Source organism: Pseudomonas sp. S1(2024), assembly GCF_046557535.1.
In genome coordinates this window covers 1-56,515 of sequence record NZ_JBKGFP010000072.1, presented here as the reverse complement: position 1 = coordinate 56,515, position 56,515 = coordinate 1, and the positions used below count along the sequence as shown (strand labels likewise).

The following is a 56,515-nucleotide window of genomic DNA, read 5'->3' as shown; positions in this document are numbered from 1 at the left end:
CCACCTTGGCCATGTGCCCCGCCCCGATCGTGAGGCCAACCGCGCCATCCGCCAATGGCTTGCGCAGCAAGGCCATGACCTGGACCCGGACCAGCTCGACGTCGTTACCCTCCACTACTGTTCGGATGGCGCAGGTGGCCAGCTGGCCGCAATCAGCCAGCGCACCAGCCTGACCCAGGCACTGCTGGGCAACTGGCAGGGCGAGTCGGCCAGTGACGTGTTCGGCAAGCTGCTGCAAGCACCATGGGCCGGTGCGTTACCCGCAGGTCCGATACGGTTGGTGGACACCCTCCCGGCCCCCGCCTTCAATCACTACGGGGCACCCTTCGAGGTATTCAACGGACTGTTCCGGCGCACTACCGCGCAACGCTACGACGCTTCCACCCATTTGCCGGTAAGCGCCGAAGCCTTCCAGCAGTTCATCAACAACCTGGATTTCCAGCAGCCTTTCAAGGCGGCGCTCGATGCCTACTGGCGTGACCATCTGCACAGCCACAGGCTGGCGCTGAAGCTCAACTTCATCGCAGCCTGCAACAGACAGGTCAGCGAGGGCAGCCTCAGCGAACCTGCACGGCAACTGGTCTGGCAAGCGGCCGGGCTGATGCCACGGCGCAACAGGCTGCGACGCAGCACGTTGAGCATCTACGGCTATGCAGCGACCGACCTGCTGTACCTGAACGACCCCGCCACCGACCTGACGGTGCTGTACGTACCTGGCAACAGCTCACCGTTGCTGACGTTCAGCAGCGAACGAGAATTGAAGGCCTGGGTCGGTGAACAATGCAAAGACCCGACCAGGCGCCAGGCCCTGAAACAGCACTTTCGCCTGGCCGATTGCCCGCAAGGCCTCGACTTCAGCGGCCTGGACACTGCCATGGAGGGGCTGGGCGCCTACCCTGAACGGCACCTGCTGCCGCCCGAACACGGCTATTTCAACGACGACGGTACCTGGCCGCCGCAGACCTATGTCAATTATCGACCAGCCAAGTACAACCCCAAAATCAAGGGCGACCTGTTCCAGGCACTGGCCGAGCGCCAGCGTCAGCGCAGCTACGACGATGCCGCGTTTCTTATCACGGCTGACAGCGAAGTCATCAAGGCCAGGTGGCGTGGCTACCTGGCCACAACGCTCAATCTGCTGGCGCCACTGTGCCTGGTAGTACCCGGCCTGGGGCCGCTGCTGGCCGTCGGCGGTATCGCCCAGCTTGGCCTGGGGCTCGACCAGGCAATCAACGGCAAGTCACTGCAGCAGCGTCAGGAAGGCATCGGCAACATCACCTGGGGCCTGTTCAACGCCTTGCCCCTGGCGGCAGGCGCTGCCGCAAGGGCCCAGGCGTTGTTCGAATTCAAGGTCGAAGGTTTCGCGCCGCCGACGCGGCTGAATGAACAGATCGGCTACCCCCTGAGCCCGCTCTCGCCACCGCGCTTCCCGGAGCCCGAGGGCGCAAGCTACTTCCATATCACCGACCCGATAGAGCCACTGGAGGACGCTGACCAGGCAGTTGCCGACGCCGTCATTCGTACACCCCAGTACGATGGTGAGCCAGACACCCTGGCAGCGAACATCGATGGCTACAACGCCAGGGTGATCTACGACATGGAGCGGGACGTATTCATTCGGGCCGAAGACCTGAACCAGGTCGACCCTGTCGGCTTCGTGGCGGTACCCGGCAGCCGGAACCTGCGCCCCGCGCCACAAGGGCGCGTGGTTACCCATGCGATGCGCAGTCGTACCCTGCGGGCGCTGGGCGTGGACCTGCCATTGCCGCTACAGGTGCCGGCCAGAGCGCCAGGCAGTTGGCCAATACCCAAGCACATCTCCTGCCTGTGGGTCGGTGACCAGATCATCGGCCCGGAGCTGCTGGCCAACTTGGGCCAGAACGCAGCGCGGTTGCAAGGTAGCGAATACAGCATGCGGTTGTTCCTTTCCAGCACTGCCCAGCAGGCCTATGCCGAAAACCTGGAGCTGCTGGCCAGTCATGCCCCGGGTTTGCAGGTGCTGCCCTTGGAAGAGCAGGCCTTCTTCAGGGCTTTCCGCCAAAGCAGGTACTACGCGCAGTACGACGCTGCCCTGGATGGCAACGGCGGCGTTGCCCGCAACTATGCATCGGCATGCGATGTGCTGCGCTACCCGATGCTGCACCACGAAGGTGGCTTGTACATGGATGTCGATGACACCTTGCTCGCGCCAGGCGAATACTCATTGATCATCGACGGCCAACCGGTAGGTGCCGCCGGTGAACCCATCGATCAGGTCGATTTGAGCACGGACGCCAATGGGCTGCTGCTGGTACCGCCCATGTCCAATGAAAAGATGGGCATGAACAGCCTTTACAACTCCAGCCTTATCGGCAGCCACCCCGGCAACCCCACCCTGGAGGCCATTTCCGAAGAGATGTACGCACGCTACCAGCTCAATCGCGACTTCTACGACAGCAAGCCCAGCCTGGCTGAAGACCCGGGGAATTTCTATGAGTATGCCAGCCGCCTGAGCTACCTCACCGGCCCTGCCCTGCTCAGCGACGTGGTCGATCGGCAACTGCCGAGCCTGCGCATCCTGCGCCAGCTCACCAATCTCTATGGGATGCCGCGCATCAATGCCTACCGGTTCGTCGATCTGCCACGCATGCGCGATTCGGTGCGTACGCTCCTGCCCCTGAACCGGTTCGCCACCGTCGGTGGCAACCATTCCTGGAGCCGAACATGACCCAGTGCCGGCCACTGGAAGAGGTCGCAATGGTGGGGAACGCACAGGGCTACTGACTGCCGGACGGGCTTGCGCGGCCGCTGTGCCTGGGGCCGCACAAGACTCATGGCAATCAGTTGCCGCGATGCAGCTTGCTCATCAGTTCTGCCTCGGCCTGGGTCAGGCCGCAGCTTTCGGTCAGCTCGGCCACGCTGGCGCCCATGCCCACCAGCTTGGCCGCCTGGGTGAAGGTGACGTTGTGCGGGTCGCGCTGTTCCAGTTGCTGGATCTTGTCGGGCAGCGGCGCAACCGCCACGCGCAAGTCATGCAGCGCCTCGCCCATGCGCACGGTACCGTTCTGGTAATCGTCCAGGCGCTTGGCCAGGTCCTTGATGCGCTGGTCACGCAGCGCGTCACCCGCTGCCTGCTGCGCAGCCAGCTCGCGCTGGCGCTTGCTGTAGTTGAGAAAAAACCACAGGCTCAGCGCCCAGACCAGCGCCAGGAAGATGACAGCAACCTCTAGGATCAACTCAGATGTTCTCCAGCTCGGACCACTCTTCCTCGGTCATCATCTTGTCCAGCTCGACCAGGATCAGCAGTTCGCCGTTCTTGTTGCACACGCCCTGGATGAACTTGGCCGACTCTTCGTTACCCACGTTCGGCGCAGTCTCGATCTCGGACTGGCGCAGGTAGACCACCTCGGCCACGCTGTCGACCAGGATACCGACCACTTGCTTGTCGGCCTCGATGATGACGATACGGGTGTTGTCGGTGACTTCAGTCGGCATAAGGCCAAAGCGCTGGCGGGTGTCGATCACGGTCACCACGTTGCCGCGCAGGTTGATGATGCCCAGCACGTAGCTTGGTGCACCCGGCACCGGGGCGATCTCGGTGTAGCGCAACACTTCCTGCACCTGCATCACGTTGATGCCGTAGGACTCATTGTCCAGACGGAAGGTAACCCATTGCAGGATCGGATCTTCGGAACCTTGTGCAGACGACTTTTTCATTCCCCTACCCTCAAAATCCGCCACAGGCGGTGTGTTCGGTGTCATTTCTGTTTGGCGTGCATCTGCTTGACCGCACCACTGGCGATCAGCTCGGCCAGTGCAGCGACGTCGAGCAGCGCACACATGTGTTCAATAACCGTGCCGGCCAGCCACGGGCGCTGGCCACGCTGGCTGCGCCACTTGATCTCGGACGGGTCCAGGCGCAGCGAGCGGCTGACCTGGTGTACGGCCAGCCCCCATTCGTAGCCCTGCACGGAAATCACGTACTGCAGGCCCTGGCGAAAATCATCGCGGTAGCGATCGGGCATCACCCAGCGCGCGGTGTCCAGCACCTTCAGGTTGCCGGCCTGGCAGGTCAGGATGCCGAGAAACCAATCCGGCTGGCCGAATAGTGGTGTCAGTTCCTGGCCGGCCAGGGTGTAGATCGAGCCCAGGCACACCAGCGGCACCGCCAGGGTCAGGCCCGCCACGTCGAACAGCAGGCATTCGAACGGCTCGGCGGCCCAGGCCGGGCGGCCATCGACCGTGGCCGGGGGCTCGGGCACCTGCGGCGCCGGCAGGTGTACGTCCACCAGCGGCACGGCCGGCTCCACGGTCTGCTCCTCGACCAGCACCGGGATGCTGGCCTCGGCCACCACTTCGCGCTCGACTACCGTCACTACCGGCGCCTCCACCGGCATCACCTGGGGCAGCACCGCCAGCCTGGGCTCGGCGAACAGCCGTGGTGCGGGGCTGCCGGTTGCTTCGGCTGACGCTGGCCTGGCTTGCTGCAAGGCATCACGCACCTGCTCTTCGCGCACCGCTTCGGCGAACTCGTCCGCCGCCGCTGGCGCCTCGAACAAGTCTTCGGCTTCGGTGGCGTCCTGCAGCAGGCCGTCGAGGTACGACTGCAGGGCCATCTGTGGCCGGGTACTGGTTTGCCGGGGCTGGGTCATCAGGCCACCTGCGCCGTAGTCTTGTAGGTCAGCAGGTGCTTGAGCAGCGCCCTGTAGGCAACCAGACCGCGGCTCTTGCTATCGAATTGCGAGGGCGTGACGCCCTTGCGGCTGGCATCGCGCAGGCGCGTATCCACCGGGATGTAGCCCTGCCACACATGCTGGCCGTAGGTGTCACGCAGCAGCTTGAGCGTGGCCAGCGAGGCCTGGGTGCGGCGGTCGAACAAGGTCGGCACGATCTGGTACGGCAGCGCCTGCTTGCGCGAGCGGTTGACCATGGCCAGGGTCCCGACCATGCGCTCCAGGCCCTTGACCGCGAGAAATTCGGTTTGCACCGGAATCACCAGCTGTTGGCTGGCTGCCAGGGCATTGACCATCAGCACACCGAGCAAGGGTGGGCTGTCGATCAGGGCATAGTCGAAATCCTGCCACAGCTGCGCCAGACTCTTGGCGATTACCAGGCCCAGGCCGTTCTGCCCCGGTGACTGGCGCTCCAGCACTGCCAGCGCGGTACTCGACGGCAACAGCGAGATGCGTTCGTCACTGGTGGGCAGCAGCAGTTGCCCCGGTAGGCCCTCGGGCACCGCGCCCTTGTGCAGGAACAGGTCGTAGCAGCTGTGCTCCAGGGCATCGGGGTTGTGCCCGAAATAGCTGGTCATCGAGCCGTGCGGGTCGAGGTCGACGACGACCACGCGCTTGCCGGCCTCGGCCAGCAGGCCGGCCAGGGCGATGGTAGTGGTGGTCTTGCCGACGCCACCTTTTTGATTGGCTACTGCCCAGACTCTCATCAAGCAAACTCTATCTATTGATTTGGCAGGGACACTGCTGGGGCAACTGTCTTGCTCAACATCGGAAAGCTGGCGCGATCCCTGTGGGAGCGGGCGCGCCCGCGAACACCGGCGCAGCCGGTGCCATTCACCGCATCGCCTGATCCGCGGGCTCGCCCGCTCCCACAGGGGACAGTACTGCCTTCAAATTTGTGTTCGTGGCAGCGTCGGGGAATTGACGAATCACTGCCCCGCCACCGTTGCTGGCGTTGCCGGTGCACTTTGTGTGCCAGCCCGGCGCAATGCAGCATCCGGCGTGGCATTGGCACTGCCCGAGCCAGTCAGGCTGCGGCGCACTTCGAGGTTGCGCGAAATCACCAGCACCACGCGTCGATTGCGCGCACGGCCTTCGGCAGTGTCGTTGCTGGCAACCGGCTGGTACTCGCCATAGCCGACCGAGGCCATGCGTGCCGGGTTGACCCCTTCCATGGCCAGCAGGCGCACGATGCTTGCCGCCCGAGCCGAAGACAGCTCCCAGTTGGTCGGGTACTGCGCAGTGCGGATTGGCAGGTTGTCGGTAAAGCCTTCGACGTGCACCGGGTTGGCGAACGGTTTGAGAATGCCGGCCACCTTCTCGATGATCGCAAACGCCTTGTCGCTGGGCATGGCATCGCCACTGCCGAACAGCAACGAGGAATTGAGCTCGATCTCGATCCACAGTTCATTGCCGCGCACAGTCATCTGGTCGCTTTTGATCAGGTCGCCAAAGGCATCGCGCACGTCATCGCTGATGGTTTTCAGCGGGTCGATACTGGTCGCCCCAAGGCCCGCATCGGTCTGCTCGCTGTCCTTCACCAACGGCTCGGCCGGGCGCACGCTCAGCGGCCGCTCTTCACCGATGGGGATCGGCTTCATGCTGCGCTCGGGGTCGTTGAACACCCCGAGCAAGGCCTGGGAAATGACCTTGTACTTGCCCTCGTTGATCGAGGAAATCGAGTACATCACCACGAAAAAGGCGAACAGCAGAGTAATGAAGTCGGCGTACGACACCAGCCAGCGTTCGTGGTTTTCGTGCTCCTCGGTATGACGACGGCGACGCATGGGTTACTCCATGAAGCCTTGCAGCTTCAGCTCGATCGAGCGCGGGTTCTCACCCTCGGCGATCGACAGCAGGCCCTCGAGCAGCATCTCGCGGTAGCGCGACTGGCGCATGACGATGGCCTTGAGCTTGCTGGCGATCGGCAGCAGCACCAGGTTGGCGCTGGCCACGCCGTAGATGGTCGCGACAAAGGCCACGGCAATGCCGTTGCCCAACTGCGACGGGTCGGCCAGGTTGCCCATCACGTGAATCAGGCCCATCACCGCACCGATGATGCCGATTGTCGGCGCGTAGCCGCCCATGCTCTCGAACACCTTCGCGGCCTGGATATCACGGCTTTCCTGGGTCAGGAAGTCGACTTCGAGGATGCTGCGGATGGCCTCCGGCTCGGCACCATCCACCAGCAGCTGCAGGCCCTTGCGCGCATAAGGGTCAGGCTCGCTGTCGGCCACCCCTTCCAGGCCCAGCAGGCCTTCCTTGCGCGCGGTCAGGCTCCAGTTGACGACGCGGTCGATCCCGCCCGCCAGGTCGACCCGTGGCGGAAACAGGATCCAGCGCAGAATCTGCAAGGCACGCTTGAACGACGACAGCGGCGACTGCAGCAAGGCCGCCGCCAGGGTGCCGCCCAGCACAATCAGTGCCGCCGGGCCATTGATCAGGGCGCCGACATGGCCGCCTTCGAGGAAGTTACCACCGACGATGGCGACAAACGCGAGGATCAGGCCGATCAGGCTGAGCACGTCCATCAGACGCACGCCTCCACCAGGTGCTTGCCGATTTCGTCCAGGCTGTACACCGCGTCGGCCAGGTTGGCCTTGACGATGGCCATGGGCATGCCATAGATCACGCAGCTGGCTTCATCCTGGGCCCAGACCGTGCTGCCGCCCTGCTTGAGCAGGCGCGCCCCTTCACGACCATCGGCACCCATGCCGGTAAGCACCACCGACAGCACCTTGTCGCCATACGACTTGGCCGCCGAGCCGAAGGTGATGTCCACGCACGGTTTGTAGTTCAGACGCTCGTCACCGGGCAGGATCTTCACCGCGCCACGGCCGTCGATCATCATCTGCTTGCCACCTGGGGCCAGCAGGGCCAGGCCCGGGCGCAGCATGTCGCCGTCCTCGGCTTCCTTGACGCTGATGCGGCACAGCTTGTCCAGGCGCTCGGCAAAGGCCTTGGTGAACGCCGCTGGCATGTGCTGGATCAGTACGATCGGCGCCGGGAAGTTGGCCGGCAGCTGGGTCAGCACCCGCTGCAGGGCGACCGGGCCGCCCGTGGAGGTACCGATGGCCACCAGTTTGTATGGCTTGCGCTTGGGTGCCGGCGAATGCGCTGGCGCCGCTGCCGGGGCCGCTGCACGGGCAGGCGCAGGCGTGCGCGCCGCTGCCGGGCTGGCGAAACTGCTGGCAGCTGCGTGACCGCTGCCTGCTGGCGCGGGTACAGGTGCGGCAACCGGCGCATGGCTGGCGTAGCTGCCAAAACGGCGGTTGCTGCGGGAAATGGTATGCACCTTCTCGCACAGCAGTTGCTTGACCTTGTCGGGGTTGCGCGAGATGTCCTCGAAGTTCTTCGGCAGGTAATCCACCGCACCGGCATCCAGCGCATCGAGGGTGACACGGGCGCCTTCATGGGTCAGCGACGAGAACATCAACACCGGCGTCGGGCAGCGCTGCATGATGTGCCGCACCGCGGTGATGCCGTCCATCATGGGCATTTCGTAGTCCATGGTGATGACATCGGGCTTCAGCGCCAGCGCCTGGTCGATTGCTTCCTTGCCGTTGGTCGCGGTACCCACTACCTGGATCGTCGGATCCGCCGAGAGGATTTCCGAGACGCGGCGGCGGAAGAAACCGGAATCATCCACCACCAGGACCTTGACTGCCATAAACACTCCATTAGGCGGCGCAACCCGCCAGGGTGCGCCACCGAAATCAAATACGCCGCGCGGCGTAACGCTTGAGCATGCTCGGGACGTCGAGAATCAACGCGATGCGACCGTCGCCGGTGATGGTGGCCCCGGACATGCCCGGGGTGCCCTGCAGCATCTTGCCCAGCGGCTTGATTACCACTTCTTCCTGGCCAACCAGTTGATCGACGACAAAGCCGATGCGCTGGGTGCCGACCGACAGGATCACCACGTGGCCCTCGTGCTGCTCTTCGTGCACCTGGCCCTGGACCAGCCAGCGCTTGAGGTAGAACAGCGGCAGCGCCTTGTCGCGTACGATCACCACTTCCTGGCCGTCGACCACGTTGGTGCGCGACAGGTCGAGGTGGAAGATCTCGTTGACGTTGACCAGCGGGAAGGCAAACGCCTGGTTGCCCAGCATCACCATCAGGGTGGGCATGATCGCCAGGGTCAGCGGCACTTTGATGACGATCTTCGAGCCTTGGCCCTTGGCCGAGAAGATGTTGATCGAGCCGTTGAGCTGGGAGATCTTGGTCTTCACCACGTCCATGCCCACACCACGACCGGACACGTCGGAAATCTCGGTCTTGGTCGAGAAGCCCGGGGCGAAGATCAGGTTGTAGCAGTCCGACTCGCTCAGGCGCTCGGCGGCATCCTTGTCCATCAGGCCCTTTTCCACGGCCTTGGCGCGCAGGATGTTAGGGTCCATGCCCTTGCCGTCGTCGGAGATCGACAGCAGGATGTGGTCGCCTTCCTGCTCGGCCGACAGCACCACGCGGCCGGTACGCGCCTTGCCGGAGGCTTCACGCTCCTCGGGCATCTCCACGCCATGGTCGACGGCGTTGCGCACCAGGTGCACCAACGGGTCGGCCAGGGCCTCGACCAGGTTCTTGTCGAGGTCGGTCTCTTCGCCGACCAGCTCCAGGTTGATTTCTTTCTTGAGCTGGCGGGCCAGGTCACGCACCAGGCGCGGGAAGCGGCCGAAGACTTTCTTGATCGGCTGCATGCGGGTTTTCATCACCGCGGTCTGCAGGTCGGCGGTGACCACGTCGAGGTTGGACACGGCCTTGGACATGGCCTCGTCACCGCTGTTAAGGCCCAGGCGCACCAGACGGTTACGCACCAGCACCAGTTCGCCGACCATGTTCATGATCTCGTCCAGGCGCGCGGTATCGACCCGCACGGTGGTTTCCGCTTCGCTGGCGCCATGCTTGTCGGCGGCCGGGGCCGGGGCGCGGGGTGCTGCGGCAGGTTTGCTGGCAGGCGCCGGCGCCGGTGCCGGAGCAGTAGCTGCTGCTGGCTTGGCCACAGGCTGGCAGTCGGCCTTGGCCGCAGCCGGCGCTTGCACCTTGGTTGCAGCCGGGGCTTCGACGGCGGCCACGTCGCCGCCAAACTTGCCTTTGCCGTGCAACTGGTCCAGCAGCGCCTCGAACTCGTGCTCGCTGATTTCATCGCTGGCTGCACTGGTGTCAGTTGCAGCAGGCGCCGGCGCCTTGGCACCGGGCAAGGCATCGGCCTGGAAGGTACCCTTGCCATGCAACTGGTCCAGCAGCGATTCGAATTCGGCGTCGGTAATTTCGTCGCTGGCCACTTCCGGCGCGCTGGCAACCGGCTGCGCGGCAACCTCGGGGCTGAACTGGCCTTTGCCGTGCAACTGGTCGAGCAGCGACTCGAACTCGGCGTCGGTGATTTCGTCACCTTCGCCGCTCACGGTCTCGCCCTGCATCTGCTCGTCGGCCGCAGCTTGCGCCTTGACCGCATCGAGCGAATCGAGCAGCTGTTCGAACTCGCTGTCGGTGATGTCCTGCTCCTCGGCAGGCGCTTCGGCAACCGGTGCCGGTGCTGCGGCGGCAGGCGCTTCAACGGCCACGGCGCCCCCCGGCTCGGCCAGGCGCGACAGCGCCGCCAAAAGCTCGGGGGTAGCCGGGGTCACTTCGGCGCGCTCGCGCACCTGGCCAAACATGCTGTTGACCGTGTCCAGTGCCTCGAGCACCACATCCATCAGTTCCGCGTCGACCCGGCGCTCACCTTTGCGCAGGACGTCGAACACGTTCTCGGCGATATGGCAGCACTCCACCAGCTCGTTCAGCTGAAGGAAGCCGGCGCCCCCTTTTACAGTGTGGAAACCGCGAAAGATCGCATTGAGCAGGTCGGCATCGTCGGGCCGGCTTTCCAGCTCGACCAGTTGCTCGGACAGTTGCTCAAGAATTTCGCCGGCTTCTACCAGGAAATCCTGGAGGATTTCTTCATCGGCGCCGAAGCTCATCAAACGTGCTCCTTAAAAACCCAGGCTGGACAGCAGATCATCGACATCGTCCTGACCGGACACGACGTCTTCACGCTTATCGGCATGAATCTGCGGACCTTCACCCCGAGTCGGATGTTTTTCTCGATCTTTTTCTGCGCGCAGCTGATCGTGGTCATGCTGGATGCCCGCGAAGCGGTCGACCTGGCTGGCCATCAGCACCAGTTTGAGCAGGTTGCTTTCCACCTCGGTGACCAGGGTGGTGACGCGCTTGATCACCTGGCCGGTCAGGTCCTGATAGTCCTGGGCCAGCAGAATGTCGTTGAGGTGCCCGGCGACCTTGCGGTTGCCCTCGGCGCTGTGCGTCAGGAAACTGTCGATGCGTTTGACCAGGTCACGGAACTCCGGCGCAGCCACTTCACGGCGCATGAAACGCTGCCAGTCGGCGCTCAGTGCCTGTGCCTCGCTGGCCAAATCGTTGAGCACCGGGGTGCTTTCCTCGACCAGGTCCATGGTGCGGTTGGCCGCGCCCTCGGTAAGCCTGACCACGTAAGACAGGCGCTCGGTGGCGTCGGTAATCTGCGACACCTCCTCGGCCTGCGGCATGGTCGGGTCGATCTGGAAACTGACGATGGCACTGTGCAGCTCGCGGGTCAGCTTGCCGACTTCCTGGTACAGGCCGCGGTCGCGGGTCTGGTTCAGCTCATGAATCAGCTGCACCGCCTCGCCGAAACGGCCCCGCTCCAGGCTTTCGACCAGCTCCTGGGCATGCTTCTTCAGGGTCGATTCGAACTCGCCCAAAGACGTTTGTGATGAATCCATGGCGCGCCCCCTGACGTGACTCAGCCGTTGACGCGTTCGAAGATCTTCTCGATCTTTTCTTTGAGCACCTGGGCGGTGAACGGCTTGACCACGTAACCATTGACGCCGGCCTGGGCCGCTTCGATGATCTGGTCGCGCTTGGCTTCGGCGGTCACCATCAGTACCGGCATGCTCTTCAGCTTGTCGCTGGCACGCACTTTACGCAGCAGGTCGATGCCGGACATGCCAGGCATGTTCCAGTCGGTCACCAGGAAGTCGTAGTGGCCGTTCTCCAGCATCGGCAGCGCCGTGGTGCCGTCATCGGCTTCTTCGGTGTTGGTGAAGCCCAGGTCACGCAACAGGTTCTTGATGATCCGCCGCATCGTCGAAAAGTCGTCAACGATGAGGATTTTCATGTCTTTGTTCAAGTAGACCTCCAAGCAGTCTCAAACGCGCTCGGCCCCGAGCGCGCATTCACAATTCGGTACAACGTAGAAAACGACTGCAACGACAGCGGGCTCAACGCGCCCGCCATTCCCCCAGGCGGCTGCGCAGGCGCGCGGCACACTGGCTGTGCAACTGGCTGACCCGCGACTCGCTGACCCCCAGCACCTCACCGATTTCCTTGAGGTTCAGCTCTTCGTCGTAGTACAGCGCCAGCACCAGGCGCTCACGCTCCGGCAGGTTGGCGATGGCCTCGGTCAGGGCGACCTGGAAGCGCTCGTCCTCCAGGCCACGCGCAGGTTCTACCTGGCCACTGGCGCCATCCTCATGCAGCCCTTCGTGCTCGCCGTCCTGCAACAGGTCGTCGAAGCTGAACAGGCGGCTGCCCAAGGTATCGTTCAAGATCCCGTAGTAATCATCGAGACTCAATTGGAGTTCGGCAGCAACTTCATGATCTTTAGCGTCACGCCCGGTTCTGGCTTCAACCGCACGCATCGCGTCGCTGACCATGCGGGTGTTGCGGTGCACCGAACGCGGTGCCCAGTCGCCCTTGCGCACTTCATCGAGCATGGCCCCGCGAATGCGGATGCCGGCGTAGGTTTCAAAGCTGGCGCCCTTGCTGGCGTCGTATTTGTTGGCTACTTCCAGCAGGCCGATCATGCCGGCCTGGATCAGGTCCTCGACCTGCACGTTGGCCGGCAACCGCGCCAGCAGGTGGTAGGCAATGCGCTTGACCAGCGGGGCGTAGCGTTCGATCAGCTCGTACTGGGCGTCTTTCGACGCTCGGCTGTACATCTTGAAACCGCTGGCGTTCATAGCACTGGACCCGCGCTGGTGGGTTGCACCAGACGCTCGACAAAGAACTCCAGATGGCCACGCGGGTTGGCCGGCAGCGGCCAGCTGTCGACCTTCTGGGCTATCGCCTTGAAGGCCAGCGCGCACTTGGACCGTGGGAAAGCTTCGTACACGGCACGCTGCTTCTGCACCGCCTTGCGCACGCACTCGTCATACGGCACAGCGCCCACATACTGCAGGGCAACGTCGAGGAAACGGTCGGTGACCTTGGTCAGCTTGGCGAACAGGTTACGGCCTTCCTGCGGGCTCTGCGCCATGTTGGCCAGCACGCGGAAACGGTTCATGCCGTAGTCGCGGTTGAGCAGCTTGATCAGGGCGTAGGCGTCGGTGATCGAGGTGGGTTCGTCGCATACCACCAGCAGCACCTCCTGTGCCGCGCGGACGAAGCTGACCACCGAATCACCGATACCCGCCGCGGTGTCGATCACCAGCACGTCGAGGTTGTCGCCAATTTCGCTGAACGCCTGGATCAGCCCGGCATGCTGGGCCGGGGCCAGGTGCACCATGCTCTGCGTGCCCGAGGCAGCCGGTACGATGCGCACACCACCGGGGCCCTGCAACATCACGTCGCGCAATTCGCAGCGCCCTTCGATGACATCGGCCAGGGTCCGCTTGGGGGTAAGGCCCAGCAGCACGTCGACATTGGCCAGGCCCAGGTCGGCGTCGAGCAGCATGACCCTGCGGCCAAGCTCGGCCAGCGCCAGGGACAGGTTCACTGAAACGTTAGTCTTGCCGACGCCACCTTTGCCACCGGTCACGGCGATCACCTGTACGGGATGCATGCTACCCATGTCTGTTCTTTACCTTGTCTCGCTGGGACTCAGGCCACACGTAGGGCAATTCTGCGTACCCTTTGGCATAGCTACCTTGCACACACTTCATCATCAACCCGCTCGCCGTGGGTTGTGATAGAGATCAGCGAACATGTCGGCCATGGCCTCTTCGCTGGGCTCGTCCTGCTGCTGCACATTGACCGCGCGGGTGACCAACTGGTGCCCCCGAGGCAGGTGCAGGTCGTCAGGAATGCGCGGCCCATCGGTCAGGTAGGCCACTGGCAGTTCATGACTGATGGCAAGGCTCAGCACATCGCCAAGGCTCGCCGTTTCATCGAGTTTGGTCAGGATGCAACCAGCCAGGCCGCAGCGCTTGTAGCTGTGGTAGGCAGCAGTCAGCACCTGCTTCTGGCTGGTGGTGGCCAGCACCAGGTAGTTCTTCGCAGCAATGCCACGCCCGGCCAGGGTTTCAAGTTGCATGCGCAGGGCCGGGTCACTGGCCTGCAGGCCAGCGGTATCGATCAGCACCACGCGCTTGCGCAGCAGCGGCTCCAGCGCCGCGGCCAGCGACTGGCCCGGGTCGACGTAGGTCACAGGCACGTTAAGGATGCGGCCCAGGGTCTTGAGCTGCTCCTGGGCGCCGATGCGGAAGCTGTCCATGCTCACCAGCGCCAGGTTCTGCGCGCCGTACTTGAGCACGTAGCGGGCGGCCAGCTTGGCCAGGGTGGTGGTCTTGCCCATGCCGGCCGGGCCGACCATGGCGATCACCCCACCCTCTTCGATCGGCTCGACCTCGGGGATTTCGATCATCCGCGCCAGATGCGCCAGCAACATGCGCCAGGCCTGGCGTGGCTCGTCGATCTCGGCGGTCAGGTCCAGCAGCTCACGGGCGATCGGCCCGGACAGACCGATGCGCTGCAGCCGGCGCCAGACGGTGGCCTGCTGCGGCTTGCTGCCTTGCAGCTGGTTCCAGGCCAGCGAGCCGAGCTGCACTTCCAGCAGCTCGCGCAGGCCCGAAAGCTCGGAGCGCATGGCATCGAACAGGCGCGGATCGACCGGCGCCGACGCAGGGGCTGGCGCAGCGGCCTCGGGCGCATCGATGTGCGGTTCGATCAACGGCTCGGCGGCGGTCAGCGACTGCCCGGCGAACAATTGGCGGTTGTTGTCGCTGCTGTCATGACGATGATCCAGTTCGGCCTGGGCAGTGGCGATGCGCGTATGGGTCTTGCGCAGCTCTTCTTCCAGTTCGGCGTTGGGCACACGCGGGGCCAGGGCAGACAGCTTGTAGTCCAGCGCGGCCGTCAGTTCGACACCGCCGGCGATGCGACGGTTGCCGATGATGGCGGCATCGGCGCCCAGCTCATCACGGACCAGCTTCATGGCCTGACGCATATCGGCGGCGAAAAATCGCTTAACTTGCATTATCCCCTACCTCAGCCGTTAGGGCCCACGGTGGCAACGATGGTGACTTGCTTGTTGTCCGGTATTTCCTGATACGCCAGAACATGCAAATTCGGTACAGCCAGACGACCGAAACGCGACAGCATGGCGCGGATCGGGCCGGCGACCAGGAGGATGGCCGGTTGGCCCTGCATTTCCTGGCGCTGGGCCGCCTCGATCAACGAACGCTGCAGCTTCTCGGCCATGCTCGGTTCCAGAAGAACACCGTCTTCCTGACCTTGCCCGGCCCTTTGCAGACTATTGAGCAAAATCTGTTCCAACCTTGGCTCCAGGGTAATCACTGGCAGCTCCGACTCAACGCCGACAATGCTTTGCACGATGGCGCGACACAATCCGACGCGCACCGCCGCCACTAGCGCGGCGGTATCTTGACTCTTGCCGGCGTTGTTAGCGATCGCCTCGGCGATACTGCGGATATCGCGTACGGGCACCTGCTCCGACAACAGCGCCTGCAGCACCTTGAGCAGGCCCGACAACGAAATGACACCCGGCACCAGCTCTTCTGCAAGTTTAGGCGATGCCTTGGCCAACACCTGCAGCAGTTGCTGGACCTCTTCATGGCCGATCAGCTCGTGGCAGTGCTTCTGCAGAATCTGGTTCAGGTGCGTAGCCACCACGGTACTGGCATCGACCACGGTGTAGCCCAGCGACTGCGCCTGGGAACGCTGGCCGACATCAATCCACACGGCCTCCAGGCCGAACGCCGGATCGCGTGCGGCAATGCCGTTGAGAGTACCGAACACCTGCCCCGGGTTGATTGCCAGTTCGCGATCCGGGTAGATCTCGGCTTCGGCCAGGATCACCCCCATCAGGGTCAGGCGATAGGCGCTGGGCTGCAGGTCAAGGTTGTCGCGGATGTGCACGGTGGGCATGAGGAAGCCCAGGTCCTGCGACAGCTTCTTGCGCACGCCCTTGATTCGCGCCAGCAATTGGCCACCCTGGTTGCGATCGACCAGCGGGATCAGCCGGTAGCCGACCTCCAGGCCAATCATGTCGATCGGCGTGACGTCATCCCAGCCCAGCTCCTTGGTTTCCAGCGCGCGTTGTGGCGATGGCAGCAGGTCCTGCTGGCGCTGCGCTTCCTGCAGCGCCTGCGCCTTGGCCTTCTGCTGCTTCTTCCACACCAGGTACGCGCCACCACCGGCCAGCAGGCCAAGGCTGAGGAAGGCCACGTGCGGCATGCCCGGCACCAGGCCCATGACGATCATCAGCGCGCCGGACACCGCCAGGGCCTTGGGCGAATCGAACATCTGCCGGTTGATCAGCTTGCCCATGTCCTCGGAGCCCGAGGCGCGGGTAACCATGATCGCGGCAGCGGTCGACAGCAGCAGTGATGGCAATTGCGCCACCAAACCGTCACCGATGGTCAGCAAGGCGTACACCTTGCCGGCATCGCCAAAGCTCATGCCGTGCTGCAGCATGCCGATCAGCATGCCGCCGATCAGGTTGATGAACAGGATCAGCAAACCGGCGATGGCGTCACCGCGAACGAACTTGCTGGCACCGTCCATCGAACCGTAGAACTCGGCCTCCTGCGCCACTTCGGCACGACGGTGCTTGGCCTGGGCCTGGTCGATCAGGCCGGCGTTGAGGTCGGCGTCGATGGCCATCTGCTTGCCGGGCATGGCGTCGAGGGTGAAACGCGCGCTCACCTCCGAGATACGCCCGGCACCCTTGGTCACCACCACGAAGTTGATGATCATGAGGATGGCGAACACCACGGCACCGACCACGTAGTTACCGCCGATCACCACCTCGCCGAAGGCCTGGATCACCTTGCCGGCGGCGCCATGGCCCTCCTGGCCATGCAGCATCACCACCCGGGTGGAAGCCACGTTCAGGGCCAGGCGCAGCAGCGTGGCCACCAGCAGGATGGTAGGGAACGCAGCGAAGTCGAGCGGGCGCAGGGCGTAGACGCAGACCAGCAGGACCACGATCGACAGGGCGATGTTGAAAGTGAAGAACACATCGAGCAGGAACGGCGGTATCGGCAACATCATCATTGCCAACATCACCAGCAGCAACAGCGGCACACCCAGGTTGCCCCGACCGAGCCCGGCCAGGTTGTTACGGGCGTTGCTGATTAACTGAGTGCGATCCACCGCGAGTCCTCTTGATGCAAAACTTTGACGCACAGGGGGCGCCTGGCGCTGGCTTTGCAAGAAGCTTTCCAACTTTGCTCGACGGGGGATTTATGTTGCCTTTTCCGGCCCCTTCGCGGGCACGCCCGCTCCTACAGATGCGGCGTCGCCCTCGCGGATCATGAGGGGCGTGCCCGCGAAAGGGCCAGAAGCCCTTACACAAGATCAACTGTCGCGGCGCAGGTCCGGCGGAATCGGCAGGTCGTCCTTAAGCGGCTCTGGCCGCTTGCCTTTGCCAGCCCGGTACTGGCGGATCTGGAACACGTAGGCCAGCACCTGCGCCACCGCCAGGTAAAGCCCGGCAGGGATTTCCTGTTCGAGCTCGGTGGAGTAGTAGATCGCCCGCGCCAATGCCGGTGATTCGAGGATCTGGACCTTGTGCTCCACACCGATCTCGCGAATCTTCAAGGCAATGAAATCCGTCCCCTTGGCTAGCAGCAACGGCGCTGCCCCACCTTTTTCCGGGTCGTACTGCAAGGCCACCGCATAATGCGTCGGGTTGGTGATGATCACGTCGGCCTGCGGCACAGCCGCCATCATGCGCCGCTGCGATACCTCGCGCTGCAGCTGGCGAATACGCTGCTTGACCTCAGGCTTGCCTTCGCTGTCCTTGTACTCGTCGCGCACTTCCTGCTTGGTCATCTTCATTTTCTTGTGGGTCTGCCACAGCTGGAACGGCACGTCCGCCGCCGCGATCAGCAGCAGCCCGGCCGACATCCACAACGCACTCCAGCCCACTACCTGCAAGCTGTGGATGATCGCCTGCTCCAGCGGCTCGTTGGCGATCGACAGCAAGGCCTGGCGATCGCTGACCAGCACCACCACCGCCACCACCAGGATCACGAAGAACTTGGCCAGCGCCTTGAGCAGCTCGGTCAGGGCATGCATCGAGAACATGCGCTTGATACCCGACAGCGGATTCATGCGGCTGAACTTGGGCTGCAGCAGGCTGCCGGAGAACAGGAAACCGCTCAGTGCGATGGGTGCCACGAAGGAGATCACGAAGAGCAGGATCAGCACCGGCTGCGTCGCCCAAATCGCCATCTTGCCCGAGGCCAACAGGAAGGCGCTCATAGCCCGCTCGTCGACGATGATGTCGCGGGTCAGGCTGAAGTTCATGCGCATCATCTCCAGCAGCGTCTCGGCCAGGTGGCCGCCGAAGGCCAGCAGGCCACCGGCGCCGGCCAGGGTCACCGCCACCGTGTTCAGCTCCTTGGAGCGCGCGATCTCGCCTTTCTCGCGGGCATCGCGCTTGCGCTTTTCGGTGGGGTCTTCTGTCTTGTCCTGACCGCTCTCGCTTTCCGCCATGCTCAGCGCGCCCTCGCCAGTTCACGCAGCCATTGCAGCGCTTCGCTGGCCAATGCCTGGTAGTGGGACAGCACATCGGCCAGGCCGACCCAGAAAATGAACATGCCCATGACCAGGGTCAGCGGGAAACCGATAGAGAAAATGTTCAGTTGCGGCGCGGCGCGGGTCATCACACCAAAGGCAATGTTCACGACCAACAGCGCGGCGATCACCGGCAGAATCAGCAGCAGGCCTGCGGCAAATACCCAGCCCAGGCGCCCGGCCAGCTCCCAGAAATGGTTGACTACCAGTGCGTTGCCCACCGGCAAGGTGGTGAAGCTTTCGGTCAGCACCTCGAACACCACCAGGTGGCCATTCATCAGCAGGAACAACACACTTACCAGCATGGTCATGAACTGGCTGATCACCGTGACGTTGACACCGTTGGCTGGGTCGACCATCGAAGCGAAGGCCATACCCATCTGCACCGCGACGATCTGCCCGGCAATCACGAACACCTGGAACAGCAACTGCAACGCCAGACCGAACAGCGCGCCGACAATGATCTGCTCGGCACACAGCAGCAAACCGCGCAGGCTCAGCGGGTCGAACTCAGGCAGGGGGGGCAGTGCCGGGACGATTACCACGGTAATAGCCACCGCCACGTACAGGCGCACCCGCGCCGGCAGCATGCGAGTGCCGAGGATGGGCATGGTCATCAGCACCGCCGTCACCCGGAACAACGGCAGGATGAAGGTCGCGACCCAGGTGCCGATTTGCGTGTCGGTCAGCTCCAGCATCGGCGCGTCAACCGATCAGCTGCGGGATGTTGGTGTAGAGACTGGTGATGTACTCCATGAACTTCTGCACCAGCCACGGCCCGGCGATGATCAACGTCACCAGCATCACCAACAGGCGCGGCAGGAAACTCAGGGTCTGTTCGTTGATCTGCGTGGCGGCCTGGAACATCGCCACCACCAGGCCCACCAGCAGGCTCGGCACCACCAGCACGGCAACCATCAGCGTGGTAAGCCATAACGCATCACGGAACAGGTCGACAGCGACTTCAGGTGTCATCGGCGGCTCTCCTTGACGGCGTCAGACGCCGCCGAAACTACTGGCCAGGGTACCCATGATCAGCGCCCAGCCATCGACCAGCACGAACAGCATGATCTTGAACGGCAGCGAGATGATCAGTGGCGACAGCATCATCATGCCCATGGCCATCAGCACGCTGGCCACCACCATGTCGATGATCAGGAACGGGATGAAAATCATGAAACCGATCTGGAACGCGGTCTTCAGCTCGGAGGTGACGAACGCCGGCACCAGGATCGTCAGCGGCACCTGGTCCGGGCCGGCGATGTCTGTACGCTTGGACAGGCGCATGAACAGGTCGAGGTCGCTTTGCCGGGTTTGTGCCAGCATGAAGTCCTTGAGCGGCCCCTGGGCCTTGTCGATGGCCTGCTGGGCGGTCATCTGCTCCTTCAGGTACGGCTGCAGGGCGTCCTGGTTCACCCGGTCGAACACCGGCGCCATGATGAACATGGTCAGGAACAGCGCCATGCCGGTCAGCAACTGGTTCGACGGCGTCTGCTGCAGGCCCAAGGCCTGACGCAGGATCGAGAACACGATGATGATGCGGGTGAAGCTGGTCATCAGGATGACGAACGCCGGGATGAAGCTGAGCGCAGTCATGATCAGCAGGATCTGCAGGCTGACCGAATATTCCTGCTGCCCGTCCGGGGTATTGGACAGGGTAATGGCCGGGATCGACAGCGGGTCGGCACCCAGGGCCAGCGGCGCAGCCAGCAGCAGCGCCAGAGTCAACAACACACGCAGCGCGCCACTCATCACTTCTTGTCCTTAGGGTCCTTGCCCATCAGCTCCATCAGCCGCTGGGCAAACTCCGGCGTCGCCTGGCGGGCGTTTTCCGGCACTTCCACGGGCTCGGCCAGCACATGCAGGGCCTCGATGCTGCCAGGGGTATGGCCGATCAGGATCTGCTCCTTGCCCACCTGCACCAGCAGCAGGCGGTCACGCGGGCCGATGGCCCGGCTGCCGACGATCTCGATCACCTGCCCGCCCTTCACCGCCGTGCTTTGCAGACGCCGCAGCAACCAGGCCAGGAAGAAGATCAGGCCGACCACCAGCAGCAGGCCGAAAACCATCTGCGCCAGCTGCCCACCGAGGCTGCCAGGTGCGGTTGCCGGTGTGGCCGCAGGTGTGGCCGCGGCCAGGCAAGCCTGGCTGGCGAGCAGCGCGGCAGCCGCCGCGATGGCGCGCATCGTGCCCTTCACTCAGCGCAGCTTCTTGATACGTTCGCTGGGGCTGATCACGTCGGTCAGGCGGATGCCGAACTTCTCGTTGACCACCACTACCTCGCCATGGGCGATCAGCGTGCCGTTGACCAGCACGTCGAGCGGTTCGCCGGCCAGGCGGTCGAGCTCGATCACCGAGCCCTGGTTGAGCTGCAGCAGGTTGCGGATGTTGATCTCGGTGCTGCCCACTTCCATGGAAATGTTCACCGGGATATCCAGGATCACGTCCAGGTTCGGGCCTTCGAGGCTGACGTTTTCGTTCGGCTTCGGCGAGCTGGCGAACTCCTCCATCGGCAGGCGTCCCGGTCCGCTGGTGCTGCTGCCGGTGTCACCACCCAGCAGTGCATCAATATCGGCCTGGCCGGCTGCACCGGTTTCTTCCAGTGCCGCAGCCCACTCATCGGCCAGTGCCTGGTCCTCTGCGGAGGTAATCTCGTTTTCGTTAGCCATGGTTTCCTCGACAGGCATTCAATTCGTTATGTGCGATCGGCACGCCGTCAGCGGCGTTCGATCGGGTCGATGATCTGCAGCGCCAGGTTGCCCTTGTGCGAACCCAGGCGCGCCTTGAACGACGGCACGCCGTTGGCACGCAGCACCAGGTGCTCGGGCAGCTCCACCGGGATCACGTCGCCAGGCTGCATGTGCAGGATGTCGCGCAGCTTCAACTGGCGACGGGCTACGGTGGCGGTCAGCGGCACGGCAACATCCAGCACGTCCTCGCGCAGGGCCTTGACCCAGCGCTCGTCCTGGTCGTCCAGGTCGGACTGGAAACCGGCGTCGAGCATTTCCCGCACCGGCTCGATCATCGAGTACGGCATGGTCACGTGCAGGTCGCCGCCACCGCCGTCCAGCTCGATGTGGAAGGTGGACACCACCACCGCCTCGCTGGGGCCGACGATGTTGGCCATGGCCGGGTTGACCTCGGAGTTCATGTACTCGAAGGTGACCGGCATGATTGCCTGCCAGGCTTCCTTGAGGTCGACGAAGCACTGGTCCAGCACCATGCGCACCACGCGCAACTCGGTGGGGGTGAACTCGCGGCCTTCGATCTTGGCATGGCGGCCATCGCCGCCGAAGAAGTTGTCCACCAGCTTGAACACCAGCTTGGCATCGAGGATGAACAGCGAAGTGCCGCGCAGCGGCTTGATCTTGACCAGGTTGAGGCTGGTCGGCACGTACAGCGAGTGCACGTATTCGCCGAACTTCATCACCTGCACGCCACCCACCGCCACGTCGGCGGAGCGGCGCAGCAGGTTGAACATGCTGATACGGGTGTAGCGGGCGAAGCGCTCGTTGATCATTTCCAGGGTCGGCATGCGACCCCGCACGATACGGTCCTGACTGGTCAGGTCGTAGCTTTTGATGCTGCCAGGCTCGGATGCACTCTCGGTCTGCACCAGCCCGTCGTCGACGCCATGCAACAGGGCATCGATTTCATCCTGGGACAGCAGGTCCTGTACGGCCATTGCGGACTCCTACTGCAATACGAAATTGGTGAACAGCAACTGGTCGACGACCGGCTTGCCGACTTCCTTCTGCGCCACTTCCTGGACCACTGCGGTGGCCTTCTGACGCAGCATTTCCTGCCCCACCGGGCTGCCGGCCAGGGTGTCGAAGCCTTGCCCGGAGAACATCATCACCAGGTTGTTGCGGATCACCGGCATGTGCACCTTGAGCGCATCCAGGTCGGCCTGGTTGCGTGCTTGCAGGGTGATGCTCACCTGCATGTAGCGCTGGCGACCGTTCTGGTTGAAGTTGACCACGAAGGCCGGGGTCAGTGCTTCGTAGATAGCCGCTGGCTTGACGTTGCTGGCTGCAGGATCGGCGGCCGGGGCCGGCTCGCTCTTGTGCATGATGAACCAGGTAGCGCCCACCGACAGGCCGATCGCCAGCAACAGGCCCACTACTGCCAGCAGGATCAGCTTGAGTTTGCCTTTAGTGGCGGGGTCTTTGACTGCTTCGCTCTTCGCCATGCCAATAATCCGTCGTCCATCGGGGGTTCAAGGGAGGATGGCTTGGCTTGAGCAAGTGTTATGCCAGATTTTGTAGAGGATGGGTTCCGGCAGGTTTTGCGGCGCTGCCTTCTTCGCGGGCACGCCCGCTCCCACAGGCAACGCACAGGATTCGAAACCGATGAAATACCTGTGGGAGCGGGTGCGCCCGCGAAGAGGCCGGCTCAGGCTAACGGTTATCAGGCGTAATAATCGACCGCACTGTCGCCAACAACCACCTGCTGCTCCACAGGCCGGGCGCTATCGACTGCCTCTACCCCGCCCTGCTCGGCCCGGCGCGCCGCCACCCCGGACAGGTTGCTGCCCTGCGCCTGACCCTGCTGCTGTTGCCCGCGCGACTGGTCGGCCACGTTGACATCCGGCTGTGCCAGCCCCTGCTGGGCGAACAGCTCGCGCAGGCGGTGCACCTGGCTGTCGAGGGCGTCACGCACGCCGGCGTGGCCGCTGATGAAGGTGACCTGGGTCGACTGGTCCGCCGCAACATTGACGCGAATGTCCAGGCGGCCCAGTTCAGCCGGCTCCAGCTGGATATCCGCCGACTTCAGGTTCTGGCTGGACAGGTACATGACCCGATTGACCAGGCCCTCGGCCCAGGCGTTCTGGTTCATCGGCAGCGGTTGGTGCAATGGGCTGGCGTTGGCTGGCACGGCATTGGCGGTCTTGGCCGTGGCGGCCTGGGTCAGGTTGGCCAGGCGGTTGGCGAAATCGTCGATGCGCGTATCGCTGCCAGCGCCCTTGGTGTCCTTCAGGCCATCTTCGAGCAAGGCAGCAAAGGCCTTGTCGCCGGGCTCGCCCGCCTCACCCTCGGCATTCTCGACCAGATTCGCCAAGGTATTGACGGCCATCTGCCCCTCCTCGCCCTGAGCCTGCGAAGCGTCCAGGGCATGTGCCGAAGTCGCCCCTTTGGCCTGGGCGCTTTGCTCCAGCGCCAGACGCAAGGTCGGCAGGTTGGCCAGAGGGTCGGCGTCAGGATCGAAGGTTTCCTCGGCGGCAGACTCCTCGGGCAGCACGGCCGTGACCTGCGCCGTGGCGGCCTGCAACACCGGCGCCACCGCCTCGGCCTGCGCCTGGATCAGTTGAGCGCCAGGCTGGGCGTCGGTTACCTGGCCGGCCACCAGGCTGGCATCGCGCAAGCCGGTGTCAGCCTTGGCCTGGTCGTCGGCTGGCAATTGTTTGCCGTCATCGGCAACTGCGGGTTTGTCGGCAGCGGCTTTCTTGCCGCCCTGCGCCGCCTCTGGCTTGGCCTGGGCGACCTTGTCGTCCTGCCCTGCGGCCTTGTCGCGGCCCTGCTTGGCCATCACCTGGCCGAAGCCTTCGCCCTTGTCGCCCGGCGCCTGCAGCGGCTTGTCGGCCTGTGCGGTGGCCGAACGCGAGGTATTGGCAACGGCGTTGCCTTGCAGCAATGGGTTGGGTGCGACAGGCATCGAGCGGTCTCCGCGCCAGAAACAAAAAAAACATCCAGCCAGAGACAGGCAAGACTCGCGCCAAGTCGTGTATCAACCCGCCGAAATGCGTTGCTGCTCACCTCGGTAGAAGCGCTGTACCTCGACGAACTCCAGGTCGATGCGGTTGATCAGGTCCTCGATGCCATACAGCGGAGGCCGCCGCGCGCGCTCCTCCAGTTGCTGGCACAGGCTGGCCAGTGCAACCGCGCCCATATTGCTGCTACTGCCCTTGAAACTATGGGCCGCAGAACCGAGCTCTTCAGCATTTTTGGCCGCATGCAACTGGCCCAGGCGCCGCTCGGAGTCGTCAAGAAAGGTTTGCACCAACTGCAGGTAGCCATCTTCCATGACCTCACGCAGGTCGCTGAGTACCTTGTGGTCAATATGCATGTCAGTCACTTGTTCACTCCTTGATCAAGCCAGATTATGCCCGAGCCAACCCGTGGCTCACCAGACGAACTCCACATGCGCGCAACGCCCGCCTTCACTCCAGCACGCGCTGCTGGCCAGCCGCCGAACCAGATTCAGGCCACGCCCGCTCAGCCCCTGCTCCAGCGTGGGCCGCGACAGCACGCCCTGCACATCGAACCCGGCACCACTGTCACGGACCTCGATCATCAGACGCCCGCCGTCGGCATGCGGTTCAACCTTGAAATCGATGCGCACGTAACCGTCGGTCAACACCCCGAGGCGCCGGGCGCGCTCTTGATAATAGTCTGCAAAGCCTTGGCCATCGCGCTTGAGCTGCGAATCCAGGCCCAGCACGCCATGCTCCAGCGCGTTTGAATAAAGCTCGCTGAGCACACTGTGCAGGTTGCCGGTGCGCGCACGCAGGCCGTGAATCTCCTGCAACAACTGCACCAGGTACGGCACCGGGTTGAAGCGTTTGAGGCTCTCGCCACGCACCTCGAACCCCAGCGACCAGTCCAGCGGGCTGGAGCGGCCGCTATCAGAGTAGATCATCGGCGCCGGCACCCGCTCCTCGGCACAGAACATACGAATGTCGCACAGGCTGATGTCATCGCGCGGGCGCCCGCCAAAGCGCTCCAGGGCCTGCATCACTTCGTCGAACAGCCGCGCCGGGTCACGGTTGTCGGCCAGCACCCTGCGCAGGCGCTGCACGCCGAACAGGCGCTCCTGGTCGTCGGCCGTATCGAGCACGCCGTCCGAAAGCAGCAGCAGGCGCTCACCCGGCGCCAGCGGCAGCACTTCGGTACTGTCATCGAAACGCTCAGCGTCCAGGATGCCCAGCGGCAGGTGTCGCGAACCCAGCGCCGACAGCACCTGGCCATCCACTGCCAGGCGATAGCCATCAGGCATACCGCCGTTCCACACCTCCACCGAACCGCGCTGCATGCTGAGGTTGAGCAGCAGCGCACAACAGAACATGTCCACCGGCAAGATGCGCTTGAGCTTGGCGTTCATCTCGCGCAGGACCTGCGCCATGCCGTAGCCCTTGGCAGTCATGCCGTAGAACACTTCGGCCAGCGGCATCGCCCCTACCGCCGCCGGCAGGCCGTGGCCGGTAAAGTCGCCGAGCAGCACACGCATGTCGCCGGACGGGGTGAACGCGGCCAGCATCAGGTCGCCATTGAACAGCGCATAGGGCGATTGCAGGTAGCGGATGTTAGGCGCGGCAAGGCAGCCGGAGTGGGCCACCTTGTCGAACACCGCCTTGGCCACCCGCTGCTCGTTGAGCAGGTGGTGGTGGTGCCGGGCAATCTGGTCACGCTGCTCCAGCACGGTGGCCTGCAGCCGGCGCAGTCGGTCCATGGCGCGGATCTTGGCACCAAGGATCACCGCACTGTAGGGCTTGGCCATGAAGTCGTCGCCCCCTGCCTCCAGGCAGCGCACCAGGCCTTCCTCCTCGTTCAATGAAGTCAGGAAAATGATCGGCACCAGCGCTTCGCCGGCCAGGGCCTTGATCTGTCGCGCCGCCTCGAAGCCATCCATCACCGGCATCAGCGCATCCAGCAGCACCAGTTGCGGGCGCCGCTCGACGAACAACGCCACCGCCTGCTCGCCGTTTTCCGCGGTAAATACTTGATGACCCTGACGGCGCACGATCTGCGCCAGCAGCAGGCGGTCGGCGGCACCGTCTTCGGCCACCAGCACGGTCAACGCCTGTTCGGCCGGCATGTCGGCGCTCAACTGATATCGAAGAGTTTTTCGAAATTGGAGATGGCGAGTATCTTGCGCACGTCGGAGCTGGCATGCACCACTCGCACATCCGACTCATCGCCGCCTGCATGGTCACGCAGCAACAGCAGCATGCCGAGCGCGGAACTGTCGAGGTAGGTGGTGTCCTTCAGGTCGACGACCACCGAATCTGGCCGGCTGGGCTGGCGTTCGTAGGCGTCGCGAAATTCCTGGTGCTTGCCGAAATCGAAGCGCCCCTTGATCTTTATCGTCAGCTTTTTCCCGTCCTGCGAAAAATCAGTCTCGACTGCCATGCTAGCGATTCCTTCGATGATGGCGGATGCAACTCCATAAAGGTTTAGCAGGCGATGGCGGGGGTGGCAAGCATGTGGGCTGCCTGTCCCGGCCTCTTCGCGGGTGAACCCGCCCCCACAGGATCTCCACAAATTCGAATCCTGCGCCGTGCCTGTGGGAGCGGGTTTACCCGCGAAGAGGCCAGTACAGGCTATAGGTGATTCTGCCGCGGCAGGCGTTGTGAGAGCTCGTCGAGCAGGCGCTGCTCGCGCTTGTCTTCGGCCCGCCGGGCTTCCTCCAGATAGCGCTGTACCAGCTTGCGCAGGCCTTCCACCCGGGCATAGGCCTGCTGCCAGGTGCCGCGGGCGTTGTTGAGGTTGTTCTGGTGCCAGACCAGGCTCTGGCGCTGCTGAGTCATGGCCGTTTCCAGCTGCCCGAGGAAGCGCTGGTAATTGACCAGCCAGCTACCGTTTACCCCCTGCCCGCCGCGGTTGATCCACTGCAGCTGGTAATCCTCGCGAAACCGCTCGAGCTCGGCCAGCTTGGCCTGGGCAGTGGCCACCTGCTGCTGGAACTGCCCAAGGCGCTGCGCCGCCTTGCGCTCGGTCTCTTCGGCCATGTCCACCACCGGCGCCAGGCGCGCGGCACGTCCAGGCAGCGCCATGGCTTATCAGCCTGCCGGGGGCGTGAAGATCGCCCCCAGCTGGTCGCGGCTTTGCGCCATGCCCACGTTCTCGCGCAGGCCCTGGCGCAGAAACTCCACCAGCTTCGACTGCAGGGCAATGGCCAGATCGGTTTCCGGGTCGCCACCCGCCACGTAGGCACCCACACTGATCAGGTCACGGCTTTGCGACAGGCGCGACCACAGCTGCTTGAACTTTTGCGCCTGGCGCAAATGGTCGGCATCGACCACCTGAGGCATGACCCGACTGATCGAGGCTTCGATGTCGATAGCCGGGTAATGGCCTTCCTCGGCCAACCGCCGCGACAGCACGAAGTGGCCATCGAGCACACCACGCGCCGAGTCGGCAATCGGGTCCTGCTGGTCGTCACCCTCGGACAACACAGTGTAGAACGCGGTGATCGAACCACCGCCTGGCTCGCCGTTGCCGGCCCGCTCCACCAGCTTGGGCAGCTTGGCGAACACCGACGGCGGGTAACCCCGGGTGGCCGGCGGTTCGCCGATGGCGAGGGCAATTTCACGCTGGGCCTGGGCGAAACGAGTCAGCGAGTCCATCAGCAACAGCACGTTCTTGCCCTTGTCGCGGAAGTACTCGGCGATACGTGTGCAGTACATGGCGGCGCGCAGGCGCATCAGCGGCGCATCGTCGGCGGGCGAAGCGACCACAACCGAGCGCTTGAGGCCTTCCTCACCCAGGATATGCTCGATGAATTCCTTGACCTCGCGGCCCCGCTCACCGATCAGGCCGACGACGATGATTTCGGCTTCGGTGAAGCGGGTCATCATGCCCAGCAACACCGACTTGCCCACGCCGGTACCGGCGAACAAGCCCAGGCGCTGGCCGCGACCGACGGTGAGCAGGCCATTGATGCTGCGGATACCCACATCCAGCGGTTTGCTGATGGGGTCGCGGTTCAACGGGTTGATCACCGGGCCGTCCATCGGCACCCAGTCCTCGGCCTTCATCCCGCCCTTGCCATCCAGCGCACGGCCGGCGCCGTCGAGCACCCGGCCGAGCATGCTCATGCCCATGGGCAGGCGGCCGCCGTCATCCAGCGGCACCACCCGGGCGCCGGGAGCGATGCCGACGATGCTGCCGACCGGCATGAGGAATACCTTGGGCCCGGCAAAACCCATGACTTCGGCTTCCACCTGCACCGGGTGATAACTGTCGTCGTTGATTACCAGGCAGCGGCTGCCGACTGCAGCGCGCAGGCCTTCGGCTTCCAGGGTGAGGCCAACCATGCGCAGCAGGCGGCCTTCGACGATGGGCTGGGCCGGCAGTTCGATGGCCTCGGCATAACTGCCCAGGCGTTTGCCGAAGCTGGTGCGTTCAAGGTGCATCCGGGGTATCCACCAGGCTGTCCAGATCAATGGACATATCCGCTGCCGCCGGGTGCAGCGAATGGTCGTGCAACTGATCGAACAGTTGCGCCACGGCTTTCTCGATGCGGGTTTCCATGGTCGCGTCGATGCGGCTGTGCGCGGTCTCGATACGGCAGCCGCCTGGTAGCAGCGCGCTGTCCTCGAGCAGCCGCCAGCTTTCCTCATGGCGCTCGCGCAGGGCCTTGGCCAGCTCGAAATCCTGCGGGTTGAGATGGATGCGGATATTGTCCGCGCCCATGGGCAGCAGCTTGAGCGCTTCGCGCAGTACCTGGGTGATCTGGCTGGAATCACTCCGCAGTTCGCGACCGATTACCTGACGGGTCATGTGAGCAACCAGGTGGACCAGGGCCTTCTCGATCTGCGTGTCTTGCTCGGCGATCGGCTCCATCAGGTTGGTCATCAGGCGGTCGAGGCTTTCCAGCTTGGTCTTCAGGGCCTCTTCGGCTTCCTGGCGGACCTTGAGCTGGGTGCTATGGAAGCCCTCGCGCTCACCGGTGGCAAAGCCTTCGTTGTAGGCTTCCTGGCGGATGGCCTCGAGTTCTTCCAGGGTCAGTGGCTGGACTTCTTCCAGCGGCACTTCCTCGACTTCTTCCTCGACTACCTCGGGCTCCGGCTCCGGTTCGGGCTCAGGCTCGGGTTCCGGGTCGAAGCTGGGCAGCGCCCATACGTCCACGCCTTCGAGGTCGCGGGCGCGGATCAGGTCGCTGGGGTGATGTTCTTTGGTGGGCATGTTTTCAGGTACTCAACGCATCTTCGACCTACGCGGGTCTCTGTGGGAGCGGGCGTGCCCGCGAACACGGGCATCGCCCGTGCCATCCACCGCAGCGCCTGCTTCGCGGGCACGCCCGCTCCCACAGGGTCAACGGTGGGTTCACCATCAGTGTCAGATCATTTCCTCGGCACCCTTGCCGCCGAGCACGATCTCGCCGGCCTCGGCCATGCGGCGGGCGATGGTGAGGATTTCCTTCTGCGCCGTTTCCACGTCGCTGACCCGCACCGGCCCCTTGGCCTCCAGGTCGTCGCGCAACAGCTCCGAGGCACGTTTGGACATGTTCTTGAAGATCTTGTCCTTGACCCGCTCGTCGGCGCCCTTGAGCGATACCACCAGCACGTCGGACGAGACTTCGCGCAGCAGCGCCTGGATGCCACGGTCGTCGACATCGGCCAGGTTGTTGAAGACGAACATCAGGTCTTCGATCTGCTCCGACAGGTCGCTGTCGATCTCGCGGATCGCGTCCATCAGCGCACCTTCCACCGAGCTGTCGAGGAAGTTCATGATGTCGGCGGCGCGCTTGATGCCACCCAAGGTGGTACGTGCCGCATTGGAATTGCCCGAGAACTGCTTCTCGAGGATCTGGTTCAGCTCCTTCAACGCCGCCGGTTGCACAGTGTTCAGCGACGACACGCGCAGGACGATGTCCAGGCGCACCTTGTGGTCGAAGTTGCTCAACACTTCGCCGGCCTGGTCGGGGTCGAGGTAGGCGACCACGATGGCCTGGATCTGCGGGTGCTCGTAGCGGATCACATCGGCAACGGCGCGCGGCTCCATCCACTTGAGGCTGTCCAGGCCACTGGTGTTGCCACCGAGCAGGATGCGGTCGACCAGGCCGTTGGCCTTGTCCTCGCCCAGCGCCTGGTTGAGCATCTTGCGGATGTAGGCATCGGAGCCCACGCCCAGGCTGGTCTGGTCGCCGACGATTTCGACGAACTCGCTCATCACCTGCTCGACCTGGTCACGGTGCACATTGCCCATCTGGGCCATGGCCACACCCACCCGCTGTACTTCCTTTGGCCCCATGTGCCGCAGCACCTGGGCCGCGTCGGTCTCGCCCAAAGAAAGCAGGAGGATTGCCGCCTTGTCGACGCGGCTCAGCTTGGCGGTAACGGCTCGGTTGTCACTCATCGGCGTTGATCCACTCTTTCACGACCTGGGCAACGCGGCCCGGGTCTTCGGCCACCAGGCCTTTGATTGCGTTGAGCTGTGCCTCGTAACCCTCGCTGGGGCTAGGCAGCAGAATGCTTGTCGGGCCACCCAGAGTGACGCGGTCGTTGGCCAGTTCGCCATCCAGACCCATCATGCCGCCCAGCTCCATGTCGCTGTCCGGGGCAGCCTGCTTGCCGCCCCCTGTAATATTGTTCAGCACCGGCCGCAACACACCGAATACCAGTACCAGGATGAACACCACGCCCAGCACCTGCTTGACGATGTCCCAGAACCACGGCTGCTGGTAGAAGGCGATGTCGGCGATCTCTTCGCCACGGTCGGCGGCGAACGGCACGTTGATCACCGTCACACTGTCGCCACGGCTGGCATCGAAGCCGACCGCGTCCTGTACCAGGCGCGTGAAGCGTGCCAGGTCCTCGGCGCCCCAAGGCGCACGGGTGGTGTCGCCGGTGGCCGGGTCGATCTTGACCTGATCGTCCACCACTACCGCCACCGACAGGCGGGTCATGCGCCCCTGCTGCTGGCGGGTATGGCTGATGGAGCGGTCGAGCTCGAAGTTCTTGGTACTCTGCTGACGTTTATCCGACGGATACGGCGCAAGCATAGGCTGGCCGGTGGCCGGGTCCATGATCTGCTGACCATTGGCATCCACCAGCGGCTGGCCTGGCTGGATGGCAGCAGCCGGCGTGGCGGCGCCACCGGTTGTCTGCGGTGCCGATGCAGCGCCTGGCGGCTGGTTGCTCAGCGCGCCAGGCACGCCTTGCGGGCCTTGGCTGCTGGCACGTTGTTCATCGACCGATTGCTCGCTGCGCAGCGCCGGCTGGTCGGGGTTGAACTGCTCGGAGGTGGACTCGACCGCGCTGAAGTCCAGGTCGGCAGACACTTCGGCCTTGTAGCGGTCATTGCCCAGCACCGGCTGCAGGATGTTGTGTACCCGCTGGGTGAGCATGCTTTCTACCCGGCGGCTGTAGTCGAACTGCTTGCCTGCCTGGGTCAGGGCGGTGTCCTGGATCTGCTCGGACAGCAGGTTGCCCTTCTGGTCGACTACTGTGACCTGGGACTTGTCCAGTTCCGGCACGCTGGTGGCGACCAGGTTGACGATGGCCATCACCTGCCCGGCTTCCAGGGCACGGCCCGGGTACAGTTCGACCAGTACCGAGGCGCTGGGCTTGCGTTCGTCACGCACGAACACCGAGCTTTTCGGGATGGCCAGGTGCACGCGCGCGCCCTTGACGTTGTTCAGGCTGGACACGGTACGCGCAAGTTCGCCTTCCAGGCTGCGACGGTAACGGGTGGCTTCCATGAACTGGCTGGTGCCCAGGCCCTGCTCCTTGTCGAGCAGCTCGAAACCGACGTTGCCATCGCTTGGCGCCACCCCGGCGGCCGCCAGTTTCAGGCGCGCACGGGAGAGGTCGTCGGCCTTGACCAGCAGAGCCCCGGAGTTGGGCTCGACGTTGTAGGGGATGTCGGCGGCGGCCAGGGTATCCATGACCTGCTTGGTGTCCATGCCGGCCAGGCTGCCGTACAGCGGACGGTAATCGGGTTGTTGCGACCACAGCACCACGGCAAAGCCGATCGCCACGCTGGCGGCCAGGCCGACCATGAGGCCGATCTGACGCAGCATGGGCATCTGCGCGATGTTTTCCAGAAACGCCATGCCGAACAGCGGCGGCTTGGCCGCGGGCGGGCCGCTCTTGGCAGGGGCGTTGTCGACGACTGCTTCAGCCATGGTTTACGTCCGTCCTCAAACCGGCATCTGCATGATGTCCTGGTACGCCTGGACCAGCTTGTTGCGTACCTGGGTCAGGGCCTGCATCGACACGCTGGCCTTTTGCGAAGCGATCATCACGTCGGTCAGGTCGACGCCACTCTTGCCGATCTCGAAAGCGTTGGCCAGTTGGGTCGAAGCCTGCTGAGTCTCATGCACCTTGCCGATGGCCTGGCCGAGCATGTCGGCAAAGGTACTCTGCCCCGGCGCCAGCTCGGGGGCGGCGGCCACCTTGGGCAGCGACATGGCATCGGCCTGCATGGCCCGCATGTCCAACATCAGACGATTGAATTCAACACCTTGGCTCATGACCCTTCTCTCTCCTGCGGCCGCATTTTTTTGACAGTGATGCGGCGGATAGCCAACCTAAAGCAACAAAGGTGCCAGCCTTGGCGAGCAACGCGATCCCTGTGGGAGCGGGCGCGCCCGCGAACACCGGCACAGCCGGTGCCAGCCATCGCGTCGAATTCTTCGCGGGCACGCCCGCTCCCACACGGGGACCGCGCCAGCAGCGGTATATATTGCCCGTCAGCCGAACAGGCTGGCCTCGACGTCAAACCCGGCATCGCGCATCTGCGCCAGCTTGTAGCGCAAGGTACGCGGGCTTATCCCCAGGCGTTCGGCCGCCTCCTTGCGGCGGCCGCGCTCGGCTCGCAGGGTGTCGATGATCATCTGGTACTCATGACGACGCATGTCATCGCCCAGCCCGCCAGCCTCGGCCACCACCTCGAGTGATGGCTCTGTGCCGGCTGACAATGGAATGGCGCCCGCCAGACAGAAATCCGCCGCCTCGATCACCCCACCCTGCTGCAGGATCAACGCCCGCTGCAGGGCATTGTCCAGTTCGCGTACGTTGCCCGGCCAGGCGTACGCCTGCAGGCAGTCTTGTGCCTGGGGCGACAGGCGCACCGGGGCATGCTTCATCTTGGCCACGTGGCGCGCCAACAAGCGCTCGGCCAGTTGCAGGATGTCACCCGGGCGTTCGCGCAGCGGGCGCCAGGCCAGAGGGAACACCGACAGGCGATAGTACAGGTCTTCACGAAAACGCCCGGCAGCCACTTCGCCAGCCAGGTCACGGTTGGTGGTGGCCAGCACACGGATATCCAGGCTGATCGGCTTGCGCCCGCCGACCCGCTCCACCTCGCGCTCCTGCAGCACGCGCAAAAGCTTGGCCTGCAAAGCCATCGGCATTTCCGAGATTTCATCGAGCAGCAAGGTGCCACCCTCGGCCTGCTCGAACTTGCCGACCTGGGCGGCAATGGCGCCAGTGAAGGCGCCCTTCTCGTGGCCGAACAGGGTGGCCTCGAGCATGTTGTCGGGGATGGCCGCACAGTTGATCGCCACGAAGGGTTGAGCCGCGCGCGCCGACTGTTGGTGGATATAGCGCGCCAGCACTTCCTTGCCGGTGCCGGACTCGCCCGAAATCAGCACGGTCGAGTCACTGCGCGCCACGCGGGCGGCCAGCTCCAGCAACTGTCGGCTGGCTGGCTCGCAAGCCACCGGGCCTTCTTCTTCAGCCACGCGCCCGGCGGCATGCCGCTCGACCAGGCTGAGCAATGCCTTGGGCTCGAACGGCTTGACCAGATAGTCGGCAGCCCCTTGGCGCATCGCCTCGACGGCGCGCTCCACCGCGGCATGCGCAGTCATCAGCAACACGGGCAGTTGCGGTTGCTGGCGGCGCAGCTGGGCCAGCAGTTGGTGCCCATCCATGCCAGGCATGTTCACATCGCTGACCACCAGGCTGAAGGCCTCCTCCAGCACTGCTTCCAACGCTTCTTCGGCACTGCCTACCGCCTGGTAGGCGAAACCGCCGATTTCCAGGGTATCGCCCAGTGCCTGGCGCAATACACGGTCGTCCTCGACCAGCAGCACCTTGATCGTCATTACATGCCCTCCGCCAGCTGCCCACCGATCAACGGCAGCTCCACCCACACACAGGTGCCACGGCCAACCTTGGAGCGCAGGCGCAGCGTACCTTGGTGCGCACGCACCACGGCCTTGACCACGGCCAAGCCCAAGCCGGTGCCAGTGGCCTTGGTGGTCAGGAACGGCTCGCCCAGGCGACCGAGCAGGTCGGCATCTATGCCACTGCCGGCGTCGCTTACACACAGGTGCAGGCTGCGCTCGCGGCGGAACAGGTGCACCTTCAGGCGCGCCGGGCCGTCGCTGGCTTGCAGCGCATTTTCGATCAGGTTGAGCAATGCACCAATCAAGGTGTCCCGGTTGCACAGCAGCTCACCCAGGTGGCTGTCGCACTGCCAGCGCACGGCGTGCCCTTGCACATGCGCCTGGGCAGCCTGCTGCAGAGCCTGGAACAGGGCTTTTGGCGTGACTCGATCACCCAGCGGCAGCTCGCCACGAGCGAATACCAACATGTCGCGGACCTGATGCTCCAGCTCGTGCAGGCGCTCCTTCAGGGTGCCGGCAAAGCGCTGGCGGGTTTCCGCGCCCAGGTCTTGTTCGGGGTCAGCCAGGTGGCTGGCATAGAGCATTGCCGCCGACAGCGGGGTGCGGATCTGGTGCGCCAGCGAGGCAACCATGCGCCCCAGCGACGACAGACGCTCGTGGCGAGCCAATTGGTCCTGCAGGCGACGGGTTTCGGTCAGGTCGTTGAGCAACACCAATTGGCCAGGTTCGGCATCCAGCGAGCGAGTGGCAATGGACAGGCGGCGGCCATCGCGCAGCGAGACTTCGTGACCGTCATCCTTGCGTGGGGCAAAGCTGCGGGCGATCACCTGGCGCCACAGCTGGCCGACCAGCGGCTCGCCGAGCAATTCGCAGGCTGCCGGGTTGGCTTCGCGTACCAGGCCCTGGCCATCGATCACGATCACCCCGCCGGGCAGCAGGTCCAACAGGTTTTGCAGGCGGTTGGCCAGGCGTTCCTTTTCGCTCAGTTCATCGATGCGCTGGGCGCTGACCACCGCCAGCTCGCCCTTGAGCTCGCTGACCCGGGCCTCCAGCAGGCTGTAGGACTGACTCAACTGGCTGGACACCTGATTGAACAGGGCGAAGGCCTGCTCGACACCCTGGCGACTGTCCTGCTCGATCGGGGTTTGCCCCTGCGGATCGGGGGCTCGGATTACGTGGGCGGCCTGGGGCATCTTGCTCTCTCGCGTGGCTGACCGTCATAAAAACGGTGTGTTACCAGCGGTGTAGCAATAGCCGTGCCGGAGATAGGGATTTGGGTTGGCTGTGCCGGCCCCTTCGCGGGTGAACCCGCTCCTACAGGGATATCATCGAATCAAGCTGTGCATCGTTCCTGTGGGGGCGGGCGTGCCCGCGAAGAGGCCGGTACAGACAACCGCCAGGCGTCAATCCTCCGCCTGCTCCTCGCCGCCCTGGCGGCTCATGCCATACTTGCGCATCTTCTCGACCAAGGTGGTGCGGCGAATGCGCAAACGTTCAGCTGCGCGCGCAACGATACCGTTGGCATCGTCCAGCGCCTGCTGGATCAGGCCCTGCTCCAGGCTGCCCAGGTAATCCTTCAGGTCCAGGCCTTCAGGTGGCAGCATGGCGTGGTTGCTGAAGTTCGGCGTATGGCCGTTGATCGCCACGCGCTCTTCCAGGTCGCTGCGCAGGCTGTCGACCATCTGCTCGTCTTCGTCATCGACGTAACGGAATTTCTTCGGCAGCTCGGAAACGCCAATCACCCCGTACGGGTGCATGATCGCCATGCGCTCGACCAGGTTGGCCAGCTCACGTACGTTGCCCGGCCAGCCGTGGCGACACAGCGACATGATCGACGCGGAGTTGAAGCGGATGGACCCGCGCTTCTCGTGCTCCATGCGCGAGATCAGCTCATTCATCAGCAGCGGGATGTCTTCCACCCGCTCACGCAGCGGCGCCATCTCGATGGGGAACACGTTCAGGCGGTAGTACAGGTCTTCGCGGAACGTACCCTCCTCGATCATGGTCTCGAGGTTCTTGTGGGTCGCGGCAATGATGCGCACATCGATGCTCTGGGTCTTGTTGCTGCCCACGCGCTCGAAAGTACGCTCCTGCAGCACGCGCAACAGCTTGACCTGCATCGGCAACGGCATGTCGCCGATTTCGTCAAGGAACAGGGTACCGCCGTTGGCCAGCTCGAAGCGCCCGGCACGGCTGGTGATCGCCCCGGTGAAGGCGCCCTTCTCGTGGCCGAACAGTTCGCTTTCCAGCAGCTCGGCCGGGATCGCACCGCAGTTGACCGGCACGAACGGCGCTTCGCGGCGTTTGGAATGGTAGTGCAGGTTGCGCGCGACCACTTCCTTGCCGGTGCCGGACTCACCCAGGATCAGCACGCTGGCATCGGTATCGGCCACTTGCTGCATCATCTGCCGCACGTGCTGAATGGCACGGCTGGTGCCGACCAGGCTGCGGAACAGGTTGGGTTCGCGCTGGCGACCACGCTCGCGCGCCTGGTCGTACATCTCGCGATAGACCTGGGCACGGTGCAGCGAATCCAGCAGCTGGCTGTAGCTTGGCGGCATTTCCAGGTTGGAAAGCACCCGGCGGCGAAGGTCTTCCGGGAACTCCGCAGAAGAAATTTCACCTAAAAGCAGAACCGGAAGGAACTCATCCCACCCAGTCACTGTCTTAACGAGCCCAAGCACACTGCCCGGGGCATTTACAGTGCCGATAAGCACGCACAGCACTTCGCGACTCGAAGACAACGGCTCGACCACTTGCTGCCAGTCCTGGCTGGAGCAAGCGAGGTTTTCTTCGCCGAGGAAGTTAAGCACCACCGCCAGGTCGCGGCGGCGTGCGCTGTCGTCGTCGATCAGCAGAATCTTGGTTTCACGCCACATGCAATAGCAACTTCCCTAGTCATATCGGCGCCCGAGGGCGTGCTCGACATCATTCCGACTGAATGGTCAGTGTTCGGACGTCTGAAATTCGAAAACAGCCACTAGTAAAGTCAAAAACTTAAAGGCAGTCAAATTTATGGCGCCGAAGCGTTGCATTCTGGCCAGCTTCAGCTGAACAGATGGTATACCTTTGTGGCGTGTTTCGCTTGGTTGATATTCGACATTTGCGTGACCAAGGATTGACGCTCGTCACTTGCAACGTCGATTAGCTGACGATAAACCGCCATCAACGCTTCCAGATTAGCCCGCACGGCGGCTTCATCTCCCCGCCCCTCCTGCAGCACTTCATCCATCAGCGCCCGACACGCCAGGTCGAGCTCACCAATGGCCGCCCAGTCGCGCGCTTGCAGGGCCTGGCTCAGGGCCAGACGGGTATCTTCGATTTTCTGCAACGCGCTCATAGGGAGTGTCCTCAGGGTGTTATTGCTCGGCGGAGGCGATGGCGTCCCAGCCGCTTTTCACAGTGATCATCAGCTGTGCGACTTCATCGATAATTGCCGGGTCGCTGTGCAGGTTGGCCTGGGTCAGACGACGAGCCATGTAGTCGTAAAGGCTGTCGAGGCGGTCCAGTTCGTCCGGGTTGTCGGTCTTTTCCTTGTCCAGGCCTTCACGCAGACCGCCGATGATGTCGATGGCCTTGCCCAGCATCACCCCTTTCTGCGCCACGTCGCCGCGCGCGATCGCCCCTTTGGCCTGAGCCATGCGATCGAGCGAGCCTTCCATCAACATCTGCACTAGGCGGTGCGGAGTGGCTTCGGAAATCTGAGCGTGTGAATTGACCTTCTGGTACTGACGAAGGGCTCTCATTGGGTGCATGGGAAATCCTCTTTGAACGGGGCTACACAGGGCTACATACCTAAGTGATCGGCTTGACCCCAAAGATCTTTAATACGACCATCAGTCGTCGTTATTGGCCTTGTTCATCGCATTCAGGGTCGCCATCACGCTGGAGCTAGTGGCATTGAGCTTGGCGACGAGAGTATCCATCGCGTTGTATTTAGCTGTCAGCGCGGCAGTCAACGTCTCAATACGACGATCGAGCGCCTCTTGCTGCTTGGTGAGCTCAGTTAAGTTGTCGTTGAGGTTCTTTGTCCGCGTTGCCAAGATCCCAGTCGTGCCAGTGTAAGCATCCGTGGCCGCAGTCATGCGTTTGATCAAGCCCTTGTCACCGGTGAACACCGCCGCGATATCGGCTGCACCCTTGGCGACCGCCTTGTCCCACTTGGTGTCGTCCAGCACCAGCAGGCCCGTCTGCTGATCGGTATTGATACCCATCTGCGAAAGCATAGAGATGCTTCCCGACCCGGTGCTCTTCACCAGTTCGTTCCGCACTGTCGAGACCAAGGCACGCATCGTCGCATCCCCGGTCAGCGCTCCGGAGGTGGTAGTGCTAGCATCGCCAGTGGCCGTGACTTTTGTCTGCGTGTTGATTGCCGTGATCAAGGCGTTATAGGCACTGACAAAAGATTGCACTGAAGTTTTCAGCGTACTGGCATTGGTCGCAACGCTGAGTCTTGACTTACCTTCAGCCAACAATTCGAAGTTGACGCCACTGATTGCGCCAGTGACAGTATTACTCTTGGACTCAAGCTCCAGGCCGTCAACTGTGTATTTTGCATTTTGAGCCGGCGCGCCGGGCGTGGCATTCTGGACGAGGGTGGAGTCACCGCTCAATGTGATATCGGAGCCTTCGCCGGTCGTCGAAGAACTCATTACCAGCCGTGAGCCCTTGGCATCCGTCAGGATGTTGGCGTTGATGCCTTGTGAGCCCAGTTGTTTATTTATCAGGTCGCGAACCTGCTGCAGGGTCGCCCCATCCGGAATCGTGACATTGTAGTCTGCAGAGGACTGCGAAATGGTCAAGGTCTGGGGATCACCGCTATTGTTCACGACGGAAGAAACTCCGCCGGCGAAAACATCAGTTGTGATCTTCGAAGAGGTGGCGAGCTGAGTGACTTCCAACGCGTAGTTACCCGCAGAAGCGGACGCGGTCACGGTTGCCCTGGCGACTTTTTCATCGGAAGACGTACCCGCAAGCCCTGTGAAAGAGGTGGATGTATTCAGCTTGGCAATCGCAGAGCGGAAGGTATCCAATGCATTCTTAATCATGCCAACAGCAGACACTTGTGTGGTATTCGTCTTCTGTTGAGTAGTGATCTGCAGTTGCTTGGGCGCCTTTTCGGCATCGGCCAGAGCCTTGACAATCGACTGGGTATCAACGCCGGAACCGATACCACTGACTGTTGTACTTGCCATTGCTTATATCCCTAATCAGCGAATGCCAATAGCTTGACGATGAATGAGCGAGACAAAGTCTGTCTCAAGACTCATGCCAACATCACACATTGTCATCAAGTAAAAAACCATTACCCTCCGCCAGACTGCGAGCCAGGCTCAGGGCTGCTTCACTTGGAAGCTGTCGAATGACTTCGCCACTGCCAGTGGCAATAACCTTGACCACCAGGGTGCCCGTTGAATCGTCCACGGAAAAATCCAACTGACGCTGCGAAGCTTTGACATATTCTTGTATGTCGCTGACCGCTTTCTCGAGTTCCGGCCGCTGGACTTCCCTGGTCGGCATGCCGGGCAGCTCAGCATTCAATTTGCTCAATGGCTGCGCACTACTGGCTTCTTGAGCGGTGGGCGCAGAGAGAACAGAGCTCAGCTTGACACTCATATCCATGATGCTTGCCTCATAGAATCAGAAAACGAAAGGGTACGTTGCCGCACCCTTTCGCGATTCATCACAGACTCAAATTAGCCGAGCAGCTTCAGTACCGAAGATGGCAGCTGGTTCGCCTGCGACAGGATAGCGGTGGAAGCTTGCTGCAGGGTTTGCTGCTTGCTCAGCTCCGCGGTTTCGGCAGCGAAGTCGGCATCCTGGATACGGCTACGGGCTGCGGTGGAGTTTTCCGAGATTGACTGCAGGTTGGCAACAGTGCTGTCGAAACGGTTCTGCACTGCACCCAGCTGGGAACGCTGAGAGTCAAGCGATTGCATGGCACCGTCCAGAACCTGGATGGCCTGCTGCGCACTTTGCGCATCCAGGATGTTCAGGTTGGAAACGGTAGATTCCATCTCGACGGCAGAGGTCGTGCCTGCAACAGCAGTCAGCCCCAGCGCGGCCAGACCGGTACCATTGCTGCCATCAGCAACGGTGATGTCCTGGTCCGCGAACAGCGACAGAGTGCTGCTGCCGGCATTAACCACAACGCTCGCGTTGACACCGGTGCTAGCGGCGTTGATGGAGGCTGCGATGCTATCCATGTCATCGCCCTTCTTGAACTTGACTTCTACGCCGTTCAGAGAGATGGAGGTATCAGCAACCAAACCAGCCTTGGTGGTGCCCGAGTTCAGACCTACGGCAGCCAGCGCCCCTTGGCCAGTCACGCCAGAGCCATTGTCCAGCTTAATGTCCTGGCCATTGGCAGAAGTCAGCACCAGGCGACCGTTATCATTTTTGGCAGTGACACCAGTCAGGGCAGTACCCGAACCGACAGCGCCTGCACCATTGTTGTTGATGTTGTCAACGATCGCATCCAGGTCATCGCCTTGAGCGAAGTTGAAGGTAGTGCCATTGATATCGATCGAAGCAGCCGACGCCAGACCAGTAGTCTGAGGCGCTATGGCAACAGAACCTGCAGTCAGACCCAGGCCAGCCAAGGTACCCGCAGCACCACTTACGTCGAAACCAGCAGCCGAGTTCAGTTTCAGTTGCCCAGTGGCACTGTCAATGGAAGCTGTTACACCAGTCGTGCCGGTTTGAGCATTAACCTTGCCGACTACCGAAGACAGGGTGTCAGTCGCAACTAATGCAATGTTGGTAGAGCCGAGCGTCAGGTTACCGGCACCACCGGCACCCAATACGCCATCACGCAGGTTGGCAGTACCGGTTTTCGACAGCTGCGCACCACCGGCCTCCGCCAGGCCCAAGGCAGTGCTCAAGACGTCATCAGTGCTGGCATCGATGGTGAATGCTTGGGTGCCGTCGAGCTTCAGCGCACCGGTGGAACTGTCGATGCTTGCGGTAACACCGGTATTGCTGGTTTGTAGGTTGATGTTGTCAACCACGTCCTGCAGGGTGTCGCCTGCCGCAGCCGCGATGGTGGTGGTGGTGGTACCAACGTTCAGCACCAAGTTACCGGCAGCAGCACCGATGGTCGGCTTATCAAATACGCCTGCGCCTGCAGTACCCACAACAGAAGCAGAAGTGCTGCCGGCATTGTTGGTGCCGAACTTACCGGCCGCACCGGTAACGCTGGCTTGCAGGGTAGCAACGCCGCCGGCGACACTGGCTTCGTTGTAGTTACCCTTCATCGCGGTAGCGCTTACATCTTTCATGCCGAACGAAATGCTTTCGTTGGAGTTTGCGCCAACTTGGAAGCTGCTGCCAGAGAAGGTTCCATCCAGCAGGTTACGACCACCGAAGGTGGTGGTGTTAGCAATACGGGTGAGCTCGCCCGACAGAGCGGTAAACTCCTGCTGCATGGAGGCACGGTCGTCATCGCTGTTCGAACCGTTCGCCGATTGCAGGGCCAGTTCGCGCATACGCTGCATGATGTTGCCGGAAGTCGCCATGGCGCCTTCAGCAGTTTGCGCTATGGAGATACCATCGTTGGCGTTCTTGACCGCAACGCTCAGGCCTTTGATTTGAGTGGTCAGACGATTGGAGATCTGCAGGCCAGCGGCGTCGTCTTTGGCACTGTTGATTTTCAGGCCAGAGGACAGACGACCCATGGTGGTGCCCAAGGCGTCGGACGACTTGTTCAGGTTCTTCTGAACACTCATGGAGGTGATGTTTGTGTTAACGGTCAAAGCCATGACGAATTCCTCGTTGTATGGATACTGCGGCTTCCGGCCCTGGCGACAGCCGGGTGTGGCCTAGAGAACCTTCGTAATAGTTATCGTCGGGTGTGCGGGTTGCTTGAGGGCGTTTTTGAAAAAAAAATGCTGGCATGGGGCCAGCCCTGAGAAATCAAGGGGTTAGGGGCAGTTTATTGGCGTCAAAAACTGTGCGGGAGTAGGCCAAATGCCATATCAGGAGCATCACCCTGCCCTGTGGGAGCGGGCGCGCCCGCGAAGAAGGCAACGCGATGGATGGCACCGGCTTCGCCGGTGTTCGCGGGCATGCCCGCTCCCACAGAAACCGCGTGACGGCCTCGATTTTCTTTCGAGCATTAAAAAAGCGCCGGGCGGTGGCCGCCGGGCGCTTTTTCTGGACTGCTGGGGGGATCAGTCGCGGTACAGGATGGCCGAGCCCCACGACAGGCCCACGCCAAAGCCGCTGATCGCCACGCGCTTCCAGCTACCGTCGAGCATGTGCTTCTGCAGCAGCAGCGGCACACTGGAGGAAACGGTATTGCCGGTTTCCAGCATGTCTTTCACGAACTTTTCCGGGTGGTCCTCTTCGAAACGCCGGGCCACGGCATCGACAATCGCCGCACTGCCCTGGTGGATGCAGAAGGCGTCGATATCCGACGACTTCAGACCACTGGCATCCAGCAGTTCGTGCAGATGCGCCGGCACCTTGACCAGGGCAAAGTTGAACACCTGGCGGCCGTTCATGAAGAACTTGCCATCACTCACCTTGAGGTGCTCGGCACCGGAACCGTCGGTACCGAAGCGCGCCTGGCCCAGGTTCCAGACCGCGTTTTCACCCATCCAGGTAGCCGTGGCGGCATCACCGAACAACATGGTGGTGTTGCGGTCTTCCGGGTCGACGATCTTCGAATACGGGTCGGCGGTGATCAGCAGGCCGTTCTTCAGCCCCGCCGCTTCCATGAAGCCCTTGATGGCATACAAGCCGTACACGTAGCCGGAGCAGCCCAGCGACACGTCGAACGCCGCCACGCGGGTAGACAGGCCGAGCTTGCTCTGGACGATGGCGGCAGTGTGCGGCAGGCCTTCTTCGTCACCGTTCTGGGTGACCACGATCAGCGCATCGATCGATTGCGGGTCGAGGTCGGGATTGCTTGCGAACAGCGCCTGGGCGGCTTCCACGCACAGGTCCGAGGTTTCCTGCTCGGCGGCCTTGCGCGGCAGGAACGATGCGCCGATCTTGCCAAACATGAACTCTTCGTCCTTGCCGAACTTCGCACCCTGAACATAGTTGTCCAGGCCAGCGGTGGGCACGTAACTCGCGATGCTTTTGATGCCAATCATTCTGGCTTCCCAATGAAAACAGCCAAAGACCACCACTCGATGAATTGAGGGCGCCAAATACCGGAACGTCACCGCTGGGGGTTGAAGGCAGTGCTCGCCTGCGCACCGGTAACAAAATGCTGCAACAGCTGTTGCATAGAATACAGGGAAGATGACCGTTTTGACTCATTGGTCACATTGAAATGCTACGAAAGCCGTGTGGAAGGTGTGGGGGACTTGGGGAATTCGGGGAGTGACCGAACAGACACAACACCTGCGGGGTAGCTTCTGACGCGTAAGTCAGCAAAAAGCATCCACAAGTAAGTGGGATCCTGAAACCTGATCGACACCTGTGGGAGCGGGTTCACCCGCGAAGCAGGCGACGCGGTGGATGGCACCGGCTGCGCCGGTGTTCGCGGGTAAACCCGCTCCCACAGGGATCGCGCCAGCTTCCAGAAATTGAGCAGGGCAGCAGCGCCCACTAGGGCGAGCGCTCCAGCCTGCCAGGCGCCCGATCAGATCTTGTCGAACAGGCTCAGCTGTGAAATACGCGCAAACGCCAGCTGCGAGGCTTCGAGCATGGCCTGCTGCAGCGTCAGCTGGATGGTCGCCGAAGCCATGTCGGTATCGCCGATAGCGCTTTGCGTGCTTTTGTTGGCCAAGCCCAGGCTTTCGTTCTCCTGCGCCTGAATTTCCAGCGAGTTGGCCCGTGCACCGATGGAGCCACGGGTAATGTCGATGCTGTCACGGGCACTGGCCAGGTTGGAGATCGCCGAGTCGGTGGCAGTTTTCAGCGCAGCCTGCGCCTCTGGCGAGTCAAGGGGCTTTTCCAGGGCACTGCGCAGCTGACCCAGGGTGTCCAGCACGTTCTGTGAGCGGTGGGTATTGGCATTGACCGAGAACTGGTCACCCTGGGCTGGTGCGCTGTCAAACTGGTAGGTAACGCCGGCCACCGTGATCGCATTGCCCGCTCCTAGTGTACCGGAGGCAATAGGCTTGCTATCGGCAGAGTACGGCTGCGCATACAGCGAATACTCCGTATCACTGGTGAAGCGGATCACCGCACCGTTGCTCGGGAAGGTGCTGCGGTAGGCATCAGGGTCAGTGATACTGGTACCGGTTACCTGCGCGGTCGATGGGTTACCAGCGCTGCGGGTGGCAGCCAGGGTGTCTGGCTTGGCTTCGAGGGTGAAAACGTGGCCCGCCACCACGGCGTCGGCATCATCGCCCTCCGCCAGGTTCAGGTTGATTTCGAAGTCGACGCCCCGCAGCGAAATCATCTTGCCGCCTTCGGTGTTGACGTCGAACTTGCCCTTGCCCGCCGTTTCGGTGGTGATGTCGTTGCCGGCTGCGTCCTTCACGCTGTACTCGGTGGCACTGGTGAATGTGACGGTATAAGGCTGGCCAGCAGCAAACTGGTTGCTGTAGGTGGTGGCCGACGTCAGCAGGCCGCCAGAGAGCAGCACCTTGCCATCATCCGGCGACGGTGCCACCAGGTTCGACTGGGTGCGGCTGTTGTTGGTGGCCTGGTCGAAAATGCTGTAGCCGGTGTCGTTGGTCGCCAGGCGCAGGGTGTCGGACACCTGCAGGCTCAGCTGGGTCTGGTCGCCCTGGTAGCTGTAGGTGCCGTCGGCGTTGCGCACATAGGGTGGGGTCGACGACTTGGAGCCGCCGAACATGTAGTCGCCGTTGGCGTCGCGAGAGTTCAGCAGACCGAAGACGTTGGCTTCGATTTCCTTGATCTCACTGGCAATCGAGGTACGGTCGGCATCGCTCAGGCCACCGTTGCCGGCCTGGATCGCCAACTCGCTGGCGCGCTGCAGGGCATCGTTGATGGTCGACAGCACGCTCTCTTCCTGCAACAGGGCGTTCTTGACTGTGGTCATGTTGCCGCTGTACTGGTCCAGCAAGGCGCTCTGTTGCTGCAACACCAGCAGGCGCGCAGCGCCGACCGGGTCGTCGCCGGCCGACTGGATGCGCGACTTGGAGGTAACCTGTTCGGTGATCTTGGCCAGGTTGGAGTAGTTCTGCGAGTAGCCGGTGGCGCTGGTCTCGTAGAACTGAGCAGTGGAAATGCGCACGGTAGTCTACTCCTTACAAGGCGTTGATCAGGGTGCTGAAGGTTTCTTGCGCCGCCTTGATGATCTGCGACGACGCCGTGTAGTAGTGCTGGAACTTCACCAGGCTGGCCGCCTCATCATCGAGGTTGACGCCCGACACCGCACTTCGGCTTTCGGCGGCGGACTTGAACACCGCCTGGGTCGCCGTGGTATCGATGGCGGCCTGGCTGGCCTTGGCCCCTACCCGCTCGACCAGCGAGGCATAGGCCGAGGTGAAGCTGGTGCCGGTGCCGGAGTTGGTGCCCACGGTCGACTTGGTCTGCAGGTCCAGCAGTGCGTTGGCGTTGCGGTTGTCGGCCTTGCCGTCGGCATTGAACGACAGGGTGAAGCTGTCGTTGGTAGCCGGGCTGCCGCCAATGGTGGTTTCCACGGCAAAGGTACTCGGATTGCCGCTGCCATCGAGAATCGGGTTACCGGACGCATCACGCATCGGCACGGCGATCGACAGCTTGTTGTCCTGCCCTGGCACCACGCTGCCGGTACCAATCTGGGTGCCCTTGGCATCGTACAGCTTGTAGCCCTGGGAGCCGCCACTGGCCGCGTCGAACACCACGCGCACCGGCATCGAGTCGCGAATCGATTGCTGGATCAGCGCAGTGTCGGCCCCACCGTAGATGTCCAGTGATTCGCCCAGCGTCGGCTGGGTGATGGTGCCGGTACCACTGTTGCCGCTGCCCGCCGTGGCACTGATCGGCCCGGCAAAAGCCAGCTTGTTGGCATCGGTGAGGGTGGTGGTGATGCTACCGGCTGCCGAACGGGTGGGGATCACCTTGAAGCTGTCCCCAGCCGCCAGGCCGCCGCCATTCAGCGACAGGCTGAAGCCGTCGATCACTGGTGCCGGGTCGGCGCTGAGGTCGAAGGTGCCCATGTCGGTGCCGTCGGAGCGGCGCACGCTGTACTGATTGGCGCTAGTGAACTTCACCTCGTAGTCGTAGGTGCTCAGCGCGCCACTGTCGGCAATGGTCACGTTGAGGTTGCCAGAGCCGGAGCTGTTGTTCGACGAGGCCAGGCTGCGCTGGGCAACGGCGGTGGCACTGTTGATGCTGGAGAACAGCGAGCTGCCGAACTGGCCGTTTGCATCCAGGCCCTGGCCCAACTGGCTGTTGATGCTGTCGGCAACCACCAGGGCGACCCGACCGAGCTCGTTCATCGATGGTGTCAGCACATCCTGGCGATAGCGCAAAAGGCCGCCGATGGTGCCACCAGTGATCACCGAGGTCACATCGGAGCTGAACGATTCATAGTTGATGCGCAGGCTGGCCTGGCTCTTGTCGGCGGTACCCGGCTGTACCGACAGGGTGTTGGCCTTGTTGCCGGTGACCAGCGACTGGCCACTGCCCAGGTAGACGTCGTAGTTGCCGTCACGCTCCTGCACCGTTACACCGACCAGCTCGTTGAGCTGGCGCACGGCTTCGCTGCGTGCGTCCAGCAGGCTGTTGGGCGTGTTGCCGGTGCCGCTGGCCGCGGCGATCTGCTTGTTGTATTCGGCGATGCTGCCGGTGAGCTTGTTGACCTGCCCCGCCAGCGTATCGAGCTGGGAATTGATCACCTCGTTCTGCTGGTTCAGCTGGGTGGACACCGCGTTGAAGCGGTTGCTCAAGGTCTGCGCCTGGGTCAGCAGCAGCTGCCGCGAGGCAACATCACCAGGCTTGGCCGATGCGGTCTGCAGGGCCGAGAAGAATGCGGTAAGGACCGAACTGATGCCGGTGTCACGGTCGGCCAGCAGCTTGTCGACGCTGGTGATCTGGTCCTGGAAGGCGACCGAATCGGCCTGCAGCGAGGTGGCGGTCTGCAACTGGTTGTCCAGATAGGCGCTGTAGATGCGGCGCACATCCGACAGCGTGGTACCGGTGCCCAAAAAGCCCGCGCCGATGTTGTGCGAAGGGCCCGCTGCCTGGATCGTCTGCTGGCGCGAATAGCCACTGGTCGCAGCGTTGGCGATGTTGTTACTGGTGACCGACAATGCCGCCTGGCTGGCACTCAGGCCACTCAGGCCGATGGAAATCAGGCTCGACATGATTTAGTCCTTTTATAGATTCGTGGTTCTGCCAGCCATGGCGTATTGCGGGGTTGCTTGCATTTGCCGGGCAATGCTGATGATTTTTTTCGCATAGCCCGGGTCGGTCGCATAACCTGCCTTTTGCAGCTCTCTTGCAAACTGCTCAGGGTTATCGGCCGAATTCAGGGCATCTTGATAGCGGGAATTGCTCTGCAACAGGCTTACCAGGTCGTGGAAGCTGTCCTGGTATGAGTCGTAGCTGCGGAATGCAGCCGTTTCCTTGACGAACTGGCCGTCACGGAACTCGCTGGTGATCGCCCGCGCTTGCTCGCCCTGCCAGTTGCCGGTGGCCTTGATGCCGAACAGGTTGTGGCTGCTGCTGCCATCGGTATTGCGCATTACCGATTTGCCCCAGCCGGTTTCCAGAGCAGCCTGGGCCACCAGGTAGCGCGGGTCGATACCAATACGTTTGGCAGCCTGCTCGGCCATCGGCAGCATGGTGGCGACAAACTCGTCACTGTCGGCAAAGGCCTTGTTCGGGGCCAGTGGCGGTTGGGCCACGGCGCGGCCAAGTATGCGCAGGCCGTTGTCCGGCACGGCGAAGGCCTGGGCTACCTGCTGACCGTCACGGGCCGGCACGGCAGCGCTGTTAGCGGTGGCCGCCGACGGCACGATGCCGGCCAGCAGGCGGTCGGTGAGTTTGCTCGGCAACGCCAGTCGCCGCGCATTGAGCGCGGCAACATCGTTGCGGCCAGACGTCGAATCAGCGGCATGCGCCGGCTCCGCCACCTTGCTGCCCCACAATGCCGGGCCACTGGCATCGGCCCGTGGGAACGGGCTGGTGTTGATGGATGCACTGCGCCCCTTGGTCAGCTGGCGCACCAGCACATCCTGCAGGCCGATACCCCCACCTTCGCGGGACATGCTCACGGCCAGCTGCTGGTCGTACATGTCGCGGTACTGCTTCACCGTTTCGGTGTTCATCGGGTTGTCGTCGGCCAGCACGTCACTGGCCTTGCGCGAGGCCTTGAGCATTTCGCTGATGAACAGCGATTCGAACTCCTGGGCCACCTTGCGCACGTTGGCTTCGCTGTCGCGGTCACCCACCTTCAGCGAGCTGAGGCGGTTGAGGTCGGTGTAGGCGCCGCTGTCGACGCTGCCGGAAACCAAGCTTTTGCTGTTCATCCGCACCGTCCTCAGATCACGATCAGGTCGGCCTGCAAGGCGCCGGCCTGTTTCAGGGCTTCGAGGATGGCCATCAGGTCGCTGGGCGCTGCGCCCACCTGGTTCACCGCGCGGACGATTTCATCCAGCGTGGTACCCGGGCCGAACTTGAACATCGGCTTGGCTTCCTGCTCGGCATTGACCCGCGAGCGCGGCACCACGGCGGTCTGGCCGTTGGAGAACGGCCCCGGCTGGCTGACGATCGGGTCTTCGGTAATGGTCACGGTTAGGCTGCCGTGGGTCACCGCGGCCGGCGACACCTTGACGTTCTGGCCGATGACGATGGTGCCGGTACGCGAGTTGATGATGACCTTGGCGACCGCCTGGCCCGGGTCGATCTCGAGGTTCTCGAGGATCGACAGGTAGTCCACGCGCTGGCTAGGGTCCATCGGCGCAGTGACACGCACCGAACCGCCGTCCACGGCCTGGGCCACGCCCGGACCGAGCAGGTCGTTGACCTTGTCGACGATGCGCTTGGCGGTGGTGAAGTCGGGGCGGTTGAGGTTCAGGGTCAGGCTGTTGCCCTGGTTGAAGCCGCTCGGCACCGCACGCTCGACGGTAGCACCGCCAGGGATGCGACCGGCTGACGGAACGTTGACGGTGATCTTCGAACCGTCACGGCCCTCGGCATCGAAGCCGCCCACCACCAGGTTGCCCTGGGCCACGGCATAGACGTTGCCATCGATACCCTTGAGCGGGGTCATCAGCAGGCTGCCACCGCGCAGGCTCTTGGAGTTACCGATCGAGGACACGGTAATGTCCACCACCTGGCCTGGCTTGGCGAACGCTGGCAGGTCGGCATGCACCGACACTGCTGCAACGTTTTTCAGCTGCACGTTACCGGAGCCGGCCGGCACCTTGATGCCGAACTGCGACAGCATGTTGTTGAAGGTCTGCAGGGTGAATGGCGTCTGGGTGGTCTGGTCACCCGTGCCGTTGAGCCCCACCACCAGGCCGTAACCGATCAGCTGGTTGGAGCGCACGCCAGAAATGCTGGCGATGTCCTTCAGGCGCTCGGCCTGGGCGCCAAAAGCACAGGACAGGAGCAGGGTTGCGGCAATCAGCTGCCTCACGTTGAACATGGTCATCCGTACTCAGAAAGGCCAAAGCGGGCTGATGAAGAAGCGGTCCAGCCACCCGGGCTGGCTGGCATCGGCGAACGAGCCGGTACCGGAATAGGTGATGCGCGCGTCGGCCACACGGGTGGACGGCACGGTGTTGTCGGTGGCGATGTCGTCGGCGCGGATCATGCCGGCAATGCGCACCAGCTCTTCGCCGGTGTTCAGGGTCAGCCACTTCTCTCCGCGCACGGCGATGATGCCGTTGGGCAGCACTTCGGCCACGGTCACGGTGATGGAACCGGTCAGGGTGTTGCCCTGGGTGGCCTTGCTGTCGCCCTTGGTGGCGCGCTCGCCGCTGTAGCCGGCCTCCAGCGACAGGTCACCGCTGCCGAACGGGTTGTTGGTGCTCGGCGTGCTGCCGAACAATGACGTCAGGCCGATGTTGGCGTTGCTGTTTTTCTGAATCTGCGAGCCGGCGTTCTTGCTGGCCGATGTGCGCTCGTTGAGGGTGATGGTGATGATGTCACCCACCCGGAACGCCTTGCGGTCGCTGTAAAGGTTCTGCTCGAAACCGGCCTGGTAGATCGAACCGTTGTTGGCCGCTGCCGGCAACGGGGTGCGCGGCAGTACCGGCGCGTAGTACGGGTCGTTGGGCTTGGGCGTCGGCGCGACGCAGCCTGCCAGCAACACCGCCCCCCCCAGGGCGAAAACGGACAACAGACGATTCATGACGCTTACCTCACGGGTGCAACGGAGTGACGGGGTTAGAGCTGCCTGCTTCAGAGCTGTTGAGTAACGAACGACAGCATCTGGTCAGCCGTGGAAATGACCTTGGAGTTCATCTCGTAGGCACGCTGGGTGGTGATCATGTTCACCAACTCTTCCACGGTGCTGACGTTGGAGTTTTCCAGGGTCTGCTGCAGGGTGGTGCCGAACCCGTTCAGGCCCGGGGTGCCAACCTGCGGCGCGCCACTGGCAGCGGTCTCGAGGAAAAGGTTGTCGCCAATCGCCTGCAGGCCCGCCGGGTTGATGAAGTCGGCGGTCTGGATGTTGCCGATCACCTGCGCAGCCGGATTGCCGGCGGTGGTGATCGACACGGTGCCGTCCTGGCCGACGGTGAAGGTCTGCGCGTCGTTCGGCACGACGATGGCAGGCTCCAGCGCGTAACCGTTGGCGGTGACGATCTGGCCGTCGGAGTTCAGGTGGAAGGTACCGTCACGGGTATACGAAACTGTGCCGTCCGGTTGCAGGATCTGGAAGAAGCCACGGCCGTTGACCGCCATGTCCAGCGGGTTTTCGGTGGTCTGCAGGCTGCCGGCAACGAAACTTTTCTGGGTGCCGACAATACGCACACCGGTACCGACCTGCAGGCCCGAGGGCAGCTCGCTATCCTGCGTAGACTGGGCGCCAGGCTGACGGCGGATCTGGTACAGCAGGTCCTGGAACTCGGCGCGGTCACGTTTGAAACCAGTGGTCGAAACGTTGGCCAGGTTGTTGGAAATGACCGTCAGGTTGGTGTCCTGGGCGGACAGGCCGGTTTTAGCGACCCAAAGAGCCGGAAGCATGTTGATTCTCCTCGTGCGCCTGTTTTACGGCACCCGTTCAAAAGTGATTAGCCGATTTGCAAAACCCGAGCCATGGCTTCGTCGCCTTCCTTGGCCGTATTCATCATCTTGACGTGCAGTTCGAACTGACGGGACAGCGCCAGCACCGAGGTCATTTCCTCGACGGCATTGACGTTGCTGCCTTCCAGGAAACCCGACACCACCCGCACGTTGACGTCGGCGTCGGCCGGCTGACCGTCGCGGGTATGGATCAAGCCGTCCAGGCCCTTGGTCAGGCCTTTGGTGTCTGGGTTGACCAGCTTGATGCGGTCGACCTCGGCCATCACCCGCGGGTCTTCACCCATGGAGCGAATGCTGATGGTGCCGTCGGCGCCCACTTCCACCTTCTGCTCCGGCGGAATGGCGATCGGGCCACCATTACCGATCACCGGCATGCCATTGCCGGCACGTAGCACGCCAAGGGCATCGATGTTCAAGCTGCCGGTACGCACGTAGGCTTCGCTGCCATCGGGCGCCTGCACGGCAATGAACCCCTTGCCGGTCACCGCCACATCCAGGTCGCGGCCGGTCTCGACCATTGGGCCCTCACTGAAGTCGGTGGCCGGGCGTTCGGTCATGGCAAAGGCGCGCGACGGAAAGCTGTCGCCGAACACCGGCATCGAACGTGCCTGCTCCAGGTCACGCTGGAAACCGTTGGTGGAAATGTTCGCCAGGTTGTTGGCGTGGGCCTTCTGCGCCAGCGCGTTCTGGCTGGCGCCGGTCATGGCCACATAAAGCAGTTTGTCCACAGCATCTCCTCTGCGCGTAGCTGCCGCGCTGTCACTGCGCAGGTCAAAGCAATAATCGAACCAACTCTGAAAGCCCTTGTTTACAGGGGGTTCAGCATAGTGAGGGGCAATAAACGTCAGTTTGTCGGCGGATGTTTGCCGCCTGCGGCAAGGGTTTGCTTAGAAGGTGCGGCAAGCGGCGTTGTTGTAGGGACCGGAATGGCGCACCCAGCCTTCGCCCGGACTGCTGGCCGAGCACATGTAGCGACCGGTGGCCAGGCTTTGCCATTGGTAGAACGGGGCGGGAGCGGCCGCGAGCGGCAGGGCCATGGTCAACAGGATTGTGAGCATTAGCCGTTTCATGCGTTGGGACCTCGAGAATTTGGGGCCGCTTTGCGGCCCCAATGACCATCAGGCCATCTGGATGATGGTCTGCATGATGGTGCTTTCGGTGGAGATGGTCTTGGCGTTGGCCTGATAGTTGCTCTGTGCCTTGATCAGGTTGACCAGCTCGCCGGTCAGGTCGACGTTGGAGTCTTCCAGCGCACCGCCACTGATCTGGCCAAGAGTACCCGTGTCCGGAGCGCCGATTACCGGCACACCCGAGGCGTAGGACTCTTGCCAGCTGGTACCGCCAATCGGCGTCAGGCCCTGCAGGTTGGCGAAGTTGGCGATGGCCACCTGGCCGATTACCTTGTCCTGGCCGTTGGTGAAGTTGGCGAACATGTTGCCGCTTTGATCGATGGTCAGGCCCGACAGCTCACCGGTAGCGAAGCCGTCCTGGCTCTTGGCGGTGGTGGCGCTTGCCGCGTTGTACTGAGTGGTGCCGAGCATGTCCAGGTTCACCCCGGCCAGGTTGGCAGTGGCGCCGTTCGGGCTCCATACGCCGGCAGCGTTCTTCTGCGCCGGGATCCAGTTGCCCAGGGTGAAGGTCTTGTCGGCAGCGATGGTCATGCCACCGGCTACCGGGCCTGCGGTCATGGCCGCGGTGTCCAGGGTGCCGTCAGACTTGAACGGCAGCTTGTTGGTCAGTGGCGTGGTCAAGGTCGGGTCGGCCGGGTTACGCCCATCGATGGTGGTGTACATGGTCCAGGAGTTGCTGCTGGCATCCTTGACGAAGTACTGGTTCAACTGGTGCGCGTTACCCTGGCTGTCGTACACGTCGGTGTTGAATGTGTAGTTGTAGCTGCCGGTATTGGTGGGATCGAACGGCGTCACGGCCGGCGCGGTGGCACTGGAGTTCAGGTTGACGTTCTCGGAGATTTTTCCGGTCGGATTGGGCGTCAGGTTCGAGGTATCGATCTGCAGGTTGGTCAGCACGCCCTGCATGATCTTGCCATTGGCATCCACTGCATAACCTTGCAGGTTGGCGCCCGACGAGTTGACCACGTAACCATCCTTGTCGCTGTAGAACGCACCGGCACGGGTGTAGATCTTCGAACCGCCGTCGCTCATCACGAAGAAGCCGTTGCCATCGATGGCCATGTCCAAGGCCTGACCGGTGCCGTTGATATTGCCCGGGGAGAACATCTGCGACACCGCAGCAGTCTTCACACCAGTGCCCACCACGGTCTTGCCGGCGCTGGTGCCGCGAATGGAGTTGGAATACTGGTCGGCGAATTCGGCACGCGACGATTTGAAGCCGGTGGTGGCAACGTTGGCAATGTTGTTGCCGGTAACGTTCAGGGCCTTGTTCGCTGCATAGAGGCCGCTAAGGCCGGTATTGAAAGACATGTGTAACTCCTGTCGTTTTGCTCAGGCCCTAGATGCCGATGCTTTGGATTTTGGAAAGCGCAACACTGCCCAGCCCAGCCAGGTTGAGCGTCATCTCCGAACCGTTGGTGCCCATGGTCACACTGGTGACCGAGGCCGGCAGGTTGGTGGTCATGGTGGTGGCCTTGCCATCGATCGAGGCGGTGGCCTTGAAGGTGTAGGCACCTGCTGCGACGGCTTCGCCGTCGTCATTCAGGCCATTCCAGGTAAAGTCGATCTTGCCGGCTTTCTGCGTACCCAGGTCGATGGTGCGCACCAGCTTGTCGTCCTTGTCGTAGATGCCCACCGAAGTGGCAGTACTGGACGACGTCAGATTGACCGTACCTTTCATTTCCTTGCTGGTGTCGACCAGAGCCTTGTTGGTCTCGACAATTACGTTGCGCCCGACCAGTGACGACGCCTGCAAGGCCTGGGATGACTGCAAACCGGCCGCGATACTGGTCACCGAATCATTCAGAGACTGCATGCTTTCGAGGCTGCTGAACTGCGCCAGCTGCGCCACGAACTCGCCGTTCTCCTGCGGGTCGAGCGGGTTCTGGTTCTTCATCTGGGTAACCAGCAACTGCAGGAATGCATCCTTGCCCAAGGCGCTGCCGGCGCTGCCTGTGCTGCTGTCGGTCTTCGACGTCTGCTTCTGCAGCGAGGTCAGGTACGCGCTACCGGCCTCGGTGGTGGAATTGGTGGTGGTCATGTCGGCTTCCTATCACTGCCCCAGGGTCAGGACTTTCTGCATCATGCTCTTGGCCGTATTCATCAGCTCGGCGTTGGTCTGGAACGCGCGGCTGGCGGAGATCATGTCAGCCATCTCTTCGACCACGTTGACGTTCGGGTAGTAGACGTAACCGTCCTTGTTCGCCGCTGGGTGGTTGGGCTCGTAACGGGCCTCCAGGTTGCTTTGATCCTCGACGATGCCTTTTACCTGCACGCCCTGCCCTGCCTCGCCCTGGTCTTCGAACAGCGACTGGCTACCGCCGGCCTGCGCGTCCTGGAAGGTGGTGGCGAACACCGGGTGGCGGGCGCGGTAGGTCTGGTCGATGCTCGAGGACACCGTCTCGGCGTTGGCGATGTTGGAAGCAACGGTGTTCAGGCGCGTGTTCTGCGCACTCATGCCGCTACCGGCAATGTTGAAGACACTGGAAAGGGACATGGTCATTCTCCCCGCAGGGCCGAAACCAGCCCTTTGAATTTACTGTTGAGCAAAGTGAAGCTGGCCTGGAAGCCGATGGCGTTTTCGGTGTAGTTCGATTGCTCGATCTGCGCGTCCACGGTGTTCTGGTCGATCGACGGCTGCGTTGGCGTGCGGTACTTGAGGGTATCGTCAACCATGGCCAGGCCCTCGGCCTCGATATGGCGGCTGTTGGTACGATCCAGGCTGAAACGGCCGCCGCTCTGCTGCTTGTCGCTCTCGGCAGCGAGCACCGAAGCGAAGTCCATGTCTCGCGCCTTGTAATTGGGCGTGTCGGCGTTGGCGATGTTGTTGGCCAGCACTTCGGCACGCTGGGCGCGGAAGCCCAGAGCCTTTTCGTGAATACCAAGCGCCTTGTCGAAGCTGATGCTCATGTCGGGGAAACCTTCGGAGGTTGACCGGAATATCGTTGGCCAAGGTGTAGCAAGGGCTGTGCCAAACAACCGAAAGCCCGGAAATACGGGCTTGCAGAGCGAGGTGCTGTCAGAGTGATGCCAGAAAAGCGGCAAAGGCCTTCCGCCTTCGGCCGCGAAAGCGGCAATTGCCGGGCGGCAGAAGCGGCAAAACAAAAATTTGACGTCAATGAGCAGCCATCACCACCAACCACGGACACCCGCCCCGCCCTCTCACAGCACATACACATGAACTTCGCCGAACATGCCGGGAATGAAGTCGCCTTTTCCTACAGCTGACTCAGAAACCTCCGATCCGAATCCATGATGGGATTTCCCCCTGTACACGCTGTCAGGGAGACACCTCATGTACCTGGATTACCTCGTGCCCTCCTGGCACGAGATCGAGTCACGTGTCATCGCCATGGTGGGCTACCAAAGCGGTGGCCAGTTCCGCACCAGCCTCAATGAAGAAGTCGCCTCGCTGGGCCTCAACCTGCGCCGTATAGAAGCTGTCCGCACAGCCTTCTACCACGCCGAATGGCAGGCGGCGCACATGCTGCGCCAGCGCTTCGCCGACCTTGACATCAACAGCATCGTCGACGAACTGCTGATGGTCGTACGGCAGATGGCGATGATCGTCGCCGGCAGCACCATTACCGGTGGCCTGATTGGTGCGGGGGTTGGCGCATTCGCCGGCGGCGCCGGAACCATTCCGTTCGCCGGCGCGGGCGCGGCCATGGGCCTCAAGGTCAGTGGCTGGATCCTCGGCGCGCTGGGGCTGGCCTCCATCGCCGAGTTCTTCATCGAGGGCTTGCCGCGTATCGGCGAGTACTACGTCGACGGCATTCGCTTCGCCTGGGAAGGCACCTGCGGCAATGAAGGCACGGGCCCGTTCTGCCGGGACGACCCCTATGCGATATCCCGGGCCACGCATCAGATTGCCCAAGGCCATGTGGAAGTCGTGTTGCTGTTGTTGGGGGCGATCGTGTCGTACCTCACCCGCGGCCGCGGCGATGCCCGGGTGCTGGCCCAGGA

56 protein-coding genes (1 of these 56 cut by a window edge) are annotated in these 56,515 nt (G+C 62.8%); 3 read left to right on the top strand and 53 right to left on the bottom strand.

Annotation, left to right across the window (positions count from 1 at the left end):
- On the top strand, positions 1–2,707 hold the 3' portion of the coding sequence (locus ACLCGK_RS20320; RefSeq protein WP_410952763.1) for a dermonecrotic toxin domain-containing protein. It extends 47 nt beyond the left edge of the window; only the last 2,707 of its 2,754 coding nucleotides appear in the window; the start codon falls outside the window, past its left edge; its stop codon occupies positions 2,705–2,707.
- A 112-nt stretch (positions 2,708–2,819) separates the two neighbouring features.
- Here ACLCGK_RS20320 and ACLCGK_RS20315 read toward each other — a convergent pair whose 3' ends face one another.
- The 53 genes from ACLCGK_RS20315 to flgB form a co-directional block, all read right to left on the bottom strand.
- Positions 2,820–3,215: a DUF2802 domain-containing protein gene (locus tag ACLCGK_RS20315; RefSeq protein WP_015271199.1), complete on the bottom strand. Its 396-nt coding sequence runs from the start codon at positions 3,213–3,215 to the stop codon at positions 2,820–2,822.
- Between the two features lies 1 nt (position 3,216).
- Positions 3,217–3,696 (bottom strand): chemotaxis protein CheW, encoded by a 480-nt coding sequence (locus ACLCGK_RS20310; protein ID WP_003254393.1) that lies wholly within the window; start codon positions 3,694–3,696, stop codon positions 3,217–3,219.
- Between the two features lie 41 nt (positions 3,697–3,737).
- Entirely contained in the window at positions 3,738–4,631 is an 894-nt protein-coding gene (locus ACLCGK_RS20305) for a CheW domain-containing protein (protein WP_410952762.1), read from the bottom strand.
- Positions 4,631–5,419 (bottom strand): ParA family protein, encoded by a 789-nt coding sequence (locus ACLCGK_RS20300; protein WP_410952761.1) that lies wholly within the window; start codon positions 5,417–5,419, stop codon positions 4,631–4,633. Before ACLCGK_RS20300 ends, ACLCGK_RS20305 begins: the two co-directional genes overlap by 1 nt.
- Before the next feature lie 222 nt (positions 5,420–5,641).
- Positions 5,642–6,499, bottom strand: a complete 858-nt coding sequence (gene motD, locus ACLCGK_RS20295; protein ID WP_013973579.1) for a flagellar motor protein MotD — start codon at positions 6,497–6,499, stop codon at positions 5,642–5,644.
- Between the two features lie 3 nt (positions 6,500–6,502).
- Positions 6,503–7,243, bottom strand: coding sequence for a flagellar motor protein (locus tag ACLCGK_RS20290; protein ID WP_013973580.1), 741 nt, complete (start codon positions 7,241–7,243; stop codon positions 6,503–6,505).
- Positions 7,243–8,382 carry a chemotaxis response regulator protein-glutamate methylesterase gene (locus tag ACLCGK_RS20285; protein WP_013973581.1) on the bottom strand — a complete coding sequence of 380 codons (1,140 nt, stop codon included), beginning with the start codon at positions 8,380–8,382 and terminating at the stop codon, positions 7,243–7,245. Before ACLCGK_RS20285 ends, ACLCGK_RS20290 begins: the two co-directional genes overlap by 1 nt.
- 46 nt (positions 8,383–8,428) lie before the next feature.
- Positions 8,429–10,669: a chemotaxis protein CheA gene (locus tag ACLCGK_RS20280; RefSeq protein ID WP_410952760.1), complete on the bottom strand. Its 2,241-nt coding sequence runs from the start codon at positions 10,667–10,669 to the stop codon at positions 8,429–8,431.
- A 12-nt stretch (positions 10,670–10,681) separates the two neighbouring features.
- Positions 10,682–11,470: a protein phosphatase CheZ gene (locus tag ACLCGK_RS20275; RefSeq protein WP_039612699.1), complete on the bottom strand. Its 789-nt coding sequence runs from the start codon at positions 11,468–11,470 to the stop codon at positions 10,682–10,684.
- A 20-nt stretch (positions 11,471–11,490) separates the two neighbouring features.
- Positions 11,491–11,865 carry a chemotaxis response regulator CheY gene (locus ACLCGK_RS20270; protein ID WP_023663319.1) on the bottom strand — a complete coding sequence of 125 codons (375 nt, stop codon included), beginning with the start codon at positions 11,863–11,865 and terminating at the stop codon, positions 11,491–11,493.
- Between the two features lie 103 nt (positions 11,866–11,968).
- A complete protein-coding gene (fliA, locus tag ACLCGK_RS20265; protein WP_013973585.1) occupies positions 11,969–12,709 on the bottom strand; it encodes an RNA polymerase sigma factor FliA in 741 nt (246 codons plus the stop codon).
- Entirely contained in the window at positions 12,706–13,539 is an 834-nt protein-coding gene (fleN, locus tag ACLCGK_RS20260) for a flagellar synthesis regulator FleN (RefSeq protein WP_003254408.1), read from the bottom strand. The genes fliA and fleN overlap by 4 nt, the downstream gene beginning before the upstream one ends.
- A 93-nt stretch (positions 13,540–13,632) precedes the next feature.
- On the bottom strand, positions 13,633–14,943 hold the full coding sequence (gene flhF, locus ACLCGK_RS20255; protein ID WP_410952759.1) for a flagellar biosynthesis protein FlhF: 1,311 nt from the start codon (positions 14,941–14,943) through the stop codon (positions 13,633–13,635).
- 11 nt (positions 14,944–14,954) lie between these two features.
- Positions 14,955–17,084 carry a flagellar biosynthesis protein FlhA gene (flhA, locus tag ACLCGK_RS20250; protein ID WP_013973588.1) on the bottom strand — a complete coding sequence of 710 codons (2,130 nt, stop codon included), beginning with the start codon at positions 17,082–17,084 and terminating at the stop codon, positions 14,955–14,957.
- Positions 17,085–17,288: 204 nt separating this feature from the next.
- On the bottom strand, positions 17,289–18,431 hold the full coding sequence (gene flhB, locus ACLCGK_RS20245; protein ID WP_013973589.1) for a flagellar biosynthesis protein FlhB: 1,143 nt from the start codon (positions 18,429–18,431) through the stop codon (positions 17,289–17,291).
- Positions 18,432–18,433: 2 nt separating this feature from the next.
- A complete protein-coding gene (fliR, locus tag ACLCGK_RS20240; protein WP_013973590.1) occupies positions 18,434–19,210 on the bottom strand; it encodes a flagellar biosynthetic protein FliR in 777 nt (258 codons plus the stop codon).
- Between the two features lie 7 nt (positions 19,211–19,217).
- Positions 19,218–19,487 carry a flagellar biosynthesis protein FliQ gene (gene fliQ / locus ACLCGK_RS20235; protein WP_013973591.1) on the bottom strand — a complete coding sequence of 90 codons (270 nt, stop codon included), beginning with the start codon at positions 19,485–19,487 and terminating at the stop codon, positions 19,218–19,220.
- Positions 19,488–19,508: 21 nt separating this feature from the next.
- Positions 19,509–20,264: a flagellar type III secretion system pore protein FliP gene (fliP, locus tag ACLCGK_RS20230; protein ID WP_038410037.1), complete on the bottom strand. Its 756-nt coding sequence runs from the start codon at positions 20,262–20,264 to the stop codon at positions 19,509–19,511.
- Positions 20,264–20,698, bottom strand: a complete 435-nt coding sequence (fliO, locus tag ACLCGK_RS20225; RefSeq protein WP_013973593.1) for a flagellar biosynthetic protein FliO — start codon at positions 20,696–20,698, stop codon at positions 20,264–20,266. Before fliO ends, fliP begins: the two co-directional genes overlap by 1 nt.
- 12 nt (positions 20,699–20,710) lie before the next feature.
- Complete coding sequence (gene fliN / locus ACLCGK_RS20220) at positions 20,711–21,181, bottom strand: flagellar motor switch protein FliN (protein ID WP_024087456.1); 471 nt, start codon at positions 21,179–21,181, stop codon at positions 20,711–20,713.
- A gap of 47 nt (positions 21,182–21,228) precedes the next feature.
- Complete coding sequence (fliM, locus tag ACLCGK_RS20215; protein WP_013973595.1) at positions 21,229–22,197, bottom strand: flagellar motor switch protein FliM; 969 nt, start codon at positions 22,195–22,197, stop codon at positions 21,229–21,231.
- A gap of 9 nt (positions 22,198–22,206) precedes the next feature.
- Complete coding sequence (fliL, locus tag ACLCGK_RS20210) at positions 22,207–22,704, bottom strand: flagellar basal body-associated protein FliL (RefSeq protein WP_013973596.1); 498 nt, start codon at positions 22,702–22,704, stop codon at positions 22,207–22,209.
- 218 nt (positions 22,705–22,922) lie between these two features.
- Positions 22,923–24,167, bottom strand: coding sequence for a flagellar hook-length control protein FliK (locus ACLCGK_RS20205; RefSeq protein ID WP_410952758.1), 1,245 nt, complete (start codon positions 24,165–24,167; stop codon positions 22,923–22,925).
- 72 nt (positions 24,168–24,239) lie between these two features.
- The gene (locus ACLCGK_RS20200; RefSeq protein WP_044047131.1) at positions 24,240–24,587 is read right to left on the bottom strand and encodes an Hpt domain-containing protein; all 348 of its coding nucleotides are present in this window, start codon (positions 24,585–24,587) and stop codon (positions 24,240–24,242) included.
- Between the two features lie 48 nt (positions 24,588–24,635).
- On the bottom strand, positions 24,636–26,327 hold the full coding sequence (locus ACLCGK_RS20195; protein ID WP_031324413.1) for a fused response regulator/phosphatase: 1,692 nt from the start codon (positions 26,325–26,327) through the stop codon (positions 24,636–24,638).
- Positions 26,328–26,335: 8 nt separating this feature from the next.
- Complete coding sequence (locus tag ACLCGK_RS20190) at positions 26,336–26,641, bottom strand: STAS domain-containing protein (protein WP_013973600.1); 306 nt, start codon at positions 26,639–26,641, stop codon at positions 26,336–26,338.
- A 191-nt stretch (positions 26,642–26,832) separates the two neighbouring features.
- Complete coding sequence (gene fliJ, locus ACLCGK_RS20185) at positions 26,833–27,285, bottom strand: flagellar export protein FliJ (protein WP_410952757.1); 453 nt, start codon at positions 27,283–27,285, stop codon at positions 26,833–26,835.
- Positions 27,286–27,291: 6 nt separating this feature from the next.
- A complete protein-coding gene (gene fliI / locus ACLCGK_RS20180) occupies positions 27,292–28,647 on the bottom strand; it encodes a flagellar protein export ATPase FliI (protein WP_013973602.1) in 1,356 nt (451 codons plus the stop codon).
- Complete coding sequence (fliH, locus tag ACLCGK_RS20175; RefSeq protein WP_038410041.1) at positions 28,637–29,419, bottom strand: flagellar assembly protein FliH; 783 nt, start codon at positions 29,417–29,419, stop codon at positions 28,637–28,639. The genes fliI and fliH overlap by 11 nt, the downstream gene beginning before the upstream one ends.
- 153 nt (positions 29,420–29,572) lie before the next feature.
- Entirely contained in the window at positions 29,573–30,592 is a 1,020-nt protein-coding gene (fliG, locus tag ACLCGK_RS20170; protein ID WP_013973604.1) for a flagellar motor switch protein FliG, read from the bottom strand.
- Entirely contained in the window at positions 30,585–32,363 is a 1,779-nt protein-coding gene (fliF, locus tag ACLCGK_RS20165; protein WP_013973605.1) for a flagellar basal-body MS-ring/collar protein FliF, read from the bottom strand. Before fliF ends, fliG begins: the two co-directional genes overlap by 8 nt.
- 15 nt (positions 32,364–32,378) lie before the next feature.
- Positions 32,379–32,711: a flagellar hook-basal body complex protein FliE gene (fliE, locus tag ACLCGK_RS20160; RefSeq protein ID WP_013973606.1), complete on the bottom strand. Its 333-nt coding sequence runs from the start codon at positions 32,709–32,711 to the stop codon at positions 32,379–32,381.
- Positions 32,712–32,930: 219 nt separating this feature from the next.
- Complete coding sequence (locus tag ACLCGK_RS20155; protein ID WP_169774812.1) at positions 32,931–34,286, bottom strand: sigma-54-dependent transcriptional regulator; 1,356 nt, start codon at positions 34,284–34,286, stop codon at positions 32,931–32,933.
- On the bottom strand, positions 34,286–35,503 hold the full coding sequence (locus ACLCGK_RS20150; protein ID WP_256667751.1) for a sensor histidine kinase: 1,218 nt from the start codon (positions 35,501–35,503) through the stop codon (positions 34,286–34,288). Before ACLCGK_RS20150 ends, ACLCGK_RS20155 begins: the two co-directional genes overlap by 1 nt.
- A gap of 210 nt (positions 35,504–35,713) precedes the next feature.
- Entirely contained in the window at positions 35,714–37,189 is a 1,476-nt protein-coding gene (gene fleQ / locus ACLCGK_RS20145; RefSeq protein WP_015271222.1) for a transcriptional regulator FleQ, read from the bottom strand.
- 167 nt (positions 37,190–37,356) lie between these two features.
- A complete protein-coding gene (locus ACLCGK_RS20140; protein ID WP_410952756.1) occupies positions 37,357–37,650 on the bottom strand; it encodes a flagellar protein FliT in 294 nt (97 codons plus the stop codon).
- 19 nt (positions 37,651–37,669) lie between these two features.
- On the bottom strand, positions 37,670–38,065 hold the full coding sequence (gene fliS / locus ACLCGK_RS20135) for a flagellar export chaperone FliS (protein WP_330142708.1): 396 nt from the start codon (positions 38,063–38,065) through the stop codon (positions 37,670–37,672).
- Between the two features lie 81 nt (positions 38,066–38,146).
- Complete coding sequence (fliD, locus tag ACLCGK_RS20130; protein ID WP_410952755.1) at positions 38,147–39,505, bottom strand: flagellar filament capping protein FliD; 1,359 nt, start codon at positions 39,503–39,505, stop codon at positions 38,147–38,149.
- Between the two features lie 82 nt (positions 39,506–39,587).
- Positions 39,588–39,932, bottom strand: a complete 345-nt coding sequence (locus ACLCGK_RS20125; protein ID WP_410952754.1) for a flagellar protein FlaG — start codon at positions 39,930–39,932, stop codon at positions 39,588–39,590.
- Positions 39,933–40,006: 74 nt separating this feature from the next.
- On the bottom strand, positions 40,007–42,070 hold the full coding sequence (locus ACLCGK_RS20120) for a flagellin hook IN motif-containing protein (protein ID WP_410952753.1): 2,064 nt from the start codon (positions 42,068–42,070) through the stop codon (positions 40,007–40,009).
- A gap of 411 nt (positions 42,071–42,481) precedes the next feature.
- On the bottom strand, positions 42,482–43,411 hold the full coding sequence (locus ACLCGK_RS20115; protein WP_025340093.1) for a ketoacyl-ACP synthase III: 930 nt from the start codon (positions 43,409–43,411) through the stop codon (positions 42,482–42,484).
- Positions 43,412–43,905: 494 nt separating this feature from the next.
- Positions 43,906–45,471, bottom strand: a complete 1,566-nt coding sequence (locus ACLCGK_RS20110) for a flagellar hook-associated protein 3 (RefSeq protein ID WP_410952752.1) — start codon at positions 45,469–45,471, stop codon at positions 43,906–43,908.
- 13 nt (positions 45,472–45,484) lie between these two features.
- On the bottom strand, positions 45,485–47,527 hold the full coding sequence (gene flgK / locus ACLCGK_RS20105) for a flagellar hook-associated protein FlgK (RefSeq protein ID WP_410952751.1): 2,043 nt from the start codon (positions 47,525–47,527) through the stop codon (positions 45,485–45,487).
- Between the two features lie 12 nt (positions 47,528–47,539).
- A complete protein-coding gene (flgJ, locus tag ACLCGK_RS20100) occupies positions 47,540–48,694 on the bottom strand; it encodes a flagellar assembly peptidoglycan hydrolase FlgJ (RefSeq protein WP_410952750.1) in 1,155 nt (384 codons plus the stop codon).
- 11 nt (positions 48,695–48,705) lie between these two features.
- Positions 48,706–49,815, bottom strand: a complete 1,110-nt coding sequence (locus ACLCGK_RS20095) for a flagellar basal body P-ring protein FlgI (RefSeq protein WP_015271237.1) — start codon at positions 49,813–49,815, stop codon at positions 48,706–48,708.
- Positions 49,816–49,827: 12 nt separating this feature from the next.
- Positions 49,828–50,523, bottom strand: a complete 696-nt coding sequence (flgH, locus tag ACLCGK_RS20090) for a flagellar basal body L-ring protein FlgH (RefSeq protein ID WP_013973620.1) — start codon at positions 50,521–50,523, stop codon at positions 49,828–49,830.
- A 50-nt stretch (positions 50,524–50,573) separates the two neighbouring features.
- Positions 50,574–51,359 (bottom strand): flagellar basal-body rod protein FlgG, encoded by a 786-nt coding sequence (gene flgG / locus ACLCGK_RS20085; RefSeq protein WP_013973621.1) that lies wholly within the window; start codon positions 51,357–51,359, stop codon positions 50,574–50,576.
- Between the two features lie 47 nt (positions 51,360–51,406).
- Positions 51,407–52,147: a flagellar basal-body rod protein FlgF gene (gene flgF / locus ACLCGK_RS20080; RefSeq protein WP_013973622.1), complete on the bottom strand. Its 741-nt coding sequence runs from the start codon at positions 52,145–52,147 to the stop codon at positions 51,407–51,409.
- Positions 52,148–52,306: 159 nt separating this feature from the next.
- Positions 52,307–52,477: a hypothetical protein gene (locus ACLCGK_RS20075; RefSeq protein WP_013973623.1), complete on the bottom strand. Its 171-nt coding sequence runs from the start codon at positions 52,475–52,477 to the stop codon at positions 52,307–52,309.
- A 60-nt stretch (positions 52,478–52,537) separates the two neighbouring features.
- On the bottom strand, positions 52,538–53,860 hold the full coding sequence (flgE, locus tag ACLCGK_RS20070) for a flagellar hook protein FlgE (protein WP_023661398.1): 1,323 nt from the start codon (positions 53,858–53,860) through the stop codon (positions 52,538–52,540).
- Between the two features lie 28 nt (positions 53,861–53,888).
- Positions 53,889–54,590, bottom strand: a complete 702-nt coding sequence (gene flgD / locus ACLCGK_RS20065; RefSeq protein WP_397461289.1) for a flagellar hook assembly protein FlgD — start codon at positions 54,588–54,590, stop codon at positions 53,889–53,891.
- Positions 54,591–54,602: 12 nt separating this feature from the next.
- Positions 54,603–55,046: a flagellar basal body rod protein FlgC gene (gene flgC / locus ACLCGK_RS20060; protein ID WP_025340101.1), complete on the bottom strand. Its 444-nt coding sequence runs from the start codon at positions 55,044–55,046 to the stop codon at positions 54,603–54,605.
- 2 nt (positions 55,047–55,048) lie between these two features.
- Positions 55,049–55,459 carry a flagellar basal body rod protein FlgB gene (gene flgB, locus ACLCGK_RS20055; protein WP_023661397.1) on the bottom strand — a complete coding sequence of 137 codons (411 nt, stop codon included), beginning with the start codon at positions 55,457–55,459 and terminating at the stop codon, positions 55,049–55,051.
- 114 nt (positions 55,460–55,573) lie between these two features.
- Between flgB and ACLCGK_RS20050 the strand changes: the two genes are divergently transcribed.
- Positions 55,574–55,777, top strand: coding sequence for a hypothetical protein (locus tag ACLCGK_RS20050; protein ID WP_410952749.1), 204 nt, complete (start codon positions 55,574–55,576; stop codon positions 55,775–55,777).
- Between the two features lie 67 nt (positions 55,778–55,844).
- On the top strand, positions 55,845–56,515 hold a 671-nt coding region (locus tag ACLCGK_RS20045; RefSeq protein WP_410952014.1), incomplete at its 3' end, for a DUF6861 domain-containing protein.

Excerpts from the sequence above, each read along its gene's own strand:
- ACLCGK_RS20310 (WP_003254393.1), bottom strand. The coding sequence starts at position 3,696 with ATGAAAAAGTCGTCTGCACAAGGTTCCGAAGATCCGATCCTGCAATGG.
- ACLCGK_RS20305 (WP_410952762.1), bottom strand. The coding sequence starts at position 4,631 with ATGACCCAGCCCCGGCAAACCAGTACCCGGCCACAGATGGCCCTGCAG.
- ACLCGK_RS20300 (WP_410952761.1), bottom strand. The coding sequence starts at position 5,419 with ATGAGAGTCTGGGCAGTAGCCAATCAAAAAGGTGGCGTCGGCAAGACC.
- motD (WP_013973579.1), bottom strand. The coding sequence starts at position 6,499 with ATGCGTCGCCGTCGTCATACCGAGGAGCACGAAAACCACGAACGCTGG.
- ACLCGK_RS20290 (WP_013973580.1), bottom strand. The coding sequence starts at position 7,243 with ATGGACGTGCTCAGCCTGATCGGCCTGATCCTCGCGTTTGTCGCCATC.
- ACLCGK_RS20285 (WP_013973581.1), bottom strand. The coding sequence starts at position 8,382 with ATGGCAGTCAAGGTCCTGGTGGTGGATGATTCCGGTTTCTTCCGCCGC.
- ACLCGK_RS20280 (WP_410952760.1), bottom strand. The coding sequence starts at position 10,669 with ATGAGCTTCGGCGCCGATGAAGAAATCCTCCAGGATTTCCTGGTAGAA.
- ACLCGK_RS20275 (WP_039612699.1), bottom strand. The coding sequence starts at position 11,470 with ATGGATTCATCACAAACGTCTTTGGGCGAGTTCGAATCGACCCTGAAG.
- ACLCGK_RS20270 (WP_023663319.1), bottom strand. The coding sequence starts at position 11,865 with ATGAAAATCCTCATCGTTGACGACTTTTCGACGATGCGGCGGATCATC.
- fliA (WP_013973585.1), bottom strand. The coding sequence starts at position 12,709 with ATGAACGCCAGCGGTTTCAAGATGTACAGCCGAGCGTCGAAAGACGCC.
- fleN (WP_003254408.1), bottom strand. The coding sequence starts at position 13,539 with ATGGGTAGCATGCATCCCGTACAGGTGATCGCCGTGACCGGTGGCAAA.
- flhF (WP_410952759.1), bottom strand. The coding sequence starts at position 14,943 with ATGCAAGTTAAGCGATTTTTCGCCGCCGATATGCGTCAGGCCATGAAG.
- flhB (WP_013973589.1), bottom strand. The coding sequence starts at position 18,431 with ATGGCGGAAAGCGAGAGCGGTCAGGACAAGACAGAAGACCCCACCGAA.
- fliR (WP_013973590.1), bottom strand. The coding sequence starts at position 19,210 with ATGCTGGAGCTGACCGACACGCAAATCGGCACCTGGGTCGCGACCTTC.
- fliQ (WP_013973591.1), bottom strand. The coding sequence starts at position 19,487 with ATGACACCTGAAGTCGCTGTCGACCTGTTCCGTGATGCGTTATGGCTT.
- fliP (WP_038410037.1), bottom strand. The coding sequence starts at position 20,264 with ATGAGTGGCGCGCTGCGTGTGTTGTTGACTCTGGCGCTGCTGCTGGCT.
- fliO (WP_013973593.1), bottom strand. The coding sequence starts at position 20,698 with ATGCGCGCCATCGCGGCGGCTGCCGCGCTGCTCGCCAGCCAGGCTTGC.
- fliN (WP_024087456.1), bottom strand. The coding sequence starts at position 21,181 with ATGGCTAACGAAAACGAGATTACCTCCGCAGAGGACCAGGCACTGGCC.
- fliM (WP_013973595.1), bottom strand. The coding sequence starts at position 22,197 with ATGGCCGTACAGGACCTGCTGTCCCAGGATGAAATCGATGCCCTGTTG.
- fliL (WP_013973596.1), bottom strand. The coding sequence starts at position 22,704 with ATGGCGAAGAGCGAAGCAGTCAAAGACCCCGCCACTAAAGGCAAACTC.
- ACLCGK_RS20205 (WP_410952758.1), bottom strand. The coding sequence starts at position 24,167 with ATGCCTGTCGCACCCAACCCATTGCTGCAAGGCAACGCCGTTGCCAAT.
- ACLCGK_RS20195 (WP_031324413.1), bottom strand. The coding sequence starts at position 26,327 with ATGCCGGCCGAACAGGCGTTGACCGTGCTGGTGGCCGAAGACGGTGCC.
- ACLCGK_RS20190 (WP_013973600.1), bottom strand. The coding sequence starts at position 26,641 with ATGGCAGTCGAGACTGATTTTTCGCAGGACGGGAAAAAGCTGACGATA.
- fliJ (WP_410952757.1), bottom strand. The coding sequence starts at position 27,285 with ATGGCGCTGCCTGGACGTGCCGCGCGCCTGGCGCCGGTGGTGGACATG.
- fliI (WP_013973602.1), bottom strand. The coding sequence starts at position 28,647 with ATGCACCTTGAACGCACCAGCTTCGGCAAACGCCTGGGCAGTTATGCC.
- fliH (WP_038410041.1), bottom strand. The coding sequence starts at position 29,419 with ATGCCCACCAAAGAACATCACCCCAGCGACCTGATCCGCGCCCGCGAC.
- fliG (WP_013973604.1), bottom strand. The coding sequence starts at position 30,592 with ATGAGTGACAACCGAGCCGTTACCGCCAAGCTGAGCCGCGTCGACAAG.
- fliF (WP_013973605.1), bottom strand. The coding sequence starts at position 32,363 with ATGGCTGAAGCAGTCGTCGACAACGCCCCTGCCAAGAGCGGCCCGCCC.
- fliE (WP_013973606.1), bottom strand. The coding sequence starts at position 32,711 with ATGAGCCAAGGTGTTGAATTCAATCGTCTGATGTTGGACATGCGGGCC.
- ACLCGK_RS20155 (WP_169774812.1), bottom strand. The coding sequence starts at position 34,286 with ATGACGATCAAGGTGCTGCTGGTCGAGGACGACCGTGTATTGCGCCAG.
- ACLCGK_RS20150 (WP_256667751.1), bottom strand. The coding sequence starts at position 35,503 with ATGCCCCAGGCCGCCCACGTAATCCGAGCCCCCGATCCGCAGGGGCAA.
- fleQ (WP_015271222.1), bottom strand. The coding sequence starts at position 37,189 with ATGTGGCGTGAAACCAAGATTCTGCTGATCGACGACGACAGCGCACGC.
- ACLCGK_RS20140 (WP_410952756.1), bottom strand. The coding sequence starts at position 37,650 with ATGAGCGCGTTGCAGAAAATCGAAGATACCCGTCTGGCCCTGAGCCAG.
- fliS (WP_330142708.1), bottom strand. The coding sequence starts at position 38,065 with ATGCACCCAATGAGAGCCCTTCGTCAGTACCAGAAGGTCAATTCACAC.
- fliD (WP_410952755.1), bottom strand. The coding sequence starts at position 39,505 with ATGGCAAGTACAACAGTCAGTGGTATCGGTTCCGGCGTTGATACCCAG.
- ACLCGK_RS20125 (WP_410952754.1), bottom strand. The coding sequence starts at position 39,932 with ATGGATATGAGTGTCAAGCTGAGCTCTGTTCTCTCTGCGCCCACCGCT.
- ACLCGK_RS20120 (WP_410952753.1), bottom strand. The coding sequence starts at position 42,070 with ATGGCTTTGACCGTTAACACAAACATCACCTCCATGAGTGTTCAGAAG.
- ACLCGK_RS20115 (WP_025340093.1), bottom strand. The coding sequence starts at position 43,411 with ATGATTGGCATCAAAAGCATCGCGAGTTACGTGCCCACCGCTGGCCTG.
- flgK (WP_410952751.1), bottom strand. The coding sequence starts at position 47,527 with ATGTCGAGCCTGATTTCCATCGGCCTGAGTGGCCTGAGTGCCAGCCAG.
- flgJ (WP_410952750.1), bottom strand. The coding sequence starts at position 48,694 with ATGAACAGCAAAAGCTTGGTTTCCGGCAGCGTCGACAGCGGCGCCTAC.
- ACLCGK_RS20095 (WP_015271237.1), bottom strand. The coding sequence starts at position 49,815 with ATGTTCAACGTGAGGCAGCTGATTGCCGCAACCCTGCTCCTGTCCTGT.
- flgH (WP_013973620.1), bottom strand. The coding sequence starts at position 50,523 with ATGAATCGTCTGTTGTCCGTTTTCGCCCTGGGGGGGGCGGTGTTGCTG.
- flgG (WP_013973621.1), bottom strand. The coding sequence starts at position 51,359 with ATGCTTCCGGCTCTTTGGGTCGCTAAAACCGGCCTGTCCGCCCAGGAC.
- ACLCGK_RS20075 (WP_013973623.1), bottom strand. The coding sequence starts at position 52,477 with ATGCTCACAATCCTGTTGACCATGGCCCTGCCGCTCGCGGCCGCTCCC.
- flgE (WP_023661398.1), bottom strand. The coding sequence starts at position 53,860 with ATGTCTTTCAATACCGGCCTTAGCGGCCTCTATGCAGCGAACAAGGCC.
- flgD (WP_397461289.1), bottom strand. The coding sequence starts at position 54,590 with ATGACCACCACCAATTCCACCACCGAGGCCGGTAGCGCGTACCTGACC.
- flgC (WP_025340101.1), bottom strand. The coding sequence starts at position 55,046 with ATGTCCCTTTCCAGTGTCTTCAACATTGCCGGTAGCGGCATGAGTGCG.
- flgB (WP_023661397.1), bottom strand. The coding sequence starts at position 55,459 with ATGAGCATCAGCTTCGACAAGGCGCTTGGTATTCACGAAAAGGCTCTG.